Source organism: Flavobacterium ajazii (assembly GCF_010614725.1).
Classification (GTDB): domain Bacteria; phylum Bacteroidota; class Bacteroidia; order Flavobacteriales; family Flavobacteriaceae; genus Flavobacterium; species Flavobacterium ajazii.
In genome coordinates this window covers 461,195-518,865 of record NZ_JAAEHL010000002.1, presented here as the reverse complement: position 1 = coordinate 518,865, position 57,671 = coordinate 461,195, and the positions used below count along the sequence as shown (strand labels likewise).

Genomic DNA, 57,671 nt, shown 5'->3' with positions numbered 1-57,671 from the left:
TTCACGGATTCCGATTTGTAGAAATTTCGGGTTTTTCTACCAAACCAACACTAGATAATTTCGTTGGAAAAGTAGTGTATGATGATCTTAAAACGACTGGAACATTTGAATCTTCGGATGCCACAATGAACCAGATTTTCAAAAATGCCTGGTGGGGAATTAGCGGAAATTACAAAGGAATGCCGATTGACTGTCCACAAAGAAATGAGCGTCAGCCTTGGCTGGGCGACCGCACAACAGGTGCCTATGGCGAAAGTTTTTTATTCGATAACCAGACTTTGTATGTCAAATGGCTGGATGATATCAAATATTCCCAAACACAGGACGGAGGATTGCCTGATGTGGCGCCGGCATTTTGGCGTTATTATGGTGATAATGTGACCTGGCCGGGAACGTACATCACGGTGGGTGATATGCTGTACCAACAATTTGGTGATGCGGAAGTGATTAAAAAACAATATCCATACATGAAAAAATGGATGGTGTATATGGAGGAAAATTATCTGCAAAATGATTTGATGGATAAGGACAAATACGGTGACTGGTGCGTTCCGCCGGAATCGCTGGAATTGATTCGTTCCAAAGATCCTGCCCGTTTAACCGATGGACAATTGTTATCGAGTGCGTTTTATTATCAGCTTTTGACAATCATGAAAAAGTTTGCCAAAATAACAAATGCAGATGCCGATATTGCACATTATGATGATTTGGCTACAAGAATCAAAAAAGCATTCAACACTAAATTTTTTAATGTTGACAAAAACACTTACGCCAATAATACGGTTACGGCTAATCTCTTGCCTTTGGCTTTCGGAATGGTTCCTGAAGATGTAAAAGACAAAGTATTTCAAAATATGGCTCACGAAGTTGAGGTGACTAAACAAGGACATATCAGTACAGGAGTTATCGGAACGCAATTTTTGATGCGAACGCTGACGAATTTCGGAAGAGGGGATTTAGCTTTCAAATTAGCTTCCAACAAAACCTACCCAAGCTGGGGCTTTATGGTCGAAAACGGTGCCACCACCATTTGGGAATTATGGAACGGAAATACCGCTGATCCGTCCATGAATTCACAAAATCATGTGATGCTTTTGGGCGATTTACTGATCTGGTACTACGAAAATATGGCAGGAATCAAGAGCAATCCTGAAACTCTGGGTTTCAAGCAAATAATTATGAAACCGGATTTTAATGCGGGATTGACTTTTGTAAACGCGTCTTATGAATCTATGTATGGTCTGATAAAAAGCGACTGGAAGAAAAACAAAAACACTTTAGAATGGAAAATTACTATTCCGGCCAATTCATCGGCTGTGGTGTATTTGCCAACAAAAAATGCCTCTTCGGTAACAGTGAACAATCAGAAACTTGATAAATCATCTTATAAAACCGAAAACAATAACATCATCCTGACTTTGCCATCAGGGTCGTATGTTTTGAGTGTAAAATAAAGAAGGTTTTTCGTATTATTGTATTAGTAAGTTTAAAACCTAATTATGGACGCTGTTAAAATTTTCGAAGATAAAAAAGTACGAAGTCATTATGATGCTGATAATGAAATATGGTATTTTTCAATAGTAGACATTGTTGAAGCTTTAACAGATTCCAAAAACCCTACAGACTATTTAAAAAAAATAAGGAAAAGAGATGTTGAACTTGGAAGTTACATAGGGACAAATTGTCCCCAGGTAACGATGCTTACCAATGGGAAAAAACGAAAAACATTGGCAGGCAATGTTGAGCATATTCTTCGATTGGTACAATCTATTCCATCACCCAAAGCAGAGCCTTTTAAACAATGGCTGGCAAAAGTAGGCTATGAACGCATTCAGGAAATTCAGGATCCTTCACAGAGTATAGACCGTGCCAGAGAAAACTGGAAACAGCACGGACGAAGCGAAAAGTGGATTCAGCAACGAATGATGGGACAGGAGACGCGCAATAAACTCACCGATTACTGGAAAGAATCAGGTATTCAGGAGAAAAAAGAATTTGCTATTCTGACCAATATCATCCATCAGGAATGGACAGGACTTTCGGTAAAAAAACACAAAGAAGCAAAAGGATTAAAATCACAAAACCTACGCGACCACATGAGCGAAGCAGAATTGATTTTTACAGCACTTGCCGAACTTTCTACCAGACAAATAGCCGAAAATGAAGAAGCAAAAGGATTACTGGAAAATGCTAAAGCCGGTAAAAAAGGTGGTGCAGTTGCTAAAAATGCGAGAATAGAATTAGAACAGCAAACGGGTAAAAATGTGGTTACAGGCGAGAACTTTCTGCCCCCAAAGAAAAAAGGTTTGTCTGAATAAATTATAAAGATTGTTTCGTAACAAGTATTCTCTTATTGCAAGAAAATTTCAAAAAAGGCAATTGTAAAACTAGATAGAATTTACAATAGCGATCTCATAATATTCTTTTAAAACACAAATTTTCCTTAATTCAGGACTGTACAGGTTGCAAAATCATTTATTTAGTGTTATTTTTACACTTAATAAATTTTTGCATATTTATTTTTGTGTAATCCATTGAAAATAAAACACATAATATTTTAAAATATAAATAATGAAATTGAAACACATAACGATTGCCTTTTTGGGACTATTGCTTTTGGGAAGCTGTAAATCGGCTTTAGAAAAAAAGACATGGAAAGAAGGGATTTTGGTAGATGAATTCATTTACGACAAAGCACCATATCCTTCCTGTCACGCTGTAACCATTGTGGAAGCAACCAATGGAGATTTAGTGGCTTCATGGTTTGGAGGATCGCACGAAAGACATCCAGACGTTTGTATTTATTCAGCGATTAAACCAAAAGGAAGCGATAAATGGGGTGAAGCAATTAAAGTAGCCGATGGAGTGATGCCGGACGGGAAAAGATTTCCAACCTGGAATCCTGTTTTGTACCAAATTCCGGGAGGCGATTTGATGCTGTTTTATAAAATAGGGCCAAAACCATCCGAGTGGTGGGGTGTTTACAGAACTTCTTCTGATGGAGGAAAAACCTGGTCTGATAAAATTGATATGCCGAGTAAAGATTTCTTGGGACCAATCAAAAACAAACCGGTTTTATTGAGTAACGGAACTTTATTGCTTCCTTCAAGCATCGAAGGAAATGGCTGGCATTTACGTATGGAATCAAGCCCGGACTTTGGAAAAACCTGGGTGATGGGCGATACTATTTCAAGAGGAAAACAAAAAATAAATGCTATTCAGCCAAGTATTTTGTTTCATAAAGACGGAAGTGTTCAGGCGATTGGAAGAACCAAAAACAGAGCCATTTTTAGCACTTTTTCTAAAGACAATGGAAAAACATGGTCAGAGTTGGAGTTAATCGGATTACCAAATAACAATTCAGGAACCGATGCTGTAACATTGAAAAACGGAAAACATTTATTGGTTTACAACCACGTTTTGCCTCCGGGAAAAGAAGCTAAAGGACCAAGAACGCCTTTAAACCTATCTATTTCTGATGACGGAATCAATTGGAAAGCGACATTAGTTTTGGAAGATTCAAAAATCAGTCAATATTCCTATCCATCGATCATTCAGAGCTCAGACGGAATGGTGCATATAGTGTATACTTGGAGAAGAGAAAAACTGAAATACGTAAAAATTGATCCTAAAAAACTGGTAGCACTTCCAATCAAAAACGGAATCTGGCCTGGACAGGAAGGCGTTGAAGTAAAGGCTGTTAAAGCGGAAGAAGAATAAATTAAAAGATTTAAAAAATTATCTGCGTAAATCTGCGTGAGAAAAAAATAAGCACGCAGATTTAGCAGATTCAGCAGATTTTTAATGATAAAAAATGAAAGTAAATTATTTTAAAAGAAACGCCATTGTCTTGTTCCTTGCTGTTTTGTGCAGTACTTTCAATAGCGAAGTTTCTGCTCAATCATCAAAAAAGCAAAAATACAAAGTGGCAGTCTGCGATTGGATGATTTTAAAAAGACAAAAACTCGGTGCCTTTGGTTTGGCTAGCGAAATAAAAGCAGACGGAATCGAGCTCGATATGGGCGGATTAGGAAAAAGACCCACATTTGACAGTAAATTAGGTGATCCAATCGAAAGACAAAAATTTCTGGATAAGTCCAAAGAAACGGGTGTCGGAATCAGTTCGATTGCAATGTCCGGATTTTACGCACAATCATTTGCCAAAAGAGATTCAATTAACTTGATGATTAACGATTGTGTGGCAACAATGAAAAACATGAAAGTAAAAGTCGCTTATCTGCCTTTGGGTACCGAAAGTGATTTGACGAAAAATCCGGAACTGCGTCCAATCATTATCGAAAGATTAAAATGGGCCGGAAAGCAAGTCGGTAAAATTGGCGGAGTAATTGCTATTGAAACTTCACTGAATGCGACTGAAGAAAAAAAGCTATTGGAAGAAATTGGCTGTAAACACATTAAAAGCTCTTTCAATTTTGCGAACGCAGTAGATAACGGAAGAGACATCGCAACCGAATTAAAAATTTTAGGTAAAAAACACCTGGCTCAGATTCACGCTTCAACAACAGACAGCGTTTGGCTTGAAAACGACAAAAACGTTGATATGCCAAAAATCAAAAAAACGCTGGACGAAATGAAATGGAGTGGCTGGCTGATCGTAGAACGTTCCCGCGACGTAACGCAGGTACATAACGTAAAAGCCAATTACGGAGCCAACGTAGCTTATTTGAAGAAAATTTTTCAGAATTAAACAAGAGCAATCTATTTGGTGTAACCAATAAAAATAAAATTTTACCACATAGAAACATAGAAAAAAAGAGTTGGATAGCCAATATTTTGGTTCACATAGCTCTGTGTTTTTAAAAAAAGTGAAACGCCTTTTTTGATTAAAATAAAACTATGTTTCTATGTGGTTAAAAATCATTCTCAGGAATAAAATTAAAATACAATGAAATATCTAAGCTTACTCTTTTTAGGATTATACGCCACTTTTGCATCGGCACAAAACATCACCATTGTTCGTGATGCCAATGCACCAAGAGCGAAATACGGAGCCGAAAAACTATCCGAAACAGCAACAACAAAAGGATTCAAAGTAGTTTTTGCAGACAAAGCACCTAAAAAATCAAAAGATAAAGTAATCGTTATTGGCGAAAAAGGAACCGATTTTTGGAATCAAAACGCCAAAACTGCTAAAATCGATGACAGCCAGTTAACAAAGAAAGAAGGTTTCCAAATCCGTACGCAAAAAAACTTCATTTACATTGAAGGAACCGATGCAACTGGAGCTTTATACGGCGCAATGGAACTGATTGACCGCATTAAATCGACTGGCGAAATTCCATCAGAAATCAATATTGAAGACAGTCCCGAAATGGTTTTGAGAGGAGCCTGTATCGGAATGCAGAAGCCGGTTTACCTTCCTGGCAGGGACGTTTACGAATACCCATATACACCGGAAACTTTTCCTTGGTTTTACGATAAAAAACTATGGACAAAATACCTCGATATGATGGTCGATAACCGCATGAACTCATTGTACCTATGGAATGGACACCCTTTTGCTTCTTTGGTAAAACTAAAAGATTATCCGTTTGCCGTTGAAGTAAGCGACGAAGATTTCAAAAAGAACGAGGAAATCTACAAATACCTAACCGTAGAAGCCAACAAACGAGGAATCTGGGTCATCCAAATGTTCTATAATATCATTGTTTCCAAACCTTTTGCGGAGCATTATAATATGAAAACACAGGATCGTTCAAGACCAATTACACCTTTGCTTTCCGATTATACCCGAAAATCAATTAGTGCCTTTATCGAAAAATATCCGAACGTTGGACTATTGGTTTGCCTTGGAGAAGCCATCAATACTGTCGATGACGACGTAGAATGGTTTACCAAAACCATTATTCCGGGTGTTCAGGACGGACTGAAAGCATTAGGAAGAACCGATGAACCGCCAATTATTCTGCGTTCTCACGACACCGACGGACCTTTGGTAATGGAAAAATCGCTTCCATTGTACAAAAACCTGTACACAGAAAGCAAATACACCGGAGAATCGTTGACGACTTATACACCTGGCGGACCTTGGGGCGAAACGCACAAACAATTGAGTTCTCTTAAATCAATTCATATTGAAAACGTACATATTCTGGCAAACCTCGAACCTTTCCGTTACGGATCGCCGGACTTTATCCAGAAAACGGTTAAAGCGATGCACAGCGTTCACGGAGCCAATGCATTGCACTTATATCCGCAGGCTTCCTACTGGGACTGGCCATATTCAGCTGATAAATTGGCTGATGGTAAACGATTACTCGAAATGGATCGTGACTGGATTTGGTACAAAGCCTGGGCAAGATACGCTTGGGATAGCAAAAGAGACCGAAATGAAGAAATCAAATATTGGGATAAAGACTTGGCCAATAAATACGGAACCGATTCAGAAGGTGCCAATAATATCTTAAAAGCCTACGAAGAAACCGGAGAAATTGCTCCAAAAACTTTAAGACGTTTCGGAATTACCGAAGGAAATCGTCAGACTTTATTGTTAGGAATGTTCGAAAGCCAATTGGTCAATCCATCAAAATGGAGGGTCTATCCGGGATTCCACGAATCCTGCGGGCCTGCGGGAGAATTGCTTTTGGAATATGCCAAAAAAGAATGGAACAAAGAACCGCATTCAGGCGAATTGCCAACGCAGATTATTGCCGAAATCACAGAACATGGAAGATTAGCCGTTGAAGCCATTGACAAAGCCGAGGCCAGCGTAACCAAAGACAAAGAAGAATTCCTGCGTCTGAAAAACGATGTACACGCTTACAAAGCTTTCGCCGATTTCTTTTCGGAAAAAGTAAAAACAGCTTTGTTAGTGTTGCGATACAGTTATTCTAATGATATTTCCGATTTGGATAAAGCGCTTCCGCATCTTGAAAAAAGCATCGAATATTATGAAAAATTGGTCAATTTGACCAAAGACCATTATTTATATGCGAACAGTATGCAGACGGCACAACGCAGAATTCCGATTGGCGGAGACGATGGAAACAACAAAACATGGGCTGAATTATTGCCACATTATGAACGTGAATTGGCTAATTTCAAGCGAAATTTAGATTTGCTGAAATCATCAAAAGACGGTAAAATCGTAACTAAAGAAGGCAAGCCGTGGAAAACCGCTGAGGTAACCTTATTAAGCGAAAGCAAAGGAACTTACGCAGTCAAAAGCGGAACAAAAGTATACGGAACACCAATTTCTGAACTGACAAAAATAGCTCCTGAACTGCAAAACCTAAAAGGAATTGCTTTCGATGAAACATCACAAAACGAAAACGGAACACACCTGAAATTCAAAAACACTAAAGCCGTAAAACTGGTTGTTGGTTATTTCAATTCTGATCAGAAAAGATTTTTGTTCCCGCCAAGTTTAGAAACAGATGCTTCCGGAAATGCACACGGACAAGCCGAAGTGATTCTGGCAAGTGCAATGAATTTGAAAGAATTGCCAAGGATAAACATTCACACCTACACCTTCCAGCCGGGCGAAAACAAACTGGATTTAGGAAAAGGAAGAGTCCTGATTTTAGGCTTCATCGATGCCGATCAAACCATCACAACCCGTGATGTCGGTTACATCGATGCAGGCGAAAAAGGCGCGGTAGACTGGTTGTTCTATTAAAATAATTTGGGCGTGACCCTATGGGTCGGGCTTTCGGCTTTATCTTTTATTACGCTATCGCTTCATAAAAGGATATCGCCTCTATCCCTCACGCGAACAAAAAGACCTAACAGGTTTTCAAAACCTGTTAGGTCTCATCGAGGTAACAAACTTAAATAACCTTATATGACTTATATGGTTTAAAATATATGAAGAAAATAGTTTTTTTTATTTTATGTTTTTTTTCAAGTTTTTGCTTTGTCTGGAGTCAGGGCAACAAGGAGTCCGCGAAGTTTCGTAAAGAAGTTTCGCTGAATTCATCTTGGGAAACCATTGTTTTGAACCAGCTTCCGGAAAAGGAAGAAACCTTTGTGCAAAATCCAAAAGTAGATTCCCAATGGCAAAAAGTAAACGTGCCTCACAACTGGGATCAGTATTACGGTTTCCTAAGAACCAAACACGGAAATTTACACGGAACTGCCTGGTACCATAAAACATTACAACTAGACAAACAAGATAATTCCAAAAGGCTTTTCCTCTTTTTTGAAGGCGTAAGTTCCTATGCCACCGTTTGGTTAAACGGCCAAAAAGTAGGTGAACACAAAGGCGGAAGAACTACTTTTACAGTTGATATTACAAAAGCCGTTTCTTTCGAAAAAGAAAATGATATAATAGTCAAAGCATCGCATCCGTCATTCATTGCTGATTTGCCTTGGGTTTGTGGCGGATGTTCCGGAGAGTGGGGATTCTCCGAAGGCTCCCAGCCAATGGGTATTTTCAGACCCGTAACTTTAGTCGTTACTGATGATGTTCGAATAGAACCTTTCGGCGTTCATGTTTGGAATGATAAATCGACTTCCAAACAAAAAGCAGTTCTGAATATTACTACTGAAATCAAAAATTACGGGACTTCAAACAGAAATGTTACAATCGAAAACACCCTTTTTGATAAAACAGGAAAGAAAGTTGTTAGTGTAAAAACTGATGTCAAAAACACTTCAGGTGAAACTAAACAAATAGCACAATCACTTCCGGAAATTGCAAATCCAAAATTATGGTCTCCATCTAATCCGTATTTGTATGAATTGGTAACTACCATTTTTGAAAACGGAAAGAAGATTGACGAACTAAAAACACCATACGGAATCCGTTGGTTTAGCTGGCCGGTGAGCCGTGACGGAAAAGACAACCGTTTTTTCATCAACGATGAGCCCTTGTTCATCAACGGAACCTGCGAATACGAACATTTAATCGGGAACAGTCATTCGTTTTCAAATGAGCAGATTCATTCGAGAATTGAACAAATAAAAGCTGGAGGTTTCAACGCTTTCCGCGAAGCGCACCAGCCTCATAATTTAGAATACCAAAAAGAACTGGACGAAAACGGAATCTTATTCTGGAGTCAGTTTTCAGCTCATATCTGGTACGACACTCCCGAATTCAAAGAGAATTTTAAAACCTTATTACGCGAATGGATTAAGGAACGCCGAAACAGTCCGTCAGTAGTAATGTGGGGATTACAGAACGAAAGCACCATCCCAAAAGAATTTGCCGAAGAATGTACCAAAATCATTCGCGAAATGGATCCAATGTCCGCTTCACAACGCATCGTAACCACTTGCAACGGAGGCGAAGGAACCGACTGGAATGTGGTGCAAAACTGGTCAGGAACCTATGGAGGAGATCCGTTCAATTACGATGTCGAAATGAGCAAGCAATTGCTTAACGGAGAATACGGTGCCTGGCGCTCACACGACCTGCACACCGAGGGTGAATTCGATCAAAAAGGAATTTTGAGCGAAAACCGTTTCTCGCAATTAATGGAAATCAAAGTCCGCGAAGCCGAATCGGTAAAAGACAAAATTGCGGGACAGTTCAACTGGTTATTTGCCTCGCACGAAAATCCGGGTCGTTCGCAAAATGGCGAAGGATTCAGGGATATCGATAAAGTAGGACCTGTGAATTATAAAGGACTTTTCAGTATTTGGGGAGAACCTCTGGATGCGTATTATATGTACCGCGCCAATTATGTTTCGAACAAAACCAATCCAATGGTCTATATCGTTTCGCATACCTGGCAGAATCGTTGGGATGCTCCGGGAATCAAAAATGGAATCGATGTCTATTCCAATTGTGATGAGGTAGAATTGTTCAATGATGTTAATAAAACATCACTCGGAAAACTAAAAAATCCGGGATTGGGTCAGCACTTTCAGTTTAATAATGTTAATGTTCAATACAACGTTTTGTACGCCGTAGGTTATGTAAACGGAAAAGCTGTTGCAAAAGATTATATCATTTTGAACAGTCTGCCAAAAGCACCTAATTTTAACGTATTAGAAACTAAAAAAGAAACAATTTTACAACCTCAGAAAGGCTACAACTATATTTACAGAGTCAATTCCGGAGGAAGTGAAATCAAAGATTCTAACAGAAATGTTTGGAATGCTGATGTTCATAAAAGCGGAGAAAACACTTGGGGTTCTTTGTCATGGACAGATAATTTCAAACAATTGCCCGATTTTTATGCAAGCCAAAGAAGTACTTTCGACCCAATTGCAGGAACTAAAGATTGGAATTTATTCCAAAGTTTCAGATACGGAATCGACAAACTGCGTTACGAATTCCCTGCTCCGGATGGAGAATATTTGGTAGAATTGTATTTTACAGAACCATGGTACGGAACCGGAGGCGGACTCCACTGCAAAGGCTGGCGTTTGTTTGACGTAGCGATCAATGATAGTGTGGTGTTGAAAGATTTGGATATCTGGAGCGAAGTCGGACACGATTCGGCGCTAAAGAAAACTTTTGTAGTAAAAAGTAAAAATGGAAAAATTGTTATTTCTTTCCCGAATGTAAAAGCGAGTCAGGCGATTATTTCGGCAATTGCCATTGCTACCAAAGATAAGTCAGTAAAAGGAGCTTCGGCTTCGCCACGAAATATTCAGAATGTTGAAAGTAATTCAGAAACTAAAATCGGTTCCTGGCTGGATATCAATTCAAAACAATATTCAGATTCGGATGTTGTGTTTACGCAATTGCCTTCAGAAGTTTTTGGTGCCGATTATTTGCAGATTTCGTCAAAATTAAAATCTTCGGGTTCATTCGTAACCAAAGAAGATTCGGAAATTTATCTGTTTAGCAAATCAAAAGATTCAATTTCAGGTTATAAAAGAATGGAAGAAACTGCTAAAAATTCAGATAAGGTTGAATTTTCAGTATTCCATAAAAAAGTCAAAAAAGGAGAAAAAGTACTTTTTGAAAATAGTACAATAGCTGTCGTTCCAACTTACGATATGGGTGAAAAAGACGATTCAAGACCCGTTGTACTTTTAGAAGCCGAAACCGCCAAAACAACCGGCACCGGAATCGAAAAAGGCAATTTCAAAAAAGCCGATTATATCGAATTCAAGGAAAAAACAAACAACAGCATTCAGTTTGAAGTTAAGCCGGGTGTTGCCGGAATTTACCTGATGCGTTTCCGTTTTATGAACAGAAACGAAACCCCGTTAAAAGTCAAATTCAAAATGGAAGATGCCTATGGAATCATGATGCGAAATGACACGATTGAGTTTTTCCCATCAGCAGAAAAATGGAAGATACTGAATACAACTTCCGGTGGTTACATCAATGCGGGAACCTATAAAATCACGATAGAATCTGATGATATGAAAGGATTGTTGTTGGATAATTTCGAATTTCAATAAAGTCATTGCGAGGAACGAAGCAATCACAGTAGTTGCTCACGTTATGGGATTGCTTCGTTCCTCGCAATGACAAACAACATAAAAAAATAAGTTTATGAATATGCATAAAAACATTTTACGAAAAGTTGGAACATCAATACTAATGTTGCTTTTAGTTGCTTCTGCATCAGCGCAAAAAAAAGCCAGAATTGTCGAAGATTTCAATAAAAACTGGAACTTTAAATTAGGGGATCATCCACAGGCAGTCAATGCGAATTTCAGCACTTCCGATTGGAGAGCCTTGGAACTGCCGCACGACTGGAGTATCGAAGGCACATTCAATAAAGATCTTCCAACAGGAACTAAACAAGGATTTTTGCCGGCAGGAAAAGGCTGGTACCGCAAAACATTTACTTTGCCAAAAGATTGGGCAGGCAAATCGATTTCGATAGAATTTGACGGTGTTTTTAAGAACAGTGAAGTGTTTATTAATGGTCAGTCGCTGGGAATTCGTCCTAGTGGGTACATTTCCTTTGCTTATGAAATGACTCCTTATCTGCATTTCGGAAAACAAGAAAATGTTATTGCCGTAAAAGTCGATAACGATGCACAGCCCAATTCCAGATGGTACACTGGTTCCGGAATTTATAGAAATGTACGTTTGGTGGCTCTTGAAAAACTGCACGTAGCACATTGGGGAACTCATGTAACCACTCCTAAAATCAGCAAAGAAAAAGCATCGGTACATTTTGAAGTGACCGTAGAAAATAAAGCAAATACTGTAAAAGAATTCAAATTTGTTACTTCAATTGTTGATGCTAAAAACAAAGAAGTAGCCAATGCAGTGTCAACAGAAAAAATAGATGCTAATTCCAATTCTAAAAAAACACATAATCTGGAAGTGAAAAACCCAAATTTATGGGATACTGAAAATCCGTATTTGTATAAAGTCCTTACCAAAATTTACGAGAATAAAAAATTGGTTGATACTTATGAAACACCATTAGGAATTCGATTTTTCTCTTTTGATGCCAAAAAAGGATTTTCTTTAAACGGAAAACCAACCAAAATACACGGAGTCTGTCTGCATCACGACAATGGTGCTTTGGGAGCTGTAGAAAACATTCATGCCGTTCGCAGAAAACTGACTTTACTGAAAGAAATGGGCTGCAATGCCATCAGAATGTCACATAATCCGCACTCGTTGGAGATGATGCAATTGTGTGATGAAATGGGGTTCATTGTTCAGGACGAAGCATTTGATGTTTGGAAAAAAGCAAAAGTAAAGAATGATGCTCACAAAGAATGGGATAATTGGTACAAAAGAGATTTAGAAGATTTGATTTTGAGAGACCGCAACTATCCTTCGGTGATGATGTGGAGTATCGGAAACGAAATCCGTGAACAATTTGACAGCACAGGAATTGCAATTACCAGAGAATTGGCGCAAATCGTAAAAAATCTGGATACCACTCGTCCGATAACAAGTGCGTTGACAGAGAATGTTCCGGAGAAGAATTTTATTTATCAATCAGGTGCTTTGGATTTGTTAGGCTTTAATTACAAGCACGAAGATTACACAACCTTTCCAACCCGTTTCAAAGGACAGAAAATAATTGCTTCTGAAACTGTTTCTGCACTCGAAACCCGCGGACATTATGACCAGCCTTCGGATGTGGTTAAAGCCTGGCCGGTAAAATACGGAGAGAAATTTGATGGTAATGCAGATTTTACGGTTTCGGCTTACGATAATGTAAAATCATTTTGGGGTTCGACGCACGAAGAAAGCTGGAAAGCAATAAAAAACTCCGATTTCATTGCCGGTACTTTTGTTTGGACTGGTTTTGATTATATAGGCGAACCAGATCCATATCCATTTCCGGCACGCAGTTCGTATTTTGGAATCATCGATTTGGCGGGACTTCCAAAAGATGTCTATTATATGTACCAAAGTGAATGGACGAAGAAACCCGTTTTGCACATTTTTCCACACTGGAACTGGACAGCAGGGCAGGAAGTTGATGTTTGGGCGTATTACAACAATGCTGATGAAGTGGAATTATTCCTGAACGGAAAATCATTAGGCAAAAAAGCCAAACAAAACGACGATCTGCATATCTCATGGCGTGTAAAATACGAACCGGGAACGCTGAAAGCCATTTCCAGAAAAGACGGAAAAATAGTCTTGGAAAAAGAAATTCATACCGCTGGAGCAGCTTCCAAAATTGATTTGAAAGTAAATAAATCAACCATTAAAAATGATACTTACGATTTGGTTTATGTAACGGTTTCGATTCAGGACAAAGACGGAAACCTTTCGCCAAATGCCAATGACCTGATCAACTTTGAAGTTACAGGCGGAGGAAAATTAGTTGGAGTTGACAACGGTTATCAGGCGAATTTGGAGTCGTTTAAAGCGAATTCCTGCAAAGTCTATAACGGAAAATGCATCGCCATCATCCAGTCGAACGGGAAGAAAGAAAAGATTCAGTTAAAAGCCTCCACCGTAAACGGGATGTCATCTACAGTAATTGTAAAAGTAGAATAAGCACTTCAGAAAATAATTGTATTCAAAACTTCATTAGCGATAATGGAGTTTTTTTGTGGAATAATTTTGATGATTATTTGGGCATGACCACAAGGGTCGGGCTGTACATTATATCTTTTCTTTTCCTAAAGAAGGAAAAGAAAAGAATACCATTTTCATCCCTCATGCGGGAGTTGGCTTTCATGAGATATTTTAGGTTAAATTGATGTTTATTATTTGTAATAAAAATAATATTATATTTGCCTTGATAAGAAATTTTAGAAAAAAAATAGTAACATATATTAAAAAATGAGCCAATTTCCATATGAAAATTTAAGCGATGATGAATTTGAGAATTTAATAATTCGTATTTGTAAAGATATTTTAGGAATTGGTTGTAAAACATTCTCTTTAGGAAAAGATGGAGCAAAAGATAGTTGGTTTACAGGGACTGCAGATTTTTTTCCTTCTAATTCTGAACCTTGGTCTGGAAAATTTAATATACAAGCTAAACACACTAAAGTTTTAAATGCAAGTTGTGCTGATAATGATTTTTCAGTTAATAGATCTTGTATTTTAAATAAGGAAATTGAACGTCTTAATGAAGTAAAGACAATAACACCATTTGATAATTATATAATATTTACAAATAGAAAGTTGTCTGGAGGATCACATCCTATAATTATCAAGATGCTACAAGATGGAATTGGAATCGAGAATGTTGAGATTATAGGTAGAGAACAAATTGATACATATTTAACTGATTCACCTCAAATAGCGAATCAGTTTGGGTTATATAAGTTTATTACACCTCTTAGATTTTATGAGAAAGATATAAGAGAAATTATTGTAGATTTTGCAGAAAATAGTAAGTCAATATCGTCTGAGGCAAAAAGTTATCTAATAAACTTTGATTTAATTGATAAAGAGAGGAAGAATGAGTTAAATAATTTGAGTAAGGATTATTTTGATTTTATTAAAGATCATTCTTTACAATATTTTGAAGAAATTGAAAATTTCTTACGTGATCCCAAAAATGAACAATATACTAGAATGTATGCTAATACGATAAGTGATTTACAAGAGTCAATTACAATTGAAAGAAGTCGTTTTAATGAATTTGAACATGTTATTAAACATTTAGTTGATTGTGTAATAGGTGACAATGAAGATAAATTAAAAGATTATAGAAAAATAGTTCGTGTATTTATTCATTTTATGTACTTTAACTGTGATATTGGAAAAACAAAATGATAGCGCCACATAAATACCTTGATCTAAATCTCTCCCTATTAAATTTGGGAGGTGTTATTCTTAGCATAGTTAAGGAACAGGAAGTTATTAAATATGATGAATTGTTAGAAAAAGTAACTTTATCAAGAGGAATAAATGCAAAGGAGGTCTTTATCCCTGCATTAAGTTTTTTATATTTGCTTGGTAAAATTGAATATCAAAAAGATATTGACACAATAGAATACATCAAATGAAGCTGAGCCAATTATATGCAAATAAAAGTTTTAAAAATATCGTTTTTAATGATGGAATTAACCTTGTATTGGCTAAAGTTACACAAAAACTTGACCTAAATAAAGACTCACACAACTTAGGGAAATCAAGACTAATCGAGGTGATTGATTTTATGTTGTTGAGTGGTCCAAGTGGAGATGATATATTTTATAAGTACAAAGATAAATTTAAGGGCTATGTTTTTTATTTAGAGATATTATTAAACAGTGGTAAATATTTAACAATTAAGCGTTCAATTGATACTTCAACAAAAATTTCATTTAAAACTACAACTCATACGGTTAGTTTATTAAATACTAATGAATGGGATAAAGAAAATTTGGGCTTTGAAAAGGCTGTAGAAACTTTAAATGAATATCTCGGCTTTGATATTTTAGTAAATTGGTCATATAGAAAGTCTGTTACCTATTTTTTGCGTTCACAAAAAGATTATAGTGATGTATTTCAGCTTTCTAAATTTGTAGGAAAACATGAATACTGGAAACCTATGGTGTTTGATTTACTGGGCTTTAATGGAGAATTATTAACTCATAAATATGAAACTGACAATCAGATTTCTGAACAAAAAACATTTGTAAATAAAATAAAAAATCAATTCGCAGTAGATACAGAAGAATTAGATAAAATAAAAGGAGCAATTGATTTAAAATCAGCTGAACAAAAAGAATTGCAAGTGCAGATAGATAATTTTAATTTCTATCAACAAGAAAGAAAATTGAATAAAGAACTTATTGAAGAAGTCGAAAAACAAATTTCTGACTTAAACACTTTGGAATACAATTTAGAGTTTGATTTAGATAAAGCAAAACAATCATTTTCTCAAAACATTTCTTTTGATATTGATCAATTAAAAAGGATTTATGCAGATGCAGAAATATTCTTTCCTGATAATTTGGTCAAAGACTATAAGGCTTTAGAAGAATTTAATGTAAGAATTACTGAGGAAAGGAATAAATACTTAGAAGAGAAAATTGAGAAGTTGACACAAAAAATACGTGATGTTAGATTGTCAATGTTAGCATATGATAAAAAAAGAAATCAAATCTTGTCTGTTTTAAAAGACAAAAATTCTTTCAATAAATTTAAGTCATATCAAATAGATTTAACTAAAGTTGAAGGTGAAATATCTAGGCTTGATGAAAAACTAAAAAGTATTGATAAAATTTCAATTTTAAATGAAACAACAAGTTTACTTAATGAGAAGTTGGAGGTTTTGATAAAAGATATTCATTCTCAGATTTCTTCTAATGATAATAAATATTACCCTGAGATAAGAAGACTTTTTCATAATATTTTTAAATATATTTTTAATGTTCCTGCAATCATTTTTATGAAACAAAATGGCCAAGGAAATATTGATTTTAAAGTTGAAGTAACAAAAGATAATGAAGTTGATATAACAGCCGAAAGTAAAGGAAATACTTATCAAAAAATGTTGTGTATATCTTTTGATTTAGCTGTTTTAATTGCATATCATAAAAAGTCGTTTTATCGTTTTGTTTATCATGATGGTGCACTTGAAGGATTAGATAATAGAAAGAAAATAAATTTCATTAATAAAGTCAAAGAATATTGTGTAGAATATAATATGCAATATATTTTTACCTCAATTGAACATGATATTCCAGCTGAAATATTAAAAACATTTAGCACGAAAGAAATTTGTCTTGAATTAAATGATTCTGGCGATTCTGGTAAATTATTTGAGTTTAGTTTTTAATAAAAGGACTAAATTTCAACCCTCATTCCCCCTCGGTCATATCAATAGTCTTTGGATGCAAACTAACCAGCTGTAAAACAATCGCAGTAACAACTACAAATAACAGCAGTACAAAAACATGTCTCATTCCACCGTTATCAGCGGCTTTTCCTAAGAACTCGGTGATAACAGCTCCAGCTGAAATACCTACGAAATTCATAATTCCATATCCGGTAGCTCTGTAGCGGGGCGCAACAAACTGACAAAGAATAGGCATGTTGTTGGTGTCGTATATTCCGAATCCAAGTCCAAAAAGGATAGCGCCAAAAACTATCGCTGCTATGTCACAGCAGTAGCCAAATAAAAACAAGGCTGGAATGGTAAGAAACAACCCGATAGCGCTGGTGTAAATTCTTCCTTTAAGATGTTTCATCACCCATCTGTCTGAAATGGCACCACCAATTAGAACGCCAAAAAAGGAAGACATCGAAATGGTAACCGTTGCAATGGGGCCTGCCAAAGCCATGTCTAAATGTAACGTTTCGGTAAATAAGGTAGGTAACCAATTTTTGGCCGCCCAACCCGGTAAACTTGGTGAAGCGAAATAAAAGAGCAAAACCCAAAAAGAGATATTGCCGAATAAGATTCCCAATCCTTTAAACATCTGCCTGAATTCAGAGCTGACAGATGATTTTTTTGTAGCGTCAAAAAAGTAAGTTTTCTTTTCCTGTATAAAAAATATTAAAACTATACTGTAAAGCACACCGAGTAAACCTACGGAGTGAAAGCTGAAATGCCAGGAAAAATGTTTGGAAATAGTGGCTCCAAAACCACCCAGAGCCTGTCCTAAATAAATTCCCGTGGTATGAATTGCAATAGCAAAAGAGCGTGTTTTTTCCTGATGGTAATCTGCAATTAAGGATAATGCAGCCGGAATATAAAAAGCTTCACTAAAACCCATAATGCCACGCAAAATATAAATCTGATTGAAAGTTGTAGCATAACCCATCGCCATAGTTACCCCTGACCAAATAAAAAGACTAGCTATGATTATTCTTTTTCGGTTAAACCGATCCGCTATAATTCCCGAAACAGGGCTCATAAGCGCATATATCCAAAGGAAAATAGCCATTAAGAGACCGAAATTTTCAGCTTTAGCCAATTCAGGAATGTCATCCATCATCGCTGATTTCATAGTGGAAAGCATTTGTCGGTCTAAATAATTCAATAAAGCAACAAACCACAACAAGCCAACAACAATCCATGGATAGGATTTTTTTTCATTCAATTTTGCAATCATCCTTCTTTTTCAAAATAATGGGCGAATATACGAATTCAAATGCAGAGGAGAGAATTGTTTTTCCATCTGATTTGTTTGTAATGTGTGCCTGCATATATTAAAGTTAATAATAGCAGTATCTTTAACTTTGTTAACAATGCAAAATGTAAATGTTGTCAGAATAATATTCAGATGGAAACTATTATATTCGTATTGTAATCAGAATCAATTCGTAATCCAAAAAAGCTTATGACGCCTAACGACAAACAAAATGAACGCGTAGCCCAAATGACATTTGCTTCGGTTTATCCACATTATGTAGCTAAAGTGGAGAAAAAAGGCAGAACCATAACTGAATTGCATCAGATAATCGAATGGCTGACGGGATATGACGAAAAGAAATTACAGGAACTGATTGATGAAAAAATAACTTTTAAAGACTTTTTTGAAAAAGGCAGCCTCAATCCTAATGCTTCGCTCATTAAGGGCGTAATCTGCGGATATCGCATTGAGGAAATCGAGAATGTGTTAATGCGCCAGGTACGTTACTTAGATAAATTGGTAGATGAACTCGCAAAAGGCAAAAAAATGGAAAAGATTTTGCGGGTTTAATATTTTTTGACACAAAAGAAAATAGAATTAATTTTTATTTTGTTAAAATAACTCATCACATACAGCACACTGCAGGACACTTACTCCCTATAAATTCATTTATTTAGAATTTCTTAAAAATAAATTGAAGGATAATGGAAAGAGTTTTTGCGGAGTATCTTATTGAAACCCCTTATGAGGTAGAACAGGCAGCAGCAGTTTTGGCGGGTGAGCAGTCGTCAGGAACTTTTGTGTCCGTGCCGGGCGAAACAGAAGAATTGAAAAAACGCTTTGCGGCACGTGTTGAAGATATCCAATTATTAGATTTGGTTGATGAGCCATCCATTCCGGGAGGAAGTATTTACGGGAAAAAATACCAGAAAGCAAGAGTAAAAGTAAGCTGGTCGATAGAGAATTTCGGTTATAATCTGCCGGTTCTGATCAGCACTTTACAGGGAAATCTATACGAAATCACACAATTTACCGGTTTGAAACTAATGGATTTTGAACTGCCGGATTCTTTTCAAAATCATTTCAAAGGGCCAAAATTCGGAATCAAAGGTTCCAAATTATCTTGTGGTGTAACCGACAGACCGATGATTGGAACCATTATAAAACCAAGTATCGGAATGAGTGTGGAGGAAACTGCCAATTTGGTAAAATCACTTATTGATGCGGGAATCGACTTTATCAAAGACGATGAATTGATGGGATCAGCAGCTAACTCGTTTTTTGATGATCGTGTAAAAGGCATTATGAAAGTCATTCGCGACAACGAACAAAAGACAGGTAAAAAGGTAATGTATGCCTTCAATATCAGTGATGAAATTGACAAAATGCAGCGCAAATACGATTTGATTCAGCAGGAAAAAGGAAGCTGTGCGATGGTCAGCATCAATAGTGTGGGATTGGCAGGAACAAAGAAAATCTGTGATCGGGGCGAACTCGTTATCCATGGGCACAGAAACGGCTGGGGAATGCTGAACAGACATCCATTGCTGGGAATTGAATTTCCGGCTTACCAAAAGATTCAGCGTCTGGCAGGAGTAGATCAGCTACACGTCAACGGTATCCAGAATAAATTTTGGGAATCCGATGATTCAGTAGTGACTTCGATAAAATCCTGTTTAAAACCGTTTTTAGGAGGATACGAAATATTACCTGTAGTGTCTTCCGGACAATGGGGAGGACAAGCCGTAGAAACCTACAGAAGAACCCAAACCACCGATTTGCTCTATATGGCAGGAGGTGGAATTTTGGCACATCCAATGGGGCCAAAAGCCGGAGTAAATGCGTTACAGCAAGCCTGGCAGGGAGCGGTTGACGGTCTGTCTGTGGAAGAAACCGCTTTGAAATATCCTGAATTTGCCGAATCGGTAAAGAAATTTTCGAAATAATGAAGAAAGATAAATTGCTATTGGCCTATTACGGTGACGATTTCACGGGCTCTACGGATGCCCTTGAATTCCTAACGCTGGCCGGAGTGAAAACTGTTCTCTTTCTTCGAAAACCCGAACAAAAGGACTTAGATCGCTTTCCGGGAATTCAGGCCATTGGTCTGGCCGGAAAAAGCAGGTCGATGTTACCTTCGGAAATGGAAACAGAACTTTGTAATGCCTTTGAAAATCTGAAAAGTTTTGCCCCAAATCATTTTCATTATAAAGTCTGTTCCACTTTCGATTCTGCGCCACATGTGGGGAACATCGGCAAAGCAATCGAAATAGGAAGCGAAGTTTTCAATCAAAAAACCGTTTTGGTTTCGCCGTCAGCACCACATTTGGGACGATTTTGTGTTTTCGGAAATCTTTTTGCCCGAATGGGAACTATTGGCAGTGGTGAAATTTATCGTATCGATCGTCATCCATCTATGAGCAAACATCCTGTTACGCCCGCTTTGGAAGGTGATTTGACTTTGCACATGGCAAAACAAACGGAGAAATCTATAAGCCTTATCAATTTAACGACAATTGAAAAAGGGACTTTAGAAGTTCTTCAAGCGGTAGAAAATAGCAAAGCAGAAATTTTGTTTTTTGACGGTTTCAATTTAGAACATCTGAAAACCATCGGAAGTGTTTTTAACCAATTGGCAACCGAAAGAACGTTGTTTTCAGTAGGTTCATCCGGAATCGAAATGGCTTTGGGATTAGACTGGAAAGACAAAAAAGTGATTGGAAACGAAATAGCATTTGAATCAGCAGGAGAAGTTTCACCCATACTCGTTTTATCGGGAAGCTGTTCTCCGGTAACATCCGGCCAAATTGAATATGCCCTCGAAAATGGGTTTTTGGAAATCGCATTAGAAAGCAAAGCAGTGGATATTCAGAATCAGGAAGCAATTATAAAAAATACTGTTGCTCAAATTGTTGAAAATTTCAATCAGGGAAAAAGTACGGTATTGCATACTAGTACAGGTTCAAACGATTCGCGTATTGCAGAAACCGAAGCGTATTTTTCAGCCAAAGGTTTTTCGGCAAACGAGATTCAGAAACAATGCAGCAGTGTATATGGAAGTATTTTGGGACAAATAACCAATGAAGTATTAAAAGCTATTCCGTTAAAAAGAATCCTGTTCGCAGGTGGCGATACATCCAGTTATGCTGCTTCTGAATTGGATATTCTGGCGTTAGAAATGATTGCACCAATAGCGCCCGGAGCACCGCTTTGTAAGGCGATTTCGGACAGTGAATGGGTAAATGGAATAGAAATGAATTTTAAAGGCGGACAGGTAGGTACCGCCGATTATTTTATAAAAGTATTAAAAGGAGAAAAATTATGAGCGCAAAAGTTTTAGGTTTTGTACATACATCGGCAACATTGGTTCCGTTATTTCAGCAGTTAAGCAATGAATTTTTAAATGGGGCAGAAACCTTCAATATTGTAGATGACAGTCTGATAAAAGACGTAATCAAAAAAGGAAAATTAATGCCCAATACGGCTGCGAGAGTCGTAAGCCATGTTCAGGCTGCCGAAGCTGCAGGAGCCGACGTAATTTTAGTAACCTGTTCGTCTATTGGTGTTGCGATTGAAACGGCTGCGACATTAGCAACAGTTCCGGTGATTCGTGTAGATCAGGCTATGGCAGATGAAGCGGTGCAGATCAGCAATAAAATAGGAGTGATTGCCACTTTGCCAACTACTTTAGAACCAACGAGTGATTTGGTTAGAAGAAGAGCAGAGTTGGCAGGCAAAAACGCAACTATTACTTCTAAATTATGCGAAGGTGCTTTTGAAGCTTTAATGAGCGGAGAGGCGGCCAAGCATGACGAAATGGTTGCCAAAGCCCTTAAAGAATTAATGAAAGAAGTAGATGTAATTGTTCTGGCGCAGGCCTCAATGGCAAGAGTTGTCGATGGCTTAAGTGCCGAAGAAAAACTGATTCCAATTTTGGCAAGCCCGGCCATTGCCATGAAAAAACTGGCCGAGCTTTATTTCTAAAAACAATAACAGATTAATTTTTACCATATAAGTTATATAAGTTCATTTAAGCTAAACGTAAAAAAGCAACAACTTATATTGACTTATATAACTTATATGGTTTAAAATAAAAGATTTAAATAAATAACATGTTTTAATACTCATTTGTATGCGTAAATATTTTCTTTGGGCTGTTCCGATATTTTTTATTGCAGCCGGTTTAGGCTGGTTTCAGCAAACGGAAATCATCTGGAAATTAGGGTTAATCTTTGGGTTTTCGAGTATTGCCATTGGAGCAGGACATGTGAAAATATTGAGCGGTTATCAATATACCTTTTGGATTATTACCGCAGTTTGCGCCGGATTGATTTATCCTGACTTTTTCCTGCACGTAGGCAGTTTCGATATGCGCAACAAATGGCTTATTTTGATTATCATTCAATTGGTAATGTTCGGAATGGGAACGCAGATGAGTATCGAGGATTTCACAGGTATTCGAAAATCGGGCAAGGGCGTTCTTATTGGCCTGCTCGGACATTTTACCATCATGCCGGTTATGGGTTTTTTAATCGCTAAAACATTTGGTTTCGAACCCGAAATCGCGGCAGGAATCATTCTTATAGGATCTTGCAGCAGCGGATTGGCTTCGAATGTGATGACGTATATTGCTAAAGGAAACCTGGTTTTATCTGTAACCGTAACCGCAATGTCCACTTTGGCAGCACCAATTATGACTCCGTTTTTGATGAAAATATTTGCAGGAACTCTCGTTGAGGTACATTTTTTCAATATGATGATGGAAATTATTAAAATCGTCCTTGTGCCTTTGGCGGCAGCCATGATTCATGATATTTTAAAGACCTACGGAGTTGTTGCAAAAAGAAGAATCTATGTTTTGACTATCATATCAACTATTTGGCTGGCTATCATTGTATTCATCGGTAATTCATTCGCAATTGAAGAAGATACATCATTAGCCCATATTTTAGAAATCATCAATTTCAGCTGTGGTGCTTTTATCGTTGGAACATTGTATCATTTATTGTATAAGGTATATCCAAAAATTGATGTCATTATGCCGTATTTCTCGATGTTCGGAATCATCTATTTTACGTTGGTGACCACCGCTGCAGGAAGAGATAATTTAATTCAGATCGGATTTTTGCTTTTCCTTGCCTCGGTACTGCACAACGGAGCGGGTTATTTTTTTGGTTATTGGCTCAGCAGATTAAGTGGTCTCGACAAAAAGAGCAGTCAGACCATTGCTTTCGAAGTGGGGCTTCAAAACGGCGGAATGGCTTCCGGATTGGCAGGGGCGATGGGCAAGCTGGCAACAGTTGGTCTGGCTTCAGCGGTATTCAGCCCCTGGATGAATGTTTCGGGCTCTCTACTTGCTAATTATTGGCGAAAAATAGGTAATCCCGAAGATGAAACCACTCCCGATACACATTAGAAAATCACAACTCCATTTTACCAATGGAGTTTTTTTATAAAATTCAGCTTTATAATTTGGGCATAAGCTTGTCCGGATGGCTATCGGGAGGCTGTCCATTATATTCCCGATTAACAAAAACTATGGCAAAAGTCTTGTTTTTCTAAATCGGGAGATGCCATTCCCATCCTTATGCAGATTGGTTTTCAGTAGAAAATTTGGGTTGAACTAAGTGTTTATAATTTGTAATAAAAATAATGCTATATTCGTAAAGAAATATATTGATACAGGTAGTTTTAAGAGGATAAGTTTGTTAATAGATACGCAACTAAATGCTTTGATTTCCATCTATATAGATGAAATATAAAATCAAAAAATTATGAAAACCAAAATTTACTTAATTGCATTAGTATTAATAAGCAGTTTAATGTTGTCCTGTTCATCAGACGATGAATTAAACCATCAAAATGATTTCGAAAAAAGCCAAAGTGCCTGGTTAGATTTTAAAAAATCTTCAAATAATTCATATAAGTATGTTGTATCGGGTGGTACTGTTTTTTCGGCATATGGTTGGGAAACTACAATAACAGTGTCAAATGGAAAAGTAATTCAGCGGCATTTTAAATACACCGGAAATACTGAAAATATTCCTGATAGCATACCATTAGAATGGACTGAAGAAGAAAGTGAAATAAACAGTTATGAGAATTCACCAGCTGCAGAAGCTCTAACAGTAGATCAAATCTATAGTAAAGCAGAAAAGGAATGGCTGATTAAAAGAAAAGATGTAACAGTGTATTTTGAAGCAAAAAACAATGGGCTAATCTCGTCTTGTGGTTATGTTCCTAAAGGATGTATGGACGATTGTTTTTTTGGAATTAGAATAAAAAGCATACAATCTTATAATCCTAAATAATTAAATAAATAAAATGAAAAAAATCAGTATTGCCCTGTTGGGAATTTTAGCAGTAATTTTAGTCGGCTGCAGTGGTTCGGATACCTATCGTGGTTCATGGAAAGCTACAGATGCCAAAGGTGAAAAATTCGAATTGTTTTTTAATGCAAAAGACTTTACGGTTAGAAACAGTTCCGGTAAAAAAGAAAAGTTTGAATACAGCCAGAATTCTGTGCAAATTGAAAACTCTGTGTCGACTTACGGAATCCAACTGGCAGACGGAAGGAGTTATCAAATTAATTTCCCTAAATCAGATGATGAAAGTATGGGATTGATCAAAGATGGAAACGGAACTCCTCTGTATGTAATCAGTAGAAAAGGCTATCTTAAATACGAAGATATTTTTAAACTCAATTAAAAGGTGTTGATTATAGAATGCATAGTTCATGAAAGTTTGAAAGTATAAGTGAATACAAAGAAAAACTGTAATTTGATTGTTATTGTGTAAATAATTGATTTTAAGTATTTTGGATTTGTTTTTTTTGTAACTTGTTTCGTGTTTAACCTAATAATCAAAAAATCATGAAAAAATCTAACTTATTTATCTATGGGATTTTATTATTTGCCGTGTTAATGGTTTCATGTCATAAAAAACGTGACAGATTGGTTAATTCCTGGAAAATTACCGCTGTAGAACCAAAATTACCGCTTTCAGATTCTGCAAAAAGTGCAATTCTGGCTAACGGAATGTTGACATTTACAGAAGACGGACATGTAACAGGGTTCTTGCAGAGAGAAATAACAGATGGTACTTATGCTTTAACAAAAGGAGGGAAGAGCCTTGTAATTAAAGATGAAACAGGAACGCCCTATCCTTGCGAAAGTACAATAACAGAAGATAAATTGATACTGGAAAGCAAAGAGATGAAAATCACACTGGACAAAATATAGTACTGAAATTTTAAGCAGGAAACTCCATTTTTTTAATGGAGTTTTTTTATGGATATAAATGCTGTTTTTTTTAGTTAACTATTTGAAAGTTGAAATGTTGATTTAGGATTTGTAAATTACAGAGAAAATACTTTTAGAAGCTTTGCTTTTTTTAAAAGTTGCAGGCAGCTAAATAATGCAAAAAAAAACTCCTTAATTTCTTAAGGAGTTTGTTGGTGGGCGATGAGGGATTAGAACTTAATCCTCAATGCGTTGATATATAGCAAAATATATTAGTCTAAAACATAAGGGTCTCGATTTTGCTCCTTAAACAGATACAAATATCACTAAATCTTATAATGTAAATTTACTGATTAATAAGGTATTGACCAAATGTATCTACAATTAATTCATACTAAAAAATGAACTAGTTATTAAACTAGTTGGGTATTCTAGGGAAATTTATTCTCTATTTTTTGGTTTCTTCTTTTCATCCAAAAATTAGCGGTTCTACTTGTTCAATTTTCAAACCTGCATACAGGCAGAACTCCTCAATGGTTACTAACTCATTTTCAAGCTTATTAAAGCTCTTTCTAGTAGCTTGTAACATTCTAGCACTTTGTCTGTAACTCTTGCCTGTGATGCGCTCAATGTCTTTTGGATAGATGCATATTCTCTTAATTTGCATTTTCATACTCTATCTATAGCTTTGAGTAGGCTATGCTATACTTCTGATAGCTTGCTACTCTTTTTAAAACTAGTGCAATTTAATCATTATTTTAAGACGGTTAATAATGATTATTGATGCTCTATTGAGTCATTTGTGTCGTTTTAGGACATATCGGACACCTGCCCCTTTTTATTGTTCTGAAATAGCTTAAAATTTGTTTCGAAATCAATCGGAAGATGTTGCAACGGAAAGATGATTTAGAATAATTATTAATCTAAATTTTAGGAATTATGGCAAGACAAAAAGGCATAATTAAATTAAAAGGTACTATCGGAGATATTACTTTTTACAAAACCAAAGATGGTCATTTGGCACGTGAAAAAGGTGGCATCGATGCGAGCAGAATTGCGAGCGATCCTGCGTTTCAAAGAACACGTGAAAATGGTTCTGAATTTGGTCGAGCGGGAAAAGCTGGGAAGATTTTGAGAACAGCATTTAGAGCCTTGCTTTTGAATTCTGCGGACAGCAGAATGGTTAGTCGTTTGACGCAGCAAATGGTTAAAGTTATCCAAGCTGACACCACTAGTGTTAGAGGATTGCGAAATATAATTGATGGCGAAGCCGAACTTTTAGCAGGTTTTGAATTCAATATTGGTGGAAAACTAGGGACAACCTTGTTCGCTCCTTTTGTGGCAACTATCAACCGGGTAACGGGTGATATTATTGTTGATTTAGCTTCATTTGTTCCTTCGAATATGATTGCTGCACCTAGCGGAACCACTCATTATAAAGTTATTTCTGCTGGTGCAGAAATTGATTTTGAAGCTGAAACTTTTGTTGCTACAAATTCAGAAACGGCTATTTTGCCTTGGGACATCAATCCTTCGGTTGCTATTAATCATTCAAATCCTGTAACTCCTGCCAGTACCAAACCTCTGTTTTTAGCTTTGGGAGTGGAGTTTTACCAAGAGGTAAATGGTCAAATGTATGCCTTGAAAAATGGCTCTTACAATCCATTATCAATTGTGAAGGTAGATAGCGGAGTATAATGATTCTCTTGATAACTAGAACTTATTTCCCTGATGGAACGAATGGTAAACTCGAATACGAGGGTAAATTCATCTGTAATACCATTGAATTGCCTTGGAAAAATAACGAAACGAAAGTTTCCTGCATTCCGGAAAGGAAATATTTTATAAAAAAGCGATACAGCAAGAAGTTTCAATGGCATTTGGAAATAATTAATGTAAAAAATAGAAGTTTGATTCTATTCCATCCTGCCAATAATGCTTTGAGAGAATTGAATGGTTGTATTGCTCCAGTAACGAAACTTTCTGGACCAGGTTTAGGGCTGATGTCTCGAAAAGCTTTTGCCAAATTAAAAGAATTGGTTTATAAAGCTTTGGATAAAGGCGAAAGTATTGAATTGATTGTTAAATCTTAAATTCATTAATTTATGAATGTAATAAAAAGAGCAAAAGCTCCAACTCCAAAATTTTTCAAAGTGCTTCGAAATATTGGTTTAGCATTGGCCGCCGTTGGCGGAACAATTTTGGCTGCACCGGTTACTTTGCCAGTTATTGTTACTTCGGCAGCAGGTTATTTGGCGGTTGCTGGAGGTGTTATTTCGGCAGTTAGTCAATTGACAACCGAAAAAGCCGATGGAACACAGTAATTCGACTGTAATTGGTACCGCTGGCGGTACATTTTTGAGTGTTTTGCCGAACTTACATTCGGAAGATGTACTGAAAACTATAATTCTTGCCACACTTGGGGCGATTGTCAGTTTTACAATATCTTTTGTACTCAAAATTTTCATTAAGAAGCACAAAAAATAGTCTAATTCTAGTTGTGGTGACCTTTGGATTAGACATTAATGAAGCCCAAACCGCAAGGAATGGGCTTTTTTTGTGGCTAAAAATTAAACTTCTTCAAATAGATTAAGTGTAACTTCTAAAACTACCACTTCTGAATTGTGATTGTATAATTCTTGCCATTTTGCGCCGTCAATAGCTTTGGCTCTGGTGCCGAAAACTCCAAAACACACTCTTGATGCTTTGGATTTCCAATTGTCTGTTTGGTACAAAATAAATAGTTTCATAAGTTTTGATTTGAGTTCATAATTATTTTCTGCAATACCTGTATAAAATGGTTTTGCGTAAGTCACTGATAAGGTTGATGTTCTCGTGAAATTGTTTCTCTTTTTTCTCCAAAAGCTTGAGAGCTGCGATATTTTTTTGATGTTCTTCGTGTTCTTGCATTATTAAACGAGCCTTTGGATTGAATTCTTTTGAGAAATCTGGAAGGCGTAAAAATGGAATAACAGAACCTACTAAATATGGATGCCAAAATTTAGTTTGCCATAAACTATATGCAACAAAATAGATGTTTTCACAATCTTCCTCGTTTTGAAAAATGACCACAAAACTGTTTGTAAATGGTTCTTTTTGTGGTTTACCGCTGTTCATTCCTTTGTTAAGTATGAATAAATGAGGTTTGGTGTACAACGTATCTTTTTGGTGTGTTTTGATGATGAAATTGGGCATACTTTCGGATTTAAAAATTTGATATATTTTCATTTTTTTAATTTTCTCTTTAAAAACCGAGTGTTCCTCGCTACGCTCCGCACCCATTAAATTTTTTGAAAAGAAAAAAAAGAAAAAAAAAGAAAGTCATCTTCTCAAGTGGAGGTTTCAAGAAAAGCAAGTTTTTTCAAAAAAATACTACCCGGCTTTTTACGATAAAGTTGTTCGGAATTGGAATTTTGATTCTAGTCAAATGTTGATGCGAGCGAAAATGTAGGGTGGAGATTTTATTGAAAACCCGTAGGGCTTGAACTTGATTTTCTTGAAACCGGAACTTACCTTTACTTTCTTTTTATTTATTTTTTTATTTTTCTCGTGACCGATAGACTTCTTATGAAATGAGATCTAAAAAAGTTGATTCGAAAGATTGAAGTTCTACAGAAAGGGTATGAATTTTCAAAACAGAAAAAAGAGATATAAAAATCCATTCCAATTATTTTTCTGGTTTGAAAATTCATACTCTTTCCTGGACTTGATTTTGTGGGTATTGAAAATCACTTTTTGGAAATTTTTCTGATTATCGTAAATGTTGTAAAGTGATTTTCAATACTTACAAAAACAATGAAAAGATAATTCCTAGTGTGATGAGGCAGTCGCGCAGGCAAGTGTGTGATTTTTTATTTGCTTACTGGGGGTGTTTCTAATTGTTTTTATGATGGCTTGATGCCACAAACGTTCTTGGGATTATTAAATTATCGGTTACCAAAGAATGTGCTATGAAATTGCTATGGCATCTTGGCCATCGTGAAAACAATTACTTTGATAGTTATGGCAAATAAAAAATCACACTCTTGCTGGCATTTTTTGGTTTTATGGGTAGAAAAATGGCTTTATCCATAGGCATATCAACTACATGTTAAAGCCATTTTTTTACTCATAAAAGCAATGCAAACACTACCAATTTATACGGTTTGTTGCTAAAACCATTGATAAGTTCTTATGTGAACAAAATATTTTTGTTAATAATTAAAGTTGAATCGAAGCGATGATTGGGGTTTGTGAAGGACGGTTTTTTGAGCGGCTGGGTGATGCGATGGGAGCTGCTCAAAAAGTTGTCCTGGAGCAAACCCCTTGCGCGTTGGGTGTGCGGCTGTTTTACATAAATGATATTATAACTTCATTGCAAAAACAAAAAACAATATAAAAGCTTTGTAATGAATTATAATGCTCAATTATGTAACACAGCTTGGGGAAAGTTTTTGTTGCCCTACCATTAAATTTTCTTTTGAATCGTAAACGTTCTAGGGCGTACAAAAACTTTTGGAGCGTTGGCAAAGGAGTGGCAATTGGAATGTAAATCGTCTGTTTTAAAATAAACGTTATTAAAAACTATTATAGTGAAGAATATCTTTGTAACAAATTAAGTTTTGATTTTGCATAAAAAAAATGCTTGTCTTTTTACAACAAGCATTCTCAACATTAACCTTAAATAAAAAATAGTAATTCAAACATCTTTGGATAGAAACACATCTTAAATAAATATTTATGGTGTGTTGTTAAAGATTAGTGTTTATTGTTCTTTTTTTTCAGTCATTTCCATTCCACATTTAGGGCATTCTCCTTTGGTATCAGAGGTTGTGCCATCCATAGGACAAACATATCTTGTTGCAATTTTACTTTTAGGCTGACTTCCTTTTAGCGGATGGGTATCTATTTTTTCGGTTATTTTTACCATTCCCGTTCCACATTTAGAACATTTTCCTTCAGTTTCAGAAGTTGAACCATCCATAGGACAAACGTATTTTGTTACAGTTTTACTCATAGGTTGACTCCCTTTTAGAGCGTGGGTACCTATTTTTTCGGTGGTTTTAACCATTTTCATTGTACATTTAGAACATTTCCCAGGTTTATCAGAAGTTGATCCGTCCATTGGACAAACATATTTAGTTACCGTTTTACTCATAGGTTGACTCCCTTTTAGAGCGTGGGTATCTATTTTTTCTGTAGTTTTTGTCAATTCCATTCCACATTTTGGACATTTTCCAGAGTTTGGATTCATTTCGTCAGGATGTGCAGGGCAAATGTAAATTGTTTTTTGTTCGCCCTTTTTTGTAGCTGTTTGCGCTATTGCTGTTGAACTAAATGCAAAAAATGCACTTAATACTATAATTATTGTTTTCATCTTTTTATTATTTTAATGATTTCATTGTATGATAATTTTATAATTGAATTGGTTAAACAAGAACAAAATGACATCATAGCAAAGCCATCATTTTGAAATTGAAATTAACCGATAAAATAAATGATTTGGAATAGAATAATTAGTATCAATTAGATACAATTATGGCTATCCGATTTGGAATTTAGCTTATTTTGGGTATAAGCCAAAGAGAATTGAAACCAGAAGAAATTGAGGTTTCATAATTGTAAAATTTTTGTTTTTCTGAAGAGAAATTAAAAGGATTGCTATTAAATTTCAATTCATTAATAGTAATAAAGGTTTTGCAAGAAATAATACAAACGCATTTAGAATGGTTACATTTTCCCTTACATCCTTCGTGGTCATTCGTTTTGGAATAATGATTGCTTTTGCAACAATCATCTTTATCTATTTTTGAGGAAGTTTCTTTTGTAGCAGAATGTTTTGTGGAATTATTTTCACAAGCAAAAGAACTACTTGGCATCAATAAGAAACCAAATAATACGATTACTATAATGCGAAACTTATTCATTTTGAGGTTAATTTATATCAAAATTAATTAAATTATATTGATTGCTTGCTAACAACGTGTTAAAAGAATATACAAACATTAGATTTTTTCTTAAAAAGTTAGTGATATTAATTCCGGAAGTTGAAAAATTAAATGTTTTTTCAAAATCAATTTGATTTTTACCCTCGAACGAAAAAGATATTCTCGTTATTAGAAATGTAATTAACGAAATGAAGCAAACAAAGACTTGAGTTTAGGAATACTTGGACTAAATGAAAGTTTTGTGTAGCTGAATGAGATAATGGGTTATTAAAAATGATTTATTTATTCACTTACTTATTCACTTACTTTTGGATAAATATAATGTAAAATCCAAACCCCGCCTTTTGTGCCTTCACGTTCTAATAGGCCTTCTTTTTTAAGGATTTCTAAATTTTTATCAATGGCAGATGCACTAAAATCAGTCAATTCCTGTAGAGTAGATTTTTTTACTGCTAAATTTTCGTGAATGGCTTTTAAAATTATAATTTGTTTTTCTGATAAATTATTCACCCACTTATTCACCCACATTTCGAAATCAAAAGGTCTTCTGAAAGTTACTGTAAACATTCCATCTGTATTAAATTCAGGAGGAGTTAATCCTTCATCTTTCATTAAATCACGCATTCTGCTGATGCCGGAACCAATCTGTTCAACTAATCGCATTCTTTCGAATAATCCAAAAATTAAAGGATTTCTGCTGGAACTTTTTTTGCCAAATTCATTTTTTGCAATGGAACTTACTAATCCGCCAGGGTTTGTAATCTCAACACGATCATTAAATAATTCAATTGTAATTCGTCCGCCTTTGTCGTAATAATCTCTATGAGCTAGTGAATTTATGACGGCTTCTTTGAAAACAGTTTCTGGAATTTCCCATAATTCTTTTCTCGCTTTACCACCTTCATTTTCAATATCATATCGTACATTTAGTTTAGATTTAAGCCAAATCATACTTTGTTGATATTGTTGAAATAGTGTACCTGCCATTATTTTATCATCAATAATGTATCTTTTATCTAAACCATCAAAAGCTACGCAGCGAATAACTGCTTTTTCAAAAAAGCGTTCTGGTTCTTTGGCAAAAAATAAAACGGCACCATTCTTTAAATAACCTTCATTACTGATTAATTTCAAATTGCTAAAAACTTGTTCGTCGGAGGTATTGTTTACCAATCCTGCTTCAAATCTGAATGTGTCAATATTTTCTTTTGGAATATCTTTTTTGATGTCAATTTCTTTGCAAGAAGCTTCGTCAAAATATATTTTTTCAGCTTGCTGAAAAAAGTTTCTCATTTCTTCAACCGTTGTAAGTTTTTGAGAATTTGGACCTTGGCGCACATAAATTGCACCTGATAAAACATAAGGTTTGTTTTGACCATACGGCACTTCAATAACTGCAACATTATTACCTTCAACATCAACAATGTAGAATTCGCATTGTAATGGTGGTGAAATTTCCCCAATAGAGTTTTGTATTGCTGAACGTTTGGAATTATCGATAGTAACTCCTTTTATTATATTCTTATCATCAACACCAATTAGCACAACACCTCCAGAAGCATTTGCAAAAGCGCATACTTCTTCGGTAATACTTTTTAGATTGGTTGGCAGTCTTTCTTTGAATTCGGCATTAAATCCTTCTCCAGAGCTTACTATTGATTTTATTTCGGTTGGGTTGAGCATATATTACAAATTATAAAACAAAGAAATTAAAAAATAACGATATAAACTAAACTTCGTTTGGGACTAATTTCAGTTCTAATAAATCTTCTATTTTCAATATTTCAGCGTATTTTTTTAAAGAACCAATTTGAATTTTTATAGGTTTCATTCCATAGTCTTCAACATAAAATCTAAACTCTTTTTGATATTCAAATTCTAAAGGTTTTTCAAATAATGTGATTTCACGATTAACCTCTTCTTTATCATAATAATCTACAAAATCATAATTGAATTTATAATTGTTCTTTTTTAATTCTTTCTTGATTTTTTTGAAGAAATAAGGAAGATCTTTTATTATCAAACAATGTGTCCCAAATCGTAAATTTCTTTTATCAAATTCAAAATCTAATGGATTAGGAAATCCTTTTGACGATATTGTATACAATGAATAAATATTTCCAATAACTTCTTTATGAGCTTCTCTCAAGTGCATTTTTATATAATTGAATTCTCTATCGATTCCGGGTATTTTAAAAGTACCGGGTAATGAATTGATGATTCTTGAAACTCCCTCATATTTATCGCCTCGTAACTCTTCATCTTCTACTTTACGGAAGTATTCTATAGTATTCATATAAATAGTGCCATTTTCGAATAAATCGAGAATATTTTCTTCGCTACCTAATTTTAAAAATAATTTTATTGTGTGTTCCATTTGATTGTACTTTGTTATAAACTATTGAGAACTACCATCTTTTTTCATTATTTCTCCAAGTGACTTTTGAAATTCTGGAGAACGTTCAATATCAAGAATTTTTCTAGTCTCATTTATTGAATTCAATAATTCTTCATTTTTTGTTTCATAACCAACTTTTAATTCTAAATAAGTAATAGCTATATCAAAAACTGATTTAGTTACTTGAACCTGTTTACTATGAGAAATACCTGTATGACAATAATTCACGAAATGTTCACAATTAAAATCATTTGGAAAATATATCGCATTTGCTTTTGATTTTGCTCTTTGTAAAATAAGTTGACTTGAAAAAGGATTGTTAATATACACTTCGACTTTAAAATTATTCTGACTATTTAAAAAGTCTTCAAAGGTTATACATTCGACACCATTAACATTGTTTTCTATCATCCATAATACGTTGTTTTTATCAAAACCATAAACTATTGCATAATGCTTATAAATTCCAAGTGTGTTCATTACTGGACGAGAAAACATTGAACCTGTTAAGCCTGTTTTACTATTAAATACAAAACTATTATTCATTAATTCAGGTAAATTATTGAGTTTATATGTTTTGTTTTTTCGGTTGATTTTTGCCATAAACAGTAATTAATTTTAAATTTTAAGATTGAATGTTTTTAAATAAATTAATCTTGTTAATTACTTCTTCCTCTTTATTTTTAATTCCTTCGTGCTGATATAGACTTAAAACAATCGTATACATTTGCAAGAGATAATCACTGTTATTAAGGTTAATATCTTCTAATGTTTTTATTGCCATTTCTTGATTGGTTATAGCTTGTCCAATATCATTTTTGTATAGATAAAGTTGTGATAATTGGTTGTAGTATGCAGATAAATAAAAATCATTTCGTTTTAGAATGTTAAGTGATTTATGTAATTTAATTCCCCCGCACAACAGCTCAATAGCTTTATCATAATCTCCTGCAATTTTATATGAATCTGCAAGAATTCGATATTCAATTCCTAATTGTTGTCCGTCAAAATAATTGTATCTTCTCCTTATTTCTTGTACTTCCTTGAATACATTCATTGCGTTTATTAAATCCTTGCTTTTTAAATGAATATTTGAAATGTTGTTTAAAATCGTTATTACTATATCAACCCATTTTGACTCCTCCTTTTTGAAAATAACTAAAGCTTTTTTGAAATAAATAATTGCATTTTTAAAATCTTCATTATAAGCAAATGACAATGCCAAATTGTTATATATTACCGCTAAATTGGGATCATTTGAACCAAGATATTTTTGAGCTCTTAATGCTAAATTATTCCATCGAAGATTGTGTTCGTTTCCTATGCCAATATCAATAAAAAACCGGTAGGAATATAAAAGTTCATTTTCTAACATCAAAAGCGGTTGATAGACACTCTTTCTATATTCTTCTTTTATAGAATTTAATATTGATTCGGCGTATTTTAAAAATCTAATAGAATTTGAAGGTTGATTTTGCCCTTCTTTTATTCTAGCTGTAAGCCAAACGATATAAAAAAGACAATTAATGAATGGGTTAAATTCTTTTCTTGAATTATAAATAATAATTTCTCTAATGATTCTGTGAATATTTATTCTTTTGCGATCAGAAGAGTATTCAACTAAACCTTTTTTCTCTAGAGAATTTATTATGTTTCCAATAGTTATTTTGTTTTCATCGTAAAAATCAATACCATTTATTAAAATAATATCTTCAATGTAGATATTACTTGATGGTAGTAATGCTAAATATTCAATATAATTTCTTTCTTCTGAATTAAGATTATTAAGGCTAAACTTTTTAAGTAAAAAATTGAATATTCTTATAACTTCATTTTCGTCATTAACTTCAATGTCAATATTAAAATCATTGTCATCTAATTTTTGGTCTTTTAGTAGATTAAAAAAAGTATTTAATGTTAAATCAATACTGTTTTCAATTGTTTTCGCAGTCAATTCAATTACTAATACATTGTAATCGATGTACTCGAAGTATTCAATTAGTAAACTATTATCAATTTCTTCTTTACTATAGTTTGACGTAAATATTTTTTTAGCATATTCAAAACTTATTCTAGGCAATTTAAAAGAAGTGAAATTTTTAATATGACTTCTAGTAAGTATTATTTTTTCCCAATTTGTTATAGTTGCGATTAATTTTAATTCAGTATTATCAATTTCAGACTGTTGTATATCAACAATGAGTAAATTGTGACCTTCAATTTTATTTATATCATTTAAGATTAACTTAAATTTATTTATATCATCACTTTTAATAAATTCAACTCCCAAATTTTTTTGTAAAACTTCATCAAAAGAAAAAGCATAGCTAATAGAATTCTCAACACTAACCCAAATAATATGATCATAATCGGTAAATGTTTTCAAGTATTTTTTTGCAAATGAAGTTTTACCCATTCCTCCTTCAGCAAATATTGAAATTGTTTTTTTTACTCTAAGATTGGCATTTATATCTACTATAAAATCATCCCAACCTAGTATTTCAGTAGAATTTATATCAGGAATAAAAGTTAATTCCTTTGGGATTTTTGTTTTACTAAAATCAGTAAAATTGTTTTTTAATATGTTTATTTCTTCATCTTGTTGCCCTAATTTTATTTGAATATGTTGGATGTCATTTTGGATTTGTTCTATTTCAATTCGTAATAATTTAGTAAACTTCTTATCGATGATTTTTTTCAACTCATCATCTGTCTGTTCTAAAATTATTGATATTGTTTCATTAGTTACACATCTATCATCCTTATTCGTGTTTTGAGATTTTTTATAAATTTCGCTCAATAATACACTAAAAAGTAAAGCTGATGGTTTGTTGTTGAATTTTAAATTTGACAATAATAAATCAATATCTTTTCTTATTGAAATTATTGATTCTTCGGGTGAAATGCTATTAAATTCCCAAATTATATTTCTAACAAATTCTTCTATATCGGTATTTTGGATGTACTTTTTAAAAGATTCGGAAGCAGACTTAATTTCAGTTTTCTGAATTTCAGTAATTTTATTTTGAAGCTTTTTATTTTTTCGAACCTTAATTTCTTTAATTAAAATTTCTTTGATTTTTTCCTTACATAGTTTATATAGTTCATTATCATTTAATTCTGGATTCGCTGACCATTTATCTAATAATTTTTCTCTTGGGGCAATTTTTGTATTTGTTGAAAAACAGAATTTAATATTTTCATTTGAACTATTATATTTCAAATAAAGTAGCCAAAAATTAAATATTGAATTTTTAATTTCTTCTGAATTAAAGCTGAAATTTGAAGAATAACATTTTATTTGTGTAAAAATTAATTCTTGTCCTACTTCTTTAATATCATTATCAACTTCTGTATATGTTACAATGTTTTTATCTTCAACAAAATTTTGAATCCATTTTTTTAAGACAGATAAATATTGATAATAAAATCCTCGATTGGTAGCAACTGCATCAGTATTGACATCGAATGTGTTCAGAATCTGTTCTAACATTTATAAATTATATTTTTTTATAAATGTAGGTATTTTTGACTTTATTCCCTTTTATCATTAATATTCCTTTCAAATCCAATCAAATTAATCATTTCCCTTAATCTGCTACGTACCCGATTTCCATAAACATTCTCAATTTCAGAAGCCGAAAGGTTTGTCGTTATATGTGTTTGGATTTTCTTGCTTGTGAAAATATCATAACGACTTAATAGAATTTCAGCCATAACATTGCATTCATTTCCGTAGTATTTTAGATTGTTTTCAGTTCCTAAATCGTCAAAGCATATTGTTTTCGGTTCTGATTCATATAGTTTGCCTTTGCTGTATTTATGGATGATCTGGTATCCGTCCTGGATAAATTCAAAGCTTATGTCTCGGCAAGGTTTTACGAAAAACTTATGTTCTGTAGACGTCAGGTGTTTCATTAAATTCATCAGTGATGTTTTGCCACAGCCGACTGGGCCAGAAAGTAAAATTCCTTTGTTGAGGTTGATGTTGTATTGAAAACAAGTTACTTCGTCTTTGACGAAATAAGCAATGAGTTTGTAAATTATGGGATGATCACTATCAAGGATTTTGAAATGATTACCGTATAATTCGATACCTTTTTTTTCGAGCCAAAGGATTATTTCAGTATAGCTATAATGGCTCTGAATAATCTTTGTCTGTTCCTGTGTTGAGATGTTTTGCTCTGTTGGATTGTGGTTCATTTGAAATGAATTTAGGTGCGTTTAATATCCAATTTTGTGCTGATGCCTGCCAATCGATCATCGGGGTTTTGCCACCAACTAACCAACCATTGCTGGAAAAGTAATTGAAAAATTTAATAGCTTCAAGTTCCGGAAAGTGTTGTTCGAAAAAATAAGCTTTGACATTTTCAATTATTGGTATTGACTCTTTTTCTTTTTTGGCGGAACTTTTTTCTTTTTCTTCAGCAGCCTCGTTTTTTAAAAAACGATCATCATTTTCATTTTTTTTTGCTTGCTCGTCCAAGTTTACAATCTTTAAATCGTTTGAAATGTTTGGTATGTTTGTATTGTTTATATAAGATACCAGAGCTTGTTCAGTACCTGTTTCATTAGTTGTATTACTACTAGTATAAAGCTTGTTCACTGCTTGTTCATTAACTAGTTCAAAAACAGGTTCATTTTTTGGTATTGTAATTTTTTCGCTTTTTGGAATTGGCTTTAAATCGTCTGAAAAATTGAATAAATAAACGTGGCTTCCTTTGAAGGGATTATAAGATGGTTCATAGTTGATATAACCGAGTGAATGCAAGTTTTTCAAGCACTTATGATAGGTTGCTTTAGAACTGATTTTACTGATACGCATTACCTCATCGCGAGAGATACTGATTGGATTTTTGAACCGATTACAATTCCAGAACTGAAACAAGGACATATACAAACTAACGTGTGTTGGATTGAGTGTTCTGTCAGTTGCCACTTTCTCGAAAAATCCTGTTAGATGCTTTATGTAATTCATCGTACCAGCCATTTTGGATTGAATAAGGTGACTGTTGCATCCACTTTATTTTCATCTAACATTTTTATTAAATCACTGTATGCGTAATAAATAATTCCGCCGATTTTGGTGTAAGATAATGTTCCGTTGATACGGAGATTTTGCAAAGTGCCTGAAGAGATGTTTAGCATCTTTCTGACTTCAGAAGATTTGAGCCACTGTTTGGATTGTTCTGGTTTGGTTTGCAGTATTTCTTTTAAATCTGCTAAAAGTAGTGTTCTGAATTCGTTTAAATCTTCGCGGGTAATAACTTCAATTGCCATAACGTGAGGTTTTTAGATTGTTATGGAACAAAATTGTAAGTTTAGATTGAAATAAAATCACAACGGGGTTCGCGTTGTGAACGATTTTATCTAAAAATGAACAAATGAGTTTTTAAATTGGCTCATCGGAATTATTCATTCTATTTTCTAAAATCTCTTTCAGGTTGTCAATAAATTTTGTCCTATCGCTTTTTCTTGCCCTGATTTCAAGGAAAGTTCGACGGTATTGTCCTAAATCAATATCGAAAACCATTTCAAAATATTCTGCGATATCTTTCAAATCAGAAGTACCATTGTTAAATGTTCCTTTGGATTGTAAGGCATATAATAATTCAATTAATGCCACTTTTGAACCAGTCCAAGTTTGTTTTACGTTGTGATTGCGTTGTGATTTTTCTATAATTCCATTGCTGTTAATTTCTAGTAATTTGCTTTCTAAATATACTTGTACTAAATCGTGAGCCAAGATTTTTGCCACTTTGAAATCGTGCGAGGTTGCAAAATTATGATCAACTTCGAAAAAGAAACTATCAATTGTCAGTTTTATATCAAAATTACCTCGAACAAAATATTTGAAGTCTAAATAATTATTTCCTGTTCTGTAATATCCATAAAAGTCTAAATTATTGTCGAAATAACGCTTCAATTTCTCAAGTTCATTGTTAAGATATTTCTTTACAACTCGTTCACCACCATAAGGCTTTTTAGTCTCAATTTTGTAAATAATATTATAATAAATAAGTTTTGCGGTAAACTTTGGTTTTATGTTTTTGAAAAAATCTATTTCTTGTTCTTGGTTTTTGATCTTTTCTTTAAGAAACAATGTTTTAAGTTTTTTAACTGATTTAATTGTTATTTCAATTGCTTTTTCACATCGTTTAATGGTATCATCAATTTCTAAATCAATAAAATTTAATTGTTCATTGAGATCGGAAAAGAGTAAGTTTATCTTTTGATACACTATGACCTTCTTTTAAATAAGTCAAATTCAAAACTGAATATGTCAAGTATGTTTTTGTGGTTTAAAGCCGGATAGCATAAGTAAAAACCTTCTTCTAATAATCTTGTCTGAAAAGTCGTGGAAGAAGAACCACAAATACTAAGATTATTGATAACAATAAACTTTAAATTATCGTTTGTTACTTTTATACTGAAATATCCATACAAATTATCCTTGTATTCTACTGATAAAATTTCGAATATAAAATTCGTTAATACGCCTTGTTTGTCTGAGCAGTACCCTATATTTCCTAAACGTTCATTTTTTATTATTGCCATAATTACCGGGTGATTTTGGGTTTATAACTTTGATAATTAATCTTATTTAGATTTCATACTTATGCAGGTGCTATTTGAAAAATTTTAAAAGAAATTCATAAAAGTTGGTTTGATAACAATTCCTATTCTCATCATATTTACTTCTTTATTATACTCTAAAAGATTTTCGCCATATCCGTGAAATCCCTGTAACATTATATATAAATTTGAAGATTGAACTGGCTTGAAAAACAATTGTGTTTCAATTGAACCTTTCCAGTCCCATGAAGTTCCCTTCTTTAAAATAATTTTAGCATACAGTTTTTGAGGAAAAAATATATAAGTAAATCCTATATCCCCATATCCGATATACTTAAATAAATCCGGATTATCAGTTTTATAACTAAACGGAATTACAGCCTTTGTTTCAATAAGTAACCTGGAGTTAATTTCAGCACTCCAATTTAGTGATATAAAATTCCAACTTCGGGAATAAATACTGTCTTTTCCGTTGGATTCGTGTTCCAACATTATGGAATAATATCCTAATCTCCCTTTTTTGTTCATATAAGGTTTAATTAATCCAATTCCTGGATTAAAATTTATATCACCGAATGGGCTTGACTTTTGGTAAATATCCCAAAAAGACTTTTGGGTATAGGTTAAATATGCATAAACATTATCAAACACAGGTTTTTCATCTATTCTATATTTAAAACTAATTTGAAATTTAGCATCTGAATTATTTATCGTTGGGTTCTCTTTAAATGCTGTGCCTGTTATGAAATAATTGTCTTTATACATACTAAAATTAGGCTGGCTTAAAAAAATTTTGGTTGCTTTTGATTTATTAATGGAGTCATTATTCTGTGCATTTGCATAAAAAAATATACAAACGACAAAAGTTATAGTTAAAAATTTTGTTTTAAAAACGTCCATATTTTATTGAATTATTTCTTTATCTTTTTACTTCAGATATTTTATTTTTTACTGCATTCTTTCTAATTTCATTGAATTTGAATTTTGCACAATTTCAACTACTAAGATTGTATAATTATTTGTTGTCAATGTCGTTTTTAAAAGACTTTATTTGAATTTGCAATCCTTTAGGGCTTAGTAAACTGTACAGGAAATAATTATTGATACATTTAATTTGATCGTGTATGCATAAAGATGATCCAGATTCATTCATTAGATTATGTAAAAAGTTGAAAAATATTTCAATTGAAAAATTTTCATCCGGTACATCGTTGAAAATGTTTTGAGAACGACCTTTGTAAATTATTTTTTGTATATTACTTTTTAAAGTAATCATTTCAAAATGAGTTATTAAATCATAAATATTCCTGAAATTAGATTTTGTTTCAAGAATAAATTTTGGAGTAAGTACCGAATAAATTTTTTCGATGGCATTGAATATAAATTCTATACTTTCAAAAATATTTTCTGTATAATTTAATTTTTCAAATCCTAAAGTGTTTTCAAAGAAAGTCGTTAAAACAATTTTATGTATTAGGAATTCTTTTGTTTCAAAATTCTTATAGATGGTTTTTTTTGAAATTTTACACTCAGCAGCAATCATATCCATTGAAATTGCTTTTATTCCCTCCCTGGCAAATAATTCACCTGCCTTTGTTAGTATTATTTTATCTATATCAAAATGACTATGTGTCATACTTCATTATCATTTAACTTTTAAACAGGTAATTACTCTAGTCATCAGGAATTTTTTAGCAACAACTTTTATCCTATTACTGTTTTCAATTTTTATAGTTACATCGAGTGTAATGTCTTTGTCGGCTGGATTCAGAATACCTGAAAAAAAATTTTCATCCTGATCATAAACCATTTTTTTAAAAATGGTTTTCCCATAATATTTATCTGTTGGATCACTTATCTTTCCATAATAGGCACCATCACTACCCAAATAAAATTCAACAGAAAGTTTCGGATCTTTTTCCCCTTTCCATTTGCCAATTAAGATTTTAGAATCCTGATTAATTGTCTGAAAACACATTAGTGACAAAACACTAATTGCAAGCATAATTTTTTTTGCTAACATATCTATTATATTTTTTTATTGTTAACCCTATGAAATGAATAACCGGGTATGAGTTAATACAAAAACTTTCTTTTTACCGGAACTGAAAATTCTATATTAATTTTATTGCCTACCTTTTTTGACATCCCTTCTAAATTGCCCACCTTATAATCAACCCTGTTTACGCTAAATTTTCCTTTAAAAACATTGTTGGAAAAAGTGAATGGAATTTCAATTTTCTTCGTAATTCCATGCATCGTTAAATTGCCCTTTGTCAAATAACCTGTATCGGTTTTGGTAATTTCACCAGAAACAAAGTTGATAGTTGGATACATGTCGGTGCCAAACCATTTTTCTCCTTTGGCGATCTTATTTTTAATCCAGTTTCCAGTAGCAATTGAATTGACTTCTACATTTACCGAGAAGTTAGAATTTTGCAAATCTGTTGCGTCAAAATTTATCGTTCCGGAAAATTTTTCAAACTTTCCGTCTATATCGTCTCCGGAAAATTTAACAATACCCCCTTCAGCTATTTTCCACCCGATGGCTTTAGTAACAGCCAGACATGTTAACGATAAAAGTAATATCGCCACTGTTATTTTAATTTTTGTCATGATGATACTGTTTAGAATTTAGAAAATGATTTATGGATGACTTATTAATTTGTTTCGGGACCAAACTCTTCATATAAAGCTGGTAGTATATTGGCCAGATGGGTATATTCTTCTAAATTGTGAAAGGCCAGCTCTTTCAATATATTTACGGGGACTGGTGTTTGACTCCAAAAACGGCTTCTTAACTCTATGCCACCTCCTTCTAGTTTTCTGGCTATATGAACCATTTTATTATCTGTATCACCACAAAAAGCCGTTTCTGCTCCCTGATAAAACCTTTCCTTGTCAAACCCCATATCAAATGGAGAAATAAACCCTATTTCGATTTTCATAGGACCAACACCAATATCTTCGTTTACGACATTTTTAGTTCCCCAGGGTCTTTCATGCATGGGAATATCTGTATTGAGCAGGTGATTACGGTTTACATCATCTACAACCACACTGTAATGAGCCTTTGGGTTCCAGACCTTATACCTCAAACTGTCTAACGGATGCCAGCAAAACCACCAATCTAGCATATTGGCAGTAACATTTGGCATTTGAACAATAGAAGACAAGTATCCATCTCCATTAGGGAAAACACAATAGCCAATTTCAGAATCGAGATAACCGGGTTTCAGTAAATCATTCAAACGCTCAAACGGCAAAGCTAATGATGGATCAATAGGACCTTTGGCAAGTATATCTATATGCTCCTGTCTGGGTTTTGCCATAGGTATCTCAAAATACCTGGCTAAACGTTTTCCTTTTTCTTCCTGAGAAAGAATTTGAGCGGAAACCACTTTGCCACTAAGTGTAGTTACTTTCTCTTTTTTAGAAAGTTGATGTTTTATTTCAATACGGGCATCTAATACATTTTTGCCCATTTTTACCAGATTAATGATTTTTTTTAACATTTATTCTTGTTTTTAGGTTAAATTGAATGAGGTGTTTTTTATATCGACTAACTACGAATCCTACTTGTTTATTCTTTTCTTTTTTTATAAATCTCCTATATAAATGGGGGATTTATAACAGATTAGTGGTGTGTAGTTGCGGTAATTTGCTGTGATGTAGTTTCTTTTTCCGGAAACCATTTTTTCCATTTATAGTTGAATCTGTCAATAGAGTAATATATCATTGGAACAATAAAAATAGTCAGACACAAACTTGTTGAAAGCCCTCCTATGATTACCCATGCAAGTGAATTTTTCCATTCGGAGCCAGAAGAGCTGGACAAAGCAATAGGCAGCATACCTATAACCATTGCTATTGTTGTCATTAAAATAGGACGTAATCTGCCTTTTCCGGCTTCAATAAGTGCTGTCCATGTGGATATTCCTTGTGCTTTCTTTTGATTGGCAAAATCAACGATAAGGATAGCATTTTTGGCAACCAGCCCTAAAAGCATAATCATACCTAACATTGTGAATATACTCATTGACGATTTGGTGAGTGCCAATAGTAAAAACACACCCACAAATGCAACCGGAATTGAAAAAAGAACTACAAATGGATATACAAAATTATCGTATAAGGCTACCATTACTAAATACATTAGGATAATAGCAGCAAGAATTGCAATTCCCAGAGAACCAAAGGAATCTCCTTGGCGTTCGGCATCTCCACTCCATTTAATATCTATATTTTTTGACAATGGTTTTTCTACAAGCGATTTTTTAATGATTTCTACTAAATCTCCCGAAGTAATGCCTAATACATCACTTTTTACAGTAACTGAAGTTCTTCTGTCTTTACGTTCCAAAACGCTTGGACCACTTCCCTGAGTTATTTCTGCAAATTGAGATAGTTTTATGGCTTTGCCCGAAGAATTTGTCAAAGTGAGATTTTTAACGTCTTCGACACTCTTTTTATCAAAATCATCAAACTTTACGTTTATATCATATTCTGAGTTACCTACACGAAATTTAGCATCATCATTACCGGCATAGGCATTTTGAAGTGTTGCACCTACCGTATTGATATTTAACCCAAGAAGACCCATTTTTTCCCTATCTATATTTACTTCTACTTCGGGGTTTCCTTCTTCAACACTCAGTTTTGTGTTTATTGCACCTGGTAAAATGCTGATTCTGTTTTTTAAATCATTCGCTTCTCTCATTAATAGTGTTGTATTTTCTCCGCTCAAAATTATTTGAATTGGTTCTCCACCGTTTACCATACTAACCATTGTCGGATTTACTTTTACACCAGCAAATTTTTTAGCGATTGTTTGAGCATATTTCAGCATAAGTTCTTCTGTAGGTTGAGTTCTTTGAAGCTTATCAACTAATGTTACTGTAAGTTCTGTTTTATAATCAGATCCAACACCTGCAACTAAAGATGAAGTGCTACTACCAGCTACGTTACTAAAAACAGTGGTTATATCAGCTTGTTGACGCAAATAGTTTTCTATTTCATTACTTCTAATATTATTTTGGATGACAGTGGTGTTTTTATCAAATTCCAAAGCCAATCTAAATTGCCCTTTATCTGTTTGAGCAACAAACTCACTACCTATAACTCCCATATTTAATACCATCGCAGTAGCTACAAATAGTGAAACTATGAAAACAGAAAAAGCAATTTTATGCTTCAATACCCATTTTAATGAGCCAGCATACCAATTCGTAAATGAGTTTAAGCCGTTTTCAAAATAGATAAGGAATCTATGAAAAAAATTGTCTTTATTTAAAATTGTTATTTTTCCATATCGAGAAGCCAACCAAGGAGTTAATGTATAACAAACAAATAAACTCATTAATGTAGAAATGACAATTGTTAATGAATATTGACGCATTAAATCACCAATAATACCATCTAAAATCGCCAATGGTGTAAATACTACTACATCGACCATTGTAATTGCCATTGCTGAGAATCCAATTTCATTACGACCATCAAGGGCAGCTGTTTTTTTGTCTTTACCCATTAATAGATGATGGTGAATGTTTTCTAAAACCACTATACTATCATCTACCAGAATCCCAATTACAAGTGATAATGCTAAAAGAGTCATTAAATTTAATGTATATCCAAACATATACATAGCTATAAAAGTTGCTATTAATGAGGTTGGGATTGCAACCAATACAATTAAAGAATCTCTGATACTATGCAAAAACAAAAGCATAATTGCGGATACCAAAAGAATGGCAATAAGTAAATCGTGAATAACTCCATCAGCAGCATCCAGAGTATAATCTGCCGTGTCATCTGCAGTAATAAATTTTACATTCTCTTTTTGGTATTTGTTTTCGAGCAATTTTATTTTTTCTTTAACCTGCTCACTAATTGCAACTGCATTTGCATCGCCTTGTTTTTTAATTAATAGACCAATTCCATTTTGTCCATTATATCTAAAAATAGATGATGGAGCTTTTGTAATGTCAGCTACTATTGCAACCTCACTCAATTTAATAGGGCTTCCAGAAGCTGGTAATGCAATTGTTAAATCATTCAACTGTTCTACTGAATTGAATTTACCTGTTAATCTAACAGTCATTTGCCCAGTATCTTCAGATTTAACTTTACCAGTTGGGAATTCAACGTTGGCATTATTTATTGCTTGTGTGATATTTAATAGTGATAAGCCATAATAGTCTAGTTTATTTCTGTCAATATTCACTTGAATTTCACGTTCTTGTCCTCCAATCAAAGTAATTTCTCCAATTCCGGCGATTTGTTGAATTTGTGGTTTGATTTCATCTTTTATAATATCATAAAATTTTGAATTTGATAAATTTGAAGTTACTGTAAGTTGAATAATAGGTTGATCACTGGGAGATATTTTACTAATACTGGGAGTTTTTACTTCAGATGGTAAATCACTCATAATATTATTTATTTTGCGCTGTACATCTTGTTGTTTTTCATCAATATCTACATCAGTATTAAACTCAGCTGTGATTATTGAAGTACTTTCCATAGACTGGGTTGAAATACTTTTTATACCATCAATCCCACTAATAACATCCTCAATTTTTTTAGAAACAGTTTGTTCTACATTTGAGGGAGAAGCACCAGGGTAACTTGTCATTACTGACAAAGTTGGCTGACTCATATCTGGCAAAAGTTCATAACTCAAAAGACTATATGAAAACAGCCCGCCTCCAATTAAAATTGCAAATATAACAATGATTAAAGAAGGTCTTTTTATTGCGATTTCTGTTAAACTCATGATTATTTGTTTATTTAATTTCTACTTTAGAACCATTTGTAAGATTTACTATTCCGCCAGTTACAACGGTTTCTCCTTGTGCAAGACCACTTATTACCTGTACAGATGTTTCATTACTAAATCCTACTTTGATATTTCTTAAATTGGCTACGCCATTTTCTACTACATAAATTTTTGGGTTTGAGGAGTCGCCAGTAAGCGCAGATCGTGGAATACTTATTGCTTCGTTTGTTACTGAATTATTAACTGTAACATTGCCATACATTCCTGCTTTTAAAGGTGTTTTATTATTGTTAGAAACTAAAATTTTTACTGTGTAATTATGAGATTCATCAGCCTGACTTCCAATAAAGTTAACCTTCCCATTAAAAATTGCATCAGAATAGACGTCAGATTTGACTTTTAAATTCATATTGTCTTTAAACTTAGAAAGATGTCTTTCAGGTACATTTATTTCTAGCTCCAAACTGTTTATATCTATCAGTGTAGCCAATGGTGTGCCTATAGATACGATAGCCCCTAATTCAATATTTTTTGAAGAAATTACCCCAGAGAAAGGAGATCTGATAACACAAAAACTTATTTGTTTAATTAATTGATCAATTTGGGCTTGATTAGTTAATTTTTGAGCTTTAGCATTTTCAATTTGTAACTGAGTAACTCCTGAAGGGGCTGCTTCATATCTATCTAATGTGTTTGATGCAAGGTTAAAACTGGCCCTTGCAGAGCGTAATTGTGCTTGCAATACTCCGTCATCCAGACGAGCAATTATTGTACCTGTACCTACAGTAGAACCTTCCTTAATAAAAACAGCTATTACTTTACCAGAAGTTTCGGTTGAAATAGTAACTTTTCTGCTTGGAATAAAAGAACCAACAAATGGAGCGGTTTCAATAAAGCCACTTTCTTTTACTTTTTCAGCCTGAATTATTGCTTTAGTACTTGAATCAGGTTGATAAACTCTTGCTTTTTGCTCTTCTTTATTTGAATTTAACTTAAATGCAATTAATGTCATTGCTACAGTTACCGTAAGAACGATAAGTATTACGTTTGTATTCTTTTTCATATTTTCTATAAATTAGTTTTAACTTTTAATTAATCAATTCTCCTTGTGCTTTCTTTAAATTTAATTGGGCTTGCTTAATATTAATTATTGCAGTTATATAATTATTTTGAGCCGATTGAAGTTCAGTATTTGAATTAATATAATCACTTACTTTAACCAATCCATTTTGGTATTGGCTTTCAATATCTTTCATCACTTTTTGTGCTAATACGAAGTTTCTCTTTTGATTTTCGTAGGTAATAAAATTGCTGTTTAGATCAGCCGTAGCGTCAGCAACATCTTTCTTGTTTTGCAAAATGGTTTGTTCTGCTTGTATGTCTAGTTTTTTAAGTTCAAAATCTTTCTGTTTTATTTGAAATTTTTTGCTAAATCCATCAAAAACAGGAACACTTAAATTTAGTCCAATGTATGAGGAGGGATACCATTTATCATTAAGATTTTTTAAAGGATTAGAAGAAGTATAATATCCTGAATAACTTAGGTTACCTGTCATTGAAAGTGTAGGAAGATAACCATAGCTTATGTTTTTGCGTTGTAAATTAGTTATGGTTTTATTTTCAACTATTTGTAGATAGTTGGTTTTATTTTCTGCATTAAATGAAGCTTGTTGTAATGCAATAGCATCTAATTCTATATCAGTGAAAGGAACTACCTGTATCGAATCGTTTAAGGAAACATTCATTAAAAGTTTTAAAAGATTGTAGTATTTCTCTCTGGAGTTTCTTGAACTTTCAACACTTGCAGCACTATTGTCCCTAGTCACAAGCAACCTATCAACATCTGTCTGCGTAGCTAATCCTGCTTTATATTGGTCTTGTGTTGACTTTAACAACTTTTCAGTATTATTTAAATTGTTATTACTTAAATCAATTTGCTTATCAATAGTTTGAATGTTGTAATACGTAGCCGTTATGTTGTAAATTAATTCTTCTTTGCTACTTTGTATTTGCAGGTGATTCAGTTTTAAATAAGCTTTTGCAGCTTTTAAAGCAATTAAAGAAGAAGCATTAAAAACGGTTTGATTTAAAGTAATACCTGCAGATTTTGTTTGAGGGACGCCAAATTGCACAGCACTATAAGAACCCGCTTGTCCGCCAAAAGATTCAGATGGTAATATAGAAGTTGCAACATCAAAATAATATTGATAGGATGCGCTACCATTTATTGAAGGTAATAGTGTGCTGTATGCTTGACCGATACTAGCTTTTGTTTTTTCTAAATCATAATTGTCTGACTTTAACTGTAAGCTTTGATCTAAAGCTTTTTCAATACATTTTTCAAGTGTTAATGTATTTTGCGCATACGTTCCATTTATAACAGCAAACAGAGTTAATATGCCAACTAATTGATGTTTAAGTTTCATGTTGTTTTTAAATTATTGTTTTGATTAAAATGTCTATCATTATTATTTGACAATTTTGTCGAATTGTATGCAAAAAAAAACAAAAGGGGTATTCGTTCTTTTTGTTAAAATTTTATCTGAAGCTTTTCTCAATAAATTCATGAATAATATACTTTCTGTTTTTCATAAGTTCTAAAAATTCTTCATCATTCAGATTTAATAAAACTTGTATTATAGATTTTCCTGCAAAGGGATGAATACATAAAGAAAGTAATGTTATTAAAACCTGTACCGGATCTCCCTTAAGCTCATTGTTTTTAACAGCTTTCTCAATTTCATACAATAAACTATTAGAAGAATCTAATGACATACCCGATAAAAATATATCTTTCATCATATTTGGGTTTTGGTTAAACTCACTTAGAATAAATAAGTCATATTCCGGATGTAGCAAAGCACTCTCAAAATACCCGTCAACAAATTGTTTCATTTTTTCAAAAATTGAAGAGTCTGGATTAAAAACAAAGTTTGCACGTGATGCGATTTGTTCAAAAGCTTTGGTCCAGACAACCTGAAATAGCTTTTCTTTATTTCTAAAATAATAATGTAATGCAGTACGACCAACTCCAGCTTCATTAGCAATTTCTTGTAATCGGGTACCCGCAAGTCCTCTTTTTAAAAAAACTTTTTTAGCTACTTCCAGTATATGTTTCTCTATATCTGTATTCATTAGAGTTTGATTTTTAGTTGCTATTATAGTAGGCATATTATTTTTTTAATGAATTTTTTATAACTGATGGATTCTTATAATTTTATTTAGACTTATTGGCCGAAAGAGGCATAGTAGTAATATTCCCGGTACAATTTTTCCCAATAGAAAAAGAAATAATTTAGTAACAAAACAATCATACTTATAGCTATAAAATTTAAAATTTCATTCAGTGTCTTGTTATGTAATAAAGCTTTCATGTATCTTTTTTTGTTAGCAGTCATATCTGCTAACGCCTTTTACACATCGGCGTTTGTTTGCATAAACTCGTTGTTAATAGCATCATTTTATCTGATTTTATTGTTAATATCAATTCTTGCTTCAATTAAGTGAATGTTAATCTTTGATGAGATAAGATTATATTCAGCATTTACCATTGCATTAAAACTATTTAAAGTCTGATCCAGAGATTGTTGTCCAGAAATGTATAGTCTTTTGTTTTTTTCGTAAGTATCTTTTCTTAGGATATAAATTTCATTATTAGACTGATATTGTGATTTGTTCTTGTTATATTCATTTTCAAGATTTCTAACGTTTAAAGTGGATTTAATCCTAGCTTGCTTTGTCGCTTTTTGGGTTAGCTCATATTCATACTTTGCATTAAACTTTTTAGCCATATTACCAGCATTAATAGGTAACGAAAATGAAAAATTTAAACCTATATAACTACTTTTATACCAAGTGCCTCCAAACACTTTGAATGGATCACTATATCGTTGAGAAGATTGATTAAAAATGAATGAAATATTTGGTAAAGTATAATTTTTGGTTTGCTCGAAATTTCTTAATGCATATTTTTCTTTAAGTATTGCATTATCAAGATTAAGGGTGTTTTCTAATACATTAGGGTTGAAAATTTGAACAAAATCTGGATTATTGTTTTCTATTACAATTTCTTCTTCTTCCGGAATGTCACAAAGGTTTTTTAAGCTTAAATAATTTTGTTGAATCAAATATTCAATTTGATTTACATTTTCTTTTGTGTTCAGAAAATTTGCTTTTGAATCATTTACATCTTGTTGTTTTACCAGGCTAAGATTATATTTATTTAATGCAATTTGATAAAGTGTATCTGCTACAGTTTGATTTTGTAACGCGCTCTTTTTTTGTATTTGCAATGAGACAATATTAAAATAATTATTTGCAATGTTTTCCTGAAGTTCTTTTATTGTAATTTGAGAATTAGAATTTGTAAGATCTAAATTAATCTTTGCTAATCTCAGATTTTCCCATCCTTCTAAATTGAGAAGTTTAACACTAATATTTTGTTCAAATGAAGTATTGTATTTCTTGCCAAATTTTGTTTCATTATAGACTCCGGGATTGCTCACATCAGGAAATAGTGTAACGGGTAACTTTGAATTATTTATTGCAGATAAATTTCCTCCTCCTAACGGATCCAATATTCCTACAATAGCTGCTAACTTTCTTTTTTTTGCTTGATTATATCTGATAGAATTACCTTGGAGTGTTAGACTGTTTTTTGATGCATATTCTAAAACAGCATTAAGGCTCGTAAATCTTTCTTGCGAATAGGTGTTTGATATATAACATATCATAAGTAATACAATTGTTTTCTTCATTATCAATTAACCTTTGAACAATAAATCACTCTAGTTATCAATAATTTTTTTGCGACTACTTTTATGCTATTATTGTTTTCAATATAAATTGAAGCATCAAGAGTAATGTCTTTATCGGCAGGGTTTAGGATACCTGAAAAACTTTTTCCTTTCTCATTATAAACCATTTTCTTAAAAATAGTTTTTCCATGATACTTATCATTTGGATCATTTATTTTTCCATAATAAGCACCATCGCTGCCCAAATAAAATTCAATAGAAAGTTTAGAGTCGTTTTTTCCTTTCCATTTACCAAGTAAAATATTGGAATTTTGATTAATTGTCTGGAAACACATTAGTGACAAGGCACTAATTACAAGAATAATTTTTTTTGCTATCATAAACTATAAATTTTATGAAGCAAAATTGCTCAACTAAAATGAGCTATGAAATAACAATATGTCCGAAATGGACAAATTAGGTTTAAAGAGGACGGAACACAACTTAAGAAATCGATAACCAGTCGATAAAAGAAGTAACTTTTAATTTACCAATTATAATTTGATAATTAAATGGGAGAGTAAGATTCACTAATATTTTTCTGTTAAAATGATGTGAAGCATCTTTTACCGCTTTACGGTTTATTAAAAACTGGCGGTTTGCCCTAAAAAAAACTGGGGAAAAAGTTTTTTCCAAGGAATCCAATTTCTGCGAAATAATAAATGTTTTTTGTTCAAAAGTATATGCAAAAACATAATCATTTTCTATATAGAATAGGGCAATATTTTCACCATTTATTGGTAAAATTTTATCTTTTTGCTGAATTATGATTGATGGTAATTTTAAAGAATTCAAATTATTTTTTAAGATACTAATTAAGTTGCTATATTCATTGTTTCTAACAGAGAACTTATCTTTGATTGTAAAGTATTTTTGGAGTGCATTACCTACTGTATTTTTACTGAAAGGTTTTAAGATATAATCAATTCCAAATGCTTTAAATGCTTCTAATGCGTATTCATTATAAGCAGTACAAAAGATTACAGGTATTGAAATGTTTGCCATTTCAAAGATTTCAAAACTCAAACCATCACCTAATTCGATGTCAGAAAAGATTAAATCAATATTTTGATCCTGTTGAAAAAACAGTAAAGCATCCTCAATAGAATGCAAAAAACCTACTATTTCAGCATCGGGTTCTACAGACAAAATCGTTTTTGCTAAATCTTTTGCTGTAATCTTTTCGTCTTCAATAATTAAAATTCTCATCAGCTAATTAATGGTAATGTAACACAAAATGAATTTTCAGTATCTAATATTTCAATGGGCTTTCCTGTTATAATTTCATACCTTCTGTTAAGATTTGATAATCCGGTAGAAGTTCGTTCAGTTACTTTTATAGAAGCCTTATTATTACTTACACTTATACAATCATTATCATAAGCAACTTTTATAAGAAGAGGTCTTTTTTCAGTAAAATAATTGTGCTTTATAGCATTTTCAACTAAGGTTTGAAGAGCAAGAACGGGGATTTTCTTTTGCAAAATTTCGTCTGGTAAATCACACTGAAAAATGAAAGCATCTTCGAAACGTACTTTTTGAAGCGTAACAAAATCCTTTGTGAATTTTAATTCTTCGTCTACAGTCACGGTATTTGTCTTATGTGATTCTACAGAATATCGTAAAAAATCTGAAAGTTTAATTGCATAATTTTCCGCCTTTTCATTATCCACTTTAATCAATGATTTTAAAACACTAAGTGAATTGAATAAAAAATGAGGTTGTAATTGTTGTATTAAAACTTGTTTTTGGGCTTCAAGTTGTTCTACCTTGAGATGTTCTAATTTAAATTCAATGCTTTTTTTCTTTTGAGACATTATAATGGAATTACATATCATTAAAATAATTGTATTTATTGCGATAGACGATACTGCAGGGTATAGATAATAAACATCTAATAAATCAAAAACGGAGGTTAATTTAAAAATATTTAGTAAATATGTTCGCAGGGGAATAACAGAAAGTGTAATAAGATAGCTTAGCAGACATACAAACCATTTTTTTGAATTTTGCAAATATAAAATCAGGACTATGTTAATAATCCAAAAAATCAAATTGTTAATTGTTGCTCCTAAAAGCGTGAAAAAAAAATATTTTACTGAATATATATTAAAGATATATAAAGGACTAATACCGTAAATAGCAAGAATAGGCGATGAAATTAAGGCGTGTAGATAAAAACGTTTTTTCATTATCTATTTTCATTTTAAAAAAGCTAAATTTATAATAAATCCTAAAAATAGCGGTCTTAAATATTAGAAAATATTTACACTATCTTTCTGCCAATATTAATAGTTAGTTTATCTCTCAAAACCTGCATATCCTCACTTACTTTTTGGTCTAAAATTTTAGCATAATGTTGAGTAGTTTGAATGTTTTTATGACCAAGCATTTTGCTTACCGTTTCAATAGGAACGCCGTTTGTAAGTGTTACCGAAGTAGCAAAAGTGTGTCGAGCCATATGGAAAGTAATTTCTTTTGAAATATCACATAAATCTCCAACTTCTTTGAGATAAGCATTCATTTTTTGATTGGTCAAAATGGGTAAAATAGTATTCTCGTTTAAGCACTTAGGGTGACTAGCGTATTTTTGAATGATTTCTTGGGCAATTGGCAGTACTGGAATTTTTGATTTGGTATCTGTCTTTTGACGGTTTTTGAATATCCATTTTTCGCCATCGATGCCTATTGCAATGTGATCTTTCTTCAAACCTTTTACATCAACATAAGCCAATCCGGTGTAACAAGAGAATATAAAAATATCTTTCACTAAAGTTAGTCGTTCTGATGAAAATCTTTTATTGTAAATTCTGTTTAGTTCTTCTTCAGTAAGAAAATCTCGTTCTACTTCTTTCATTTTTCCTTCGTATCGACTACAAGGATTTTTATCCAACCAATCATTGTCTAAACAAATTTTGATTACTTTTCTGAAGTTCCTAACATATTTCACAGCAGTATTATTATTGCATTTTTTAACGCTTCGCAAGTAGAATTCAAATTCAGTTACAAAAGCGTAATCAATTTTATTGATACTAATATCTGAAATATTGTATTTCCACAAAATGAATTCTTGCAGGTGTTTCAAAGATATTTTGAAGCGTTCCAGTGTTCCATAAGCATAGCCGTTTCCAATAAGTTCTTCGATTTTATTATTGTGATTTTGATAAATTGGAATTATCATTCGCTCACGCTGATGGGTTCCTAATATTCTGGACTTGAAATTCTCCAGGGATAATTCTTCGTTTTTATGGATTAGCTCCATTTGAATGTCAAAAACTTTCGATTTCATTAAATCTAGATAATTATTTATTGTTCTGGCTTCTTCCGAGCTTCCTTTCATTTTGGATAATTCCGGAGACCATTTGGATTTTTCAATGAATTTCTTGGAACTAAATTCGAAACGTTGGCCGTCAACAGTTAATCGAATATAAATTGGTAATTGTCCAGCTGTATTAGCTTTTGTGGTTTTTGCATAAATGTGTAGCGTGATTTTTGCTTTCATTGTGGTGACCTTTTAATTAGTATTCAATTTAATTTTCTAAATAATAACAAACAAGATGTACGTATTCTGAACAAGCATTGAACTGGTTGATAGTACGACTGTTTACAAGGATTGAGAAGATTTAGCGAGACCCTAAATGCTAAAATTTTCAGGGTCTCGATTTTGTCCCTTTCCAATTAAGATTGAATGAATAATTTGGTATATGCGCAAAAGCAAAAATCCGATAAATCTTAAGATTTATCGGATTTTGAAACCATTTGTTTTTAAACTTGTGGGCGATGAGGGGTTCGAACCCCCGACCCCCTCGGTGTAAACGAGGTGCTCTGAACCAGCTGAGCTAATCGCCCTTTTTTACTAGGCTGCTATCATTTCGTGATTGCGAGTGCAAATATACGCTAGTTTTTGAGTTCTGCAAACAAAATCAATTAAAAAAATAAAACTTTTTTTAAATAAATTTTATCTCCCTGTTTATGAATTTGTTATTAAAAGTGTTTTTGAAACTTTTTTAGATAAAAAAGAACTGTTTTTAATTTAAAGGCAATTCGGCTACAACAAAAGTGCTTCCACCAGCGTAAATAAAATCATTTTTGGCAGCATTTTTCTTTGCTTCCGCGAAAGCGATTTCAACCGAATCATATTTTTCTCCTTCTAAATCGTATTTTTCCGCGGCATTTTTTAAGGTTTCGGCAGGTAAACCTCTCGAAGAATTCGGACTGCAGAAATAGTATTGCGCTTCTTTTGGAAATAAAGGCAGAATAGCATCTAAATCTTTATCATTTACAACACCCAAAACAATATGCAGTTTTTCATATTTTTCATTTTGAAGCTGGTTCATGACAACCGTTAATCCATGTTTATTGTGTGCGGTATCGCAGATGATTTTTGGATTTTCGCCCAGTTGCTGCCATCTTCCCTGCAGGCCTGTATTTTTTACAACATGCAATAGACCTTCTTTTAACTGTTCGGTCGAAATTTTAAAATCAGTCTGATTGTTTAGAATTACAATCGTCTGCTGAACTGTTTTTTTATTATGAAACTGATAATCGCCAATCAAATCAGAAGGGAAAACTTCAGAAATCAAATCCGATGAAAAATAAATGTCTGCCTGGTTTTCTTTTGCTTTAGCTAAAAAAACAGGCTGAGTTTCCGGTGTATATTCGCCAATAACCACCGGGACGTTCGGTTTGATAATTCCGGCTTTTTCGCCCGCAATTGCTTCCAGCGTGTTTCCTAAAAACTGGGTATGATCTAAACCAATATTTGTAATTACCGAAACTAAGGGGGTAATAATATTTGTAGCGTCAAGTCTTCCGCCTAATCCAACTTCGATAACAGCAATGTCAACTTTTTTTGAAGCAAAATAGTCAAAAGCCAGTCCAACTGACATCTCGAAAAAACTCATATCGTTTGCTTCAAAGAAATCTTTGTGTTTTGCAATAAATTCAATAACAAAATCTTCCGAAATTTCTTCTCCGTTTATTTTGATCCTTTCCCTGAAATCTTTCAAATGTGGTGAAGTGTACAAACCAACTTTGTATCCTGCTTCCTGCAAAACAGAAGAAAGCATGTGCGAAGTAGAACCTTTTCCGTTCGTTCCTGCCACGTGAATGCATTTTAACCTGTTCTGCGGATTGCCCAAATGCGTCGCCAGCAGCCTGATATTGGTTAAGTCTTCTTTGTATGCTGAAGCCCCCTGAAGCTGATACATGGGCAATTGATTAAACATCCAGTGGGTAGTTTCCTGATAGTTCATTTTCGAATAAAATAGCGGTTAATTGAAATAATTTTCGATTTTATTAGTTTAATAATAGAGCGAAAATTATCTTTATTGCAAATTTCAAATATTTTTTAGAATTAATTATAATAAACCAGAATTAATATATGTTTAGCTTCATTCAATTACAGACAGATACTATCACAAACGCTGCATCTAACGTAGTTATCGAAAAAATTGCACCCAATACCGAAATTTCAGTTTTAGGATTTATTTTAAAAGGAGGTGTGTTTCTTATTCCAATTGCAATCTTATTATTTTATACCATTTACGTTATCATAGAACGTTATTTATATAT

50 protein-coding genes and 1 tRNA gene (2 of these 51 running past the window's edge) are annotated in these 57,671 nt (G+C 33.3%); 22 read left to right on the top strand and 29 right to left on the bottom strand.

Annotation, left to right across the window (positions count from 1 at the left end):
* The 10 genes from GWR14_RS05060 to GWR14_RS05015 all read left to right on the top strand — a co-directional run.
* Positions 1-1,454, top strand: the 3' portion of a protein-coding gene (locus tag GWR14_RS05060) for a glycoside hydrolase family 78 protein (protein WP_163407948.1). Its footprint begins 1,291 nt before the window's first position; 1,454 of the gene's 2,745 nt are visible here — the last part of the coding sequence; its start codon lies beyond the left edge, outside the window; its stop codon occupies positions 1,452-1,454.
* 45 nt (positions 1,455-1,499) lie between these two features.
* Complete coding sequence (locus tag GWR14_RS05055) at positions 1,500-2,318, top strand: BRO-N domain-containing protein (protein ID WP_163407946.1); 819 nt, start codon at positions 1,500-1,502, stop codon at positions 2,316-2,318.
* Between the two features lie 253 nt (positions 2,319-2,571).
* Positions 2,572-3,720, top strand: a complete 1,149-nt coding sequence (locus GWR14_RS05050; protein WP_163407945.1) for a sialidase family protein — start codon at positions 2,572-2,574, stop codon at positions 3,718-3,720.
* Positions 3,721-3,814: 94 nt separating this feature from the next.
* Complete coding sequence (locus tag GWR14_RS05045; RefSeq protein WP_163407943.1) at positions 3,815-4,708, top strand: sugar phosphate isomerase/epimerase family protein; 894 nt, start codon at positions 3,815-3,817, stop codon at positions 4,706-4,708.
* Between the two features lie 198 nt (positions 4,709-4,906).
* The gene (locus GWR14_RS05040) at positions 4,907-7,639 is read left to right on the top strand and encodes an alpha-d-galacturonidase (protein WP_163407941.1); all 2,733 of its coding nucleotides are present in this window, start codon (positions 4,907-4,909) and stop codon (positions 7,637-7,639) included.
* Between the two features lie 188 nt (positions 7,640-7,827).
* Entirely contained in the window at positions 7,828-11,325 is a 3,498-nt protein-coding gene (locus tag GWR14_RS05035; RefSeq protein ID WP_163407939.1) for a malectin domain-containing carbohydrate-binding protein, read from the top strand.
* Between the two features lie 94 nt (positions 11,326-11,419).
* On the top strand, positions 11,420-13,852 hold the full coding sequence (locus GWR14_RS05030) for a sugar-binding domain-containing protein (RefSeq protein WP_163407937.1): 2,433 nt from the start codon (positions 11,420-11,422) through the stop codon (positions 13,850-13,852).
* Between the two features lie 288 nt (positions 13,853-14,140).
* The gene (locus GWR14_RS05025) at positions 14,141-15,085 is read left to right on the top strand and encodes an ABC-three component system protein (RefSeq protein ID WP_163407935.1); all 945 of its coding nucleotides are present in this window, start codon (positions 14,141-14,143) and stop codon (positions 15,083-15,085) included.
* Positions 15,082-15,318, top strand: coding sequence for an ABC-three component system middle component 8 (locus GWR14_RS05020; protein ID WP_163407934.1), 237 nt, complete (start codon positions 15,082-15,084; stop codon positions 15,316-15,318). The genes GWR14_RS05025 and GWR14_RS05020 overlap by 4 nt, the downstream gene beginning before the upstream one ends.
* Entirely contained in the window at positions 15,315-17,078 is a 1,764-nt protein-coding gene (locus GWR14_RS05015) for a DUF2326 domain-containing protein (protein ID WP_163407932.1), read from the top strand. Before GWR14_RS05020 ends, GWR14_RS05015 begins: the two co-directional genes overlap by 4 nt.
* Before the next feature lie 22 nt (positions 17,079-17,100).
* On the opposite strand, the gene GWR14_RS05010 is transcribed toward GWR14_RS05015, so the two are convergent.
* Complete coding sequence (locus GWR14_RS05010; protein ID WP_163407931.1) at positions 17,101-18,357, bottom strand: MFS transporter; 1,257 nt, start codon at positions 18,355-18,357, stop codon at positions 17,101-17,103.
* A 228-nt stretch (positions 18,358-18,585) separates the two neighbouring features.
* Between GWR14_RS05010 and GWR14_RS05005 the strand changes: the two genes are divergently transcribed.
* The 11 genes from GWR14_RS05005 to GWR14_RS04955 all read left to right on the top strand — a co-directional run bounded on the left by GWR14_RS05005 (position 18,586) and on the right by GWR14_RS04955 (position 27,943).
* On the top strand, positions 18,586-18,948 hold the full coding sequence (locus tag GWR14_RS05005) for a DUF2200 domain-containing protein (protein ID WP_163407929.1): 363 nt from the start codon (positions 18,586-18,588) through the stop codon (positions 18,946-18,948).
* 134 nt (positions 18,949-19,082) lie between these two features.
* Positions 19,083-20,324 (top strand): ribulose-bisphosphate carboxylase large subunit family protein, encoded by a 1,242-nt coding sequence (locus tag GWR14_RS05000; RefSeq protein WP_163407928.1) that lies wholly within the window; start codon positions 19,083-19,085, stop codon positions 20,322-20,324.
* Positions 20,324-21,703, top strand: a complete 1,380-nt coding sequence (locus GWR14_RS04995) for a four-carbon acid sugar kinase family protein (RefSeq protein WP_163407926.1) — start codon at positions 20,324-20,326, stop codon at positions 21,701-21,703. Before GWR14_RS05000 ends, GWR14_RS04995 begins: the two co-directional genes overlap by 1 nt.
* On the top strand, positions 21,700-22,362 hold the full coding sequence (locus GWR14_RS04990; protein ID WP_163407923.1) for an aspartate/glutamate racemase family protein: 663 nt from the start codon (positions 21,700-21,702) through the stop codon (positions 22,360-22,362). The genes GWR14_RS04995 and GWR14_RS04990 overlap by 4 nt, the downstream gene beginning before the upstream one ends.
* 148 nt (positions 22,363-22,510) lie before the next feature.
* Positions 22,511-23,794, top strand: coding sequence for a bile acid:sodium symporter family protein (locus tag GWR14_RS04985; protein ID WP_163407921.1), 1,284 nt, complete (start codon positions 22,511-22,513; stop codon positions 23,792-23,794).
* Between the two features lie 358 nt (positions 23,795-24,152).
* Positions 24,153-24,689: a hypothetical protein gene (locus GWR14_RS04980; RefSeq protein WP_223150960.1), complete on the top strand. Its 537-nt coding sequence runs from the start codon at positions 24,153-24,155 to the stop codon at positions 24,687-24,689.
* 13 nt (positions 24,690-24,702) lie between these two features.
* The gene (locus GWR14_RS04975) at positions 24,703-25,086 is read left to right on the top strand and encodes a hypothetical protein (protein ID WP_163407920.1); all 384 of its coding nucleotides are present in this window, start codon (positions 24,703-24,705) and stop codon (positions 25,084-25,086) included.
* A 164-nt stretch (positions 25,087-25,250) separates the two neighbouring features.
* On the top strand, positions 25,251-25,619 hold the full coding sequence (locus GWR14_RS04970) for a hypothetical protein (RefSeq protein WP_163407918.1): 369 nt from the start codon (positions 25,251-25,253) through the stop codon (positions 25,617-25,619).
* Positions 25,620-26,558: 939 nt separating this feature from the next.
* The gene (locus tag GWR14_RS04965) at positions 26,559-27,317 is read left to right on the top strand and encodes a hypothetical protein (RefSeq protein WP_163407916.1); all 759 of its coding nucleotides are present in this window, start codon (positions 26,559-26,561) and stop codon (positions 27,315-27,317) included.
* Complete coding sequence (locus tag GWR14_RS04960; protein WP_163407915.1) at positions 27,317-27,712, top strand: DUF5675 family protein; 396 nt, start codon at positions 27,317-27,319, stop codon at positions 27,710-27,712. The genes GWR14_RS04965 and GWR14_RS04960 overlap by 1 nt, the downstream gene beginning before the upstream one ends.
* Positions 27,713-27,724: 12 nt before the next feature.
* Entirely contained in the window at positions 27,725-27,943 is a 219-nt protein-coding gene (locus tag GWR14_RS04955; RefSeq protein WP_163407914.1) for a hypothetical protein, read from the top strand.
* Between the two features lie 246 nt (positions 27,944-28,189).
* Here the strand turns inward: GWR14_RS04955 and GWR14_RS04950 are convergent, their stop codons facing one another.
* The 28 genes from GWR14_RS04950 to GWR14_RS04815 all read right to left on the bottom strand — a co-directional run bounded on the left by GWR14_RS04950 (position 28,190) and on the right by GWR14_RS04815 (position 57,352).
* Positions 28,190-28,369: a hypothetical protein gene (locus tag GWR14_RS04950; protein WP_163407913.1), complete on the bottom strand. Its 180-nt coding sequence runs from the start codon at positions 28,367-28,369 to the stop codon at positions 28,190-28,192.
* A gap of 22 nt (positions 28,370-28,391) precedes the next feature.
* A complete protein-coding gene (locus GWR14_RS04945; protein WP_246236281.1) occupies positions 28,392-28,847 on the bottom strand; it encodes a DUF6943 family protein in 456 nt (151 codons plus the stop codon).
* A 1,516-nt stretch (positions 28,848-30,363) separates the two neighbouring features.
* The gene (locus GWR14_RS04940; RefSeq protein WP_163407912.1) at positions 30,364-30,975 is read right to left on the bottom strand and encodes a heavy metal-binding domain-containing protein; all 612 of its coding nucleotides are present in this window, start codon (positions 30,973-30,975) and stop codon (positions 30,364-30,366) included.
* Between the two features lie 865 nt (positions 30,976-31,840).
* A complete protein-coding gene (locus tag GWR14_RS04935) occupies positions 31,841-33,229 on the bottom strand; it encodes an ATP-binding protein (RefSeq protein WP_163407911.1) in 1,389 nt (462 codons plus the stop codon).
* 46 nt (positions 33,230-33,275) lie between these two features.
* Complete coding sequence (locus GWR14_RS04930) at positions 33,276-33,923, bottom strand: hypothetical protein (RefSeq protein ID WP_163407910.1); 648 nt, start codon at positions 33,921-33,923, stop codon at positions 33,276-33,278.
* 21 nt (positions 33,924-33,944) lie between these two features.
* On the bottom strand, positions 33,945-34,547 hold the full coding sequence (locus tag GWR14_RS04925; RefSeq protein WP_163407909.1) for a C40 family peptidase: 603 nt from the start codon (positions 34,545-34,547) through the stop codon (positions 33,945-33,947).
* A 22-nt stretch (positions 34,548-34,569) separates the two neighbouring features.
* Positions 34,570-37,437, bottom strand: coding sequence for a tetratricopeptide repeat protein (locus tag GWR14_RS04920; RefSeq protein WP_163407908.1), 2,868 nt, complete (start codon positions 37,435-37,437; stop codon positions 34,570-34,572).
* 41 nt (positions 37,438-37,478) lie between these two features.
* Complete coding sequence (locus GWR14_RS04915; RefSeq protein WP_163407907.1) at positions 37,479-38,147, bottom strand: AAA family ATPase; 669 nt, start codon at positions 38,145-38,147, stop codon at positions 37,479-37,481.
* On the bottom strand, positions 38,077-38,922 hold the full coding sequence (locus GWR14_RS04910) for a transcriptional regulator (protein ID WP_163407906.1): 846 nt from the start codon (positions 38,920-38,922) through the stop codon (positions 38,077-38,079). Before GWR14_RS04910 ends, GWR14_RS04915 begins: the two co-directional genes overlap by 71 nt.
* Positions 38,919-39,224 carry a helix-turn-helix domain-containing protein gene (locus GWR14_RS04905; RefSeq protein ID WP_163407905.1) on the bottom strand — a complete coding sequence of 102 codons (306 nt, stop codon included), beginning with the start codon at positions 39,222-39,224 and terminating at the stop codon, positions 38,919-38,921. Before GWR14_RS04905 ends, GWR14_RS04910 begins: the two co-directional genes overlap by 4 nt.
* 112 nt (positions 39,225-39,336) lie before the next feature.
* Complete coding sequence (locus GWR14_RS04900; RefSeq protein WP_163407904.1) at positions 39,337-40,185, bottom strand: RteC domain-containing protein; 849 nt, start codon at positions 40,183-40,185, stop codon at positions 39,337-39,339.
* Entirely contained in the window at positions 40,185-40,502 is a 318-nt protein-coding gene (locus tag GWR14_RS04895; protein WP_163407903.1) for a hypothetical protein, read from the bottom strand. The genes GWR14_RS04900 and GWR14_RS04895 overlap by 1 nt, the downstream gene beginning before the upstream one ends.
* An 84-nt stretch (positions 40,503-40,586) precedes the next feature.
* Positions 40,587-41,420 carry a phospholipase A gene (locus GWR14_RS04890; RefSeq protein ID WP_163407902.1) on the bottom strand — a complete coding sequence of 278 codons (834 nt, stop codon included), beginning with the start codon at positions 41,418-41,420 and terminating at the stop codon, positions 40,587-40,589.
* Between the two features lie 115 nt (positions 41,421-41,535).
* Positions 41,536-42,156 (bottom strand): TetR/AcrR family transcriptional regulator, encoded by a 621-nt coding sequence (locus tag GWR14_RS04885; protein WP_163407901.1) that lies wholly within the window; start codon positions 42,154-42,156, stop codon positions 41,536-41,538.
* 9 nt (positions 42,157-42,165) lie between these two features.
* The gene (locus GWR14_RS04880; protein ID WP_163407900.1) at positions 42,166-42,543 is read right to left on the bottom strand and encodes a hypothetical protein; all 378 of its coding nucleotides are present in this window, start codon (positions 42,541-42,543) and stop codon (positions 42,166-42,168) included.
* Positions 42,544-42,596: 53 nt separating this feature from the next.
* The gene (locus GWR14_RS04875; RefSeq protein ID WP_163407899.1) at positions 42,597-43,136 is read right to left on the bottom strand and encodes a YceI family protein; all 540 of its coding nucleotides are present in this window, start codon (positions 43,134-43,136) and stop codon (positions 42,597-42,599) included.
* A 44-nt stretch (positions 43,137-43,180) separates the two neighbouring features.
* A complete protein-coding gene (locus GWR14_RS04870; protein ID WP_163408056.1) occupies positions 43,181-44,035 on the bottom strand; it encodes a DAPG hydrolase family protein in 855 nt (284 codons plus the stop codon).
* 122 nt (positions 44,036-44,157) lie between these two features.
* On the bottom strand, positions 44,158-47,298 hold the full coding sequence (locus GWR14_RS04865) for an efflux RND transporter permease subunit (protein ID WP_163407898.1): 3,141 nt from the start codon (positions 47,296-47,298) through the stop codon (positions 44,158-44,160).
* A 10-nt stretch (positions 47,299-47,308) separates the two neighbouring features.
* Positions 47,309-48,364 carry an efflux RND transporter periplasmic adaptor subunit gene (locus GWR14_RS04860; RefSeq protein ID WP_163407897.1) on the bottom strand — a complete coding sequence of 352 codons (1,056 nt, stop codon included), beginning with the start codon at positions 48,362-48,364 and terminating at the stop codon, positions 47,309-47,311.
* 25 nt (positions 48,365-48,389) lie between these two features.
* Positions 48,390-49,727 carry a TolC family protein gene (locus tag GWR14_RS04855; protein ID WP_163407896.1) on the bottom strand — a complete coding sequence of 446 codons (1,338 nt, stop codon included), beginning with the start codon at positions 49,725-49,727 and terminating at the stop codon, positions 48,390-48,392.
* Between the two features lie 112 nt (positions 49,728-49,839).
* Positions 49,840-50,436 carry a TetR/AcrR family transcriptional regulator gene (locus tag GWR14_RS04850; protein WP_163407895.1) on the bottom strand — a complete coding sequence of 199 codons (597 nt, stop codon included), beginning with the start codon at positions 50,434-50,436 and terminating at the stop codon, positions 49,840-49,842.
* Between the two features lie 326 nt (positions 50,437-50,762).
* Positions 50,763-52,058 carry a TolC family protein gene (locus GWR14_RS04845; protein WP_163407894.1) on the bottom strand — a complete coding sequence of 432 codons (1,296 nt, stop codon included), beginning with the start codon at positions 52,056-52,058 and terminating at the stop codon, positions 50,763-50,765.
* Between the two features lie 2 nt (positions 52,059-52,060).
* Positions 52,061-52,438, bottom strand: a complete 378-nt coding sequence (locus GWR14_RS04840; RefSeq protein WP_163407893.1) for a hypothetical protein — start codon at positions 52,436-52,438, stop codon at positions 52,061-52,063.
* Positions 52,439-52,541: 103 nt separating this feature from the next.
* The gene (locus GWR14_RS04835; protein WP_163407892.1) at positions 52,542-53,306 is read right to left on the bottom strand and encodes a LytR/AlgR family response regulator transcription factor; all 765 of its coding nucleotides are present in this window, start codon (positions 53,304-53,306) and stop codon (positions 52,542-52,544) included.
* Positions 53,306-54,289 carry a sensor histidine kinase gene (locus GWR14_RS04830; RefSeq protein ID WP_163407891.1) on the bottom strand — a complete coding sequence of 328 codons (984 nt, stop codon included), beginning with the start codon at positions 54,287-54,289 and terminating at the stop codon, positions 53,306-53,308. The genes GWR14_RS04835 and GWR14_RS04830 overlap by 1 nt, the downstream gene beginning before the upstream one ends.
* Positions 54,290-54,363: 74 nt before the next feature.
* Entirely contained in the window at positions 54,364-55,599 is a 1,236-nt protein-coding gene (locus GWR14_RS04825) for a site-specific integrase (RefSeq protein ID WP_163407890.1), read from the bottom strand.
* 272 nt (positions 55,600-55,871) lie between these two features.
* Positions 55,872-55,946 (bottom strand) — tRNA-Val (locus tag GWR14_RS04820).
* 179 nt (positions 55,947-56,125) lie between these two features.
* Complete coding sequence (locus GWR14_RS04815; protein WP_163407889.1) at positions 56,126-57,352, bottom strand: bifunctional folylpolyglutamate synthase/dihydrofolate synthase; 1,227 nt, start codon at positions 57,350-57,352, stop codon at positions 56,126-56,128.
* Positions 57,353-57,480: 128 nt separating this feature from the next.
* Between GWR14_RS04815 and GWR14_RS04810 the strand changes: the two genes are divergently transcribed.
* Positions 57,481-57,671, top strand: partial view of a MotA/TolQ/ExbB proton channel family protein gene (locus GWR14_RS04810; RefSeq protein WP_163407888.1) — the beginning only. It continues 505 nt past the right edge of the window; the window shows 191 of its 696 coding nt (coding positions 1-191); its start codon is at positions 57,481-57,483; its stop codon lies off the right edge, out of view.

Excerpts from the sequence above, each read along its gene's own strand:
- GWR14_RS04915 (WP_163407907.1), bottom strand. The coding sequence starts at position 38,147 with ATGAACCACAATCCAACAGAGCAAAACATCTCAACACAGGAACAGACA.
- GWR14_RS04825 (WP_163407890.1), bottom strand. The coding sequence starts at position 55,599 with ATGAAAGCAAAAATCACGCTACACATTTATGCAAAAACCACAAAAGCT.
- GWR14_RS05015 (WP_163407932.1), top strand. The coding sequence starts at position 15,315 with ATGAAGCTGAGCCAATTATATGCAAATAAAAGTTTTAAAAATATCGTT.
- GWR14_RS04855 (WP_163407896.1), bottom strand. The coding sequence starts at position 49,727 with ATGAAACTTAAACATCAATTAGTTGGCATATTAACTCTGTTTGCTGTT.
- GWR14_RS04955 (WP_163407914.1), top strand. The coding sequence starts at position 27,725 with ATGAATGTAATAAAAAGAGCAAAAGCTCCAACTCCAAAATTTTTCAAA.
- GWR14_RS05000 (WP_163407928.1), top strand. The coding sequence starts at position 19,083 with ATGGAAAGAGTTTTTGCGGAGTATCTTATTGAAACCCCTTATGAGGTA.
- GWR14_RS04895 (WP_163407903.1), bottom strand. The coding sequence starts at position 40,502 with ATGGCAATAATAAAAAATGAACGTTTAGGAAATATAGGGTACTGCTCA.
- GWR14_RS04875 (WP_163407899.1), bottom strand. The coding sequence starts at position 43,136 with ATGACAAAAATTAAAATAACAGTGGCGATATTACTTTTATCGTTAACA.
- GWR14_RS04950 (WP_163407913.1), bottom strand. The coding sequence starts at position 28,369 with ATGAAACTATTTATTTTGTACCAAACAGACAATTGGAAATCCAAAGCA.
- GWR14_RS04865 (WP_163407898.1), bottom strand. The coding sequence starts at position 47,298 with ATGAGTTTAACAGAAATCGCAATAAAAAGACCTTCTTTAATCATTGTT.
- GWR14_RS04815 (WP_163407889.1), bottom strand. The coding sequence starts at position 57,352 with ATGAACTATCAGGAAACTACCCACTGGATGTTTAATCAATTGCCCATG.
- GWR14_RS04840 (WP_163407893.1), bottom strand. The coding sequence starts at position 52,438 with ATGATAGCAAAAAAAATTATTCTTGTAATTAGTGCCTTGTCACTAATG.
- GWR14_RS04965 (WP_163407916.1), top strand. The coding sequence starts at position 26,559 with ATGGCAAGACAAAAAGGCATAATTAAATTAAAAGGTACTATCGGAGAT.
- GWR14_RS05045 (WP_163407943.1), top strand. The coding sequence starts at position 3,815 with ATGAAAGTAAATTATTTTAAAAGAAACGCCATTGTCTTGTTCCTTGCT.
- GWR14_RS04970 (WP_163407918.1), top strand. The coding sequence starts at position 25,251 with ATGAAAAAATCTAACTTATTTATCTATGGGATTTTATTATTTGCCGTG.
- GWR14_RS04880 (WP_163407900.1), bottom strand. The coding sequence starts at position 42,543 with ATGTTAGCAAAAAAAATTATGCTTGCAATTAGTGTTTTGTCACTAATG.
- GWR14_RS04885 (WP_163407901.1), bottom strand. The coding sequence starts at position 42,156 with ATGACACATAGTCATTTTGATATAGATAAAATAATACTAACAAAGGCA.
- GWR14_RS05005 (WP_163407929.1), top strand. The coding sequence starts at position 18,586 with ATGACGCCTAACGACAAACAAAATGAACGCGTAGCCCAAATGACATTT.
- GWR14_RS05030 (WP_163407937.1), top strand. The coding sequence starts at position 11,420 with ATGAATATGCATAAAAACATTTTACGAAAAGTTGGAACATCAATACTA.
- GWR14_RS04910 (WP_163407906.1), bottom strand. The coding sequence starts at position 38,922 with ATGAATTACATAAAGCATCTAACAGGATTTTTCGAGAAAGTGGCAACT.
- GWR14_RS04930 (WP_163407910.1), bottom strand. The coding sequence starts at position 33,923 with ATGGAACACACAATAAAATTATTTTTAAAATTAGGTAGCGAAGAAAAT.
- GWR14_RS04860 (WP_163407897.1), bottom strand. The coding sequence starts at position 48,364 with ATGAAAAAGAATACAAACGTAATACTTATCGTTCTTACGGTAACTGTA.
- GWR14_RS04995 (WP_163407926.1), top strand. The coding sequence starts at position 20,324 with ATGAAGAAAGATAAATTGCTATTGGCCTATTACGGTGACGATTTCACG.
- GWR14_RS04835 (WP_163407892.1), bottom strand. The coding sequence starts at position 53,306 with ATGAGAATTTTAATTATTGAAGACGAAAAGATTACAGCAAAAGATTTA.
- GWR14_RS05050 (WP_163407945.1), top strand. The coding sequence starts at position 2,572 with ATGAAATTGAAACACATAACGATTGCCTTTTTGGGACTATTGCTTTTG.
- GWR14_RS05040 (WP_163407941.1), top strand. The coding sequence starts at position 4,907 with ATGAAATATCTAAGCTTACTCTTTTTAGGATTATACGCCACTTTTGCA.
- GWR14_RS04920 (WP_163407908.1), bottom strand. The coding sequence starts at position 37,437 with ATGTTAGAACAGATTCTGAACACATTCGATGTCAATACTGATGCAGTT.
- GWR14_RS04845 (WP_163407894.1), bottom strand. The coding sequence starts at position 52,058 with ATGAAGAAAACAATTGTATTACTTATGATATGTTATATATCAAACACC.
- GWR14_RS05055 (WP_163407946.1), top strand. The coding sequence starts at position 1,500 with ATGGACGCTGTTAAAATTTTCGAAGATAAAAAAGTACGAAGTCATTAT.
- GWR14_RS04945 (WP_246236281.1), bottom strand. The coding sequence starts at position 28,847 with ATGAAAATATATCAAATTTTTAAATCCGAAAGTATGCCCAATTTCATC.
- GWR14_RS04960 (WP_163407915.1), top strand. The coding sequence starts at position 27,317 with ATGATTCTCTTGATAACTAGAACTTATTTCCCTGATGGAACGAATGGT.
- GWR14_RS04890 (WP_163407902.1), bottom strand. The coding sequence starts at position 41,420 with ATGGACGTTTTTAAAACAAAATTTTTAACTATAACTTTTGTCGTTTGT.
- GWR14_RS04985 (WP_163407921.1), top strand. The coding sequence starts at position 22,511 with ATGCGTAAATATTTTCTTTGGGCTGTTCCGATATTTTTTATTGCAGCC.
- GWR14_RS04830 (WP_163407891.1), bottom strand. The coding sequence starts at position 54,289 with ATGAAAAAACGTTTTTATCTACACGCCTTAATTTCATCGCCTATTCTT.
- GWR14_RS04850 (WP_163407895.1), bottom strand. The coding sequence starts at position 50,436 with ATGAATACAGATATAGAGAAACATATACTGGAAGTAGCTAAAAAAGTT.
- GWR14_RS04990 (WP_163407923.1), top strand. The coding sequence starts at position 21,700 with ATGAGCGCAAAAGTTTTAGGTTTTGTACATACATCGGCAACATTGGTT.
- GWR14_RS04925 (WP_163407909.1), bottom strand. The coding sequence starts at position 34,547 with ATGGCAAAAATCAACCGAAAAAACAAAACATATAAACTCAATAATTTA.
- GWR14_RS05010 (WP_163407931.1), bottom strand. The coding sequence starts at position 18,357 with ATGATTGCAAAATTGAATGAAAAAAAATCCTATCCATGGATTGTTGTT.
- GWR14_RS04940 (WP_163407912.1), bottom strand. The coding sequence starts at position 30,975 with ATGAAAACAATAATTATAGTATTAAGTGCATTTTTTGCATTTAGTTCA.
- GWR14_RS04935 (WP_163407911.1), bottom strand. The coding sequence starts at position 33,229 with ATGCTCAACCCAACCGAAATAAAATCAATAGTAAGCTCTGGAGAAGGA.
- GWR14_RS05025 (WP_163407935.1), top strand. The coding sequence starts at position 14,141 with ATGAGCCAATTTCCATATGAAAATTTAAGCGATGATGAATTTGAGAAT.
- GWR14_RS04975 (WP_163407920.1), top strand. The coding sequence starts at position 24,703 with ATGAAAAAAATCAGTATTGCCCTGTTGGGAATTTTAGCAGTAATTTTA.
- GWR14_RS04870 (WP_163408056.1), bottom strand. The coding sequence starts at position 44,035 with ATGTTAAAAAAAATCATTAATCTGGTAAAAATGGGCAAAAATGTATTA.
- GWR14_RS05035 (WP_163407939.1), top strand. The coding sequence starts at position 7,828 with ATGAAGAAAATAGTTTTTTTTATTTTATGTTTTTTTTCAAGTTTTTGC.
- GWR14_RS04980 (WP_223150960.1), top strand. The coding sequence starts at position 24,153 with ATGAAAACCAAAATTTACTTAATTGCATTAGTATTAATAAGCAGTTTA.
- GWR14_RS04905 (WP_163407905.1), bottom strand. The coding sequence starts at position 39,224 with ATGGCAATTGAAGTTATTACCCGCGAAGATTTAAACGAATTCAGAACA.
- GWR14_RS05020 (WP_163407934.1), top strand. The coding sequence starts at position 15,082 with ATGATAGCGCCACATAAATACCTTGATCTAAATCTCTCCCTATTAAAT.